Below are 57,671 nucleotides of genomic sequence, written 5' to 3' on the forward strand. Positions count from 1 at the left end.
TCACTAGCAGCGATAAGACAAGCGCTAGAAGTGGACAAGCAACGAGAAGAAGTGTCTGAAGAAATCTTGGTAGAAAAGCAAAAACCAGTAGAATCAAAAATTCAAGAAGCAACAGTTGAGCAACGTATCCCACAAACACATCAGGAAGCTTGGTTTGACAATGGTGTGATTACTCATGACAAACCAAGTCAAACAAAACCGATGTCAGGACGTAAAAAAGCAACTAAAACACCTAAGAAAAAAACACAGCAAAGTGCCAAAAAAAGAGGCACGTCTAAAAAAACAACACAACTTGCTGCTAAAGCACCATCTCAAAAAACGACAGCCCCAAAAGCGCAAGTGAAACAAGGGCAATCTAAGAAACGACAACCAAAGAATCACCAACAAACTGCAAAGAAAACAACAAATAAAGTAGACAAGCATACTTTCAATAGCAATAAATAAACATTGTTCTAACGTAAGTCATTGACGTATAATCAGACAGTGTGGTTTTACGTCAATGGCTGTTTCATATATAATTTTCAAAAAATTTAATAAATAATCGCTTTGAAAGGTTGCAAAACTTATTTATACCTGTTAGTATACTAAATATCCAATAAAGATTTTTAACGCTTTAAAGTACATAAGAATTTCGTTGAGGTGACAATTATGGCAAATAAGTTAGAACAATATAGAACAGAAATAGAAGAAATCAACGACCAAATACTTGAATTATTGTCTAGAAGAGGTCATTTGGCGCAAAAGATTGGGGAAGAAAAACGTAAGAAAAGCACAATGATTTATGATCCCCAACGTGAGAAAGAGATGCTGAATACGTTGATTGATAAAAACCAAGGACCGTTTAATGATAATGTCATCAAACAACTATTTAAAGAAATTTTTAAAGCATCAACAGATCTACAAAAATCAGATAATGAGAAGCATTTATATGTGTCACGTAAGTTAAAACCTGAAGACACGATTGTTCGTTTTGACAATGGAGGCATTATCGGAGAAGGACACAAGTCTTTCGTATTTGGACCATGTTCTGTTGAATCTTATGAACAAGTTGAAGCGGTTGCTAAAGACTTGCATGCAAAAGGCGAGAAGTTCATTCGTGGGGGGGCTTTTAAGCCAAGAACATCACCTTATGATTTCCAAGGTTTAGGTGAAGAAGGTTTGAAAATCTTAAAGCAAGTTAAAGATCAATATGACTTAAATGTCGTTAGCGAGATTGTTCATCCAAATCACTTTGAATTAGCGGATCCATACTTAGATGTTTTCCAAATTGGTGCCCGCAACATGCAAAACTTTGAATTGTTGAAAGAAGCAGGTTGCACAAATAAACCTATTTTATTGAAGCGTGGATTGTCTGCAACGATTGAAGAATTTGTATATGCTGCGGAATATATTGCTTCTCAAGGTAATCAAAATATTATTTTATGTGAGCGTGGTATTCGAACATATGAGAAAGCAACACGCAATACACTTGATATTTCTGCTGTACCAATTTTGAAACAAGGAACACACTTACCAGTGATGGTGGATGTGACGCACAGTACGGGACGTAAAGATATTATGTTACCAGCGGCAAAAGCTGCATTAGCAATTGGCGCAGATGGCGTTATGGCTGAAGTGCACCCTGAACCAGCTGTAGCATTAAGTGATAGTGGACAACAGATGGATCTCAATGAATTCGATGCATTCTATAATGATATTAAACCATTAGCAGAATTGTATAATCAGAAAAAACTTAAATAATAAGAGAGCTAAGCAGTAAAGAAAAATGCGAATCGTTACAATGGGCTTATTTAGTTTGATTGATAAGAGAAAGCCCATGATACGATAAACTTGCTACTCAACATCTTCAATTTGGCACAATGAAGTCTTAAAAGCACAGATTTCATTGTGCTACTTTTGTGTGCGCCTTTTTCAACTGTTTTGCAATAATTTATAAACTTTCTTGTATTTCAATGAATAAAATTGACAAAAAAATGACAAGAAAGCGTTTTATATTTTATCCGTTCGAGAAGTGTGTTAAACTTTGAAAATGGTATGAAAACAGATTAAAATAATATAGGTAACGCTTTCAAGGAGGTAAAAATTTACGATGACAGTAACAATTTATGATGTTGCACGTGAAGCGAAAGTTTCAATGGCAACCGTATCTCGTGTTGTGAATGGTAATCAGAATGTTAAGCCGGCAACACGTGACAAAGTGAATGAAGTAATTAAGCGATTGAATTATCGTCCTAATGCAGTGGCAAGAGGGCTGGCAAGCAAACGTACAACAACAGTAGGTGTGGTAATTCCTGATATTTCTAATATATACTATTCAGAGTTAGCGCGTGGGATTGAAGATATTGCGACAATGTATAAATATCACACAATCATTTCAAACTCCGATGATGATCCGAAAAAGGAAAAGGAAATTTTTAATAATCTATTAAGTAAACAAGTAGATGGCATCATTTTTCTAGGTGGTACAATTACAGACGAAATTCAAGAGCAGATTAGTAAATCTTCAGTACCTGTTGTTGTATCAGGTACGAATGGTAAAGATGCTAATGTTGCATCAGTGAATATTGATTTCGTAAAAGCAAGTGAAGAAGTGACGGAAAAGTTATTAGAATCAGGAGCTAAGAAGTTTGCATATATTGGTGGAGGCTATTCAAAGGTTGCCCAAGAAGAAGTGGCAAAAGGTTTAACGAATACGCTTCAAAAACATGGTTTATCTGTAGATGAGCACTTAGTTTATGTGGGTAATGAAACTTATCAAGATGGTTTACGTGCTTATGAAGCTATTAGTAAATACAAGCCAGATGCAGTGCTATCAATTAGTGATGAGCAAGCAATTGGTGTTGTACACGGTGCATTAGATGATGGTTTACGTGTACCAGAAGATATTCAAGTTGTTAGTTTTAACAATACGCGTCTCGTTCAAATGGTTCGTCCACAATTATCTAGTGTGATACAACCATTATATGATATCGGTGCAGTAGGTATGCGTTTATTGACAAAATATATGAATAAAGAAGAAATAAAGGAACAACATGTAACACTACCACATACGATTCGTTATAGAGGTACAACTAAATAAAGAGAGTCGAACAATGTAGTCATAGGACTACATTGTTTTTTAGATGTTTCAAGTTTGCTTACGTCTTTCGTTCGACAATTCAGAAGGAGTTCGTTATTATAAGAAATAGGTAGAATAAACAGGATAATACGTTTACATCCAATCCAAATGATTAAATTAAGGGGCTGAATAATGTGAGTCATTTATCAGATTTAGAGATTGCGAATCAAGCAACATTAAAACCTATTAAGGAGATTGCTGATAAAGCTGGAATTGCTGAAGAGGCTTTAGAACAGTACGGTCATTATAAGGCTAAAATTGATATTTCTAAGATTCAAACGAAGGGCAAGAAAGGGAAAGTTGTACTTGTTACAGCAATGAGCCCTACGCCAGCTGGTGAAGGAAAATCTACGGTGACTGTCGGTTTAGCAGATGCATTCCAACATATTCAACAAAATGTGATGGTTGCTTTACGTGAACCAGCACTGGGTCCTACTTTTGGTATTAAAGGCGGCGCAACAGGTGGAGGTTATGCACAAGTATTACCAATGGAAGATATTAATTTGCATTTCAACGGTGACTTCCATGCAATAACAACAGCAAACAACGCCTTATCTGCATTTATTGACAATCATATTCATCAAGGTAATGCTTTAGGCATCGATCAACGACGCATTGAATGGAAGCGTGTACTTGATATGAATGATCGTGCATTACGTCAAGTAGTCGTTGGATTAGGTGGACCAACACAAGGGGTACCACGTGAGGATGGATTTAATATAACAGTTGCTTCTGAGATTATGGCAATTTTATGCTTGAGCACAGATATTATGGATTTGAAAGCAAGTATTGCAAAAATTACGATTGGTTATACACGTGATCGTCAACCTGTCACAGTGAAAGACTTGGGCGTTGAAGGCGCACTTGCGATGATATTGAAAGATGCAATCAAGCCTAATCTAGTTCAAACAATAGAAGGGACACCAGCATTAATTCATGGTGGTCCATTCGCGAATATTGCACATGGCTGTAACTCTATTATTGCGACTGAAACAGCACGTGACTTGGCAGATATTGTCGTAACAGAGGCAGGTTTTGGTTCGGATTTAGGTGCTGAGAAGTTCATTGATATCAAGGCACGTAAAGCAGACTTTGAACCTGATGCAGTCGTGCTTGTTGCAACGATTCGTGCGCTTAAGATGCATGGCGGTGTTGCAAAAGATAACTTGAAAGAAGAGAATGTGGCAGCAGTCAAAGCGGGTATCGCTAACTTAGAACGACATGTGAATAATATTCGTAAGTTTGGTGTCGAACCGGTGATTGCGCTAAATGCATTTATTCATGATACTGACGCAGAATTTGAAGCCGTTCAACAATGGGCAGAAGACAATCACGTTCGCTTATCGTTGACAGAGGTATGGGAAAAAGGTGGCGCAGGTGGTGTCGATTTAGCCCAAAAAGTTCTTGAAGTCGTTGAACAACCTCAAAATTTCAAACATTTATATGAATTAGAACAACCATTAGAAGAAAAGATTGAAACAATCGTTAAAGAAATCTATGGCGGTTCAAAAGTGTCATTTAGTTCAAAAGCACAGAAACAATTAAAACAATTCAAAGACAATGGTTGGGATCATTATCCAATCTGTATGGCTAAGACACAATACTCATTTTCAGATGATCAAACACGTCTTGGTGCGCCATCAGACTTTGAGATTACAATTCGTGAACTTGAAGCCAAAACAGGGGCAGGATTTGTTGTTGCATTAACAGGTGCAATTATGACAATGCCTGGATTACCAAAACAACCTGCTGCACTGAAAATGGATGTGACAGAAGACGGACATGCTATTGGATTGTTCTAGATAGAAAAGCAATATATTAATAAAAGGGAAAGCGTTACAAAGTGGTAATGCTTTCCCTTTTTAAGTGCTGAAATGTTTGATGATATCATATGATAAGGCATGTTCATATTCTTGACGTGTAATCATTCCTTCAATCAACATGCGCTTTAAGATGTATTGTTGTCTACGAATAGAAGGCATTAATTCTTGTTTCGGTCGTATGTTTCCTGCTTCATCAAAAGGGGTGTAATAATAAGGGCTTTGAAGTAAGCCTGTTATGTAAGCAGACTCTGCTAAGTTCAATTCACTGGGTGGTTTACCAAAGATACCGTATGCTGCCGACGTAATACCGGTAATATGATGTCCGTTTGTATCTAACCCAAACGACACACGATTTAAATAAGTGAAAATAATTTCATCTTTCGTCATCAATTTTTCAATTCGTATCGCATACATAATTTCTTTGGCTTTACGACTATATGTACGCTCATTAGACAAAATTTGATTTTTAATAAGTTGTTGTGTAATCGTACTGCCTCCAGTAGCAAATTGATGTTGAAAAATATCTTGATAGATTGCACGAATAACGGCTTTTGGCAAGATACCATTATGTAAATAAAATTGATCATCTTCTGCAGCAATTAATGCAGAAGTAATGTAAGGTGATACTTCAGCTGGTCCTGCGATGAGTGGGGGTTCCGGTGCATTATACAACGCAATAATATCTGTATCTGCAGAAGTGATTGTCGGCATCTCAGGTAGTTTAGTTACTTTTTGAATAAGTGTCCGATTATCCAACGTGCGTGATTCAGCAACAATACTTGAAAAGTAACCAATTACAATAGCTGAAAAGAGCAGTGCAGCTAGGATTAATATGGTAACACATATAAAAAACACATGTTTGATTCGGCGACAAAAAGCATCATAACGTATTAAAAAGCGATTCAATTGATTTGAGTCTGTCATAACACCACCTCCGTTTTGTCATTATTATAGCATACAACATTTTAATTTTTGTTTTTGTCAAGTCTACGGGTTGACATCCATTTTAAAAAGTCTATAATTATAGAAAAATGTATATTGCATTGAAACAGAGACCAAGTAGCGATTGTGTATACAGCAACAGAGAGTTAGTGGTTGGTGCGAACTAACGTATGGCGATAGGTGAATACAGCTCTTTCATCGTTTCAACGTATGGTGATGAACGTATCATCACAAGAGTATAAAGTATGGTGGTACCGTGCACAAAAGTTTGCGCCCTTACATGAAGTAAGCGGTGTTTTTTTATGTTCAATTTTATAGGAGGTAAGTATTATGACAAATGCATTACTTGAAGATTTAAAGTGGAGAGGTCTAATTTATCAACAAACAGATGAAGCAGCAATTGAAGAATTATTAGATAAAGAAGAAGTTAAAATTTACTGTGGTGCCGATCCAACAGCAGATAGTTTACATATTGGGCACTTATTACCATATTTAACATTGCGTCGTTTTCAAGAGGCAGGTCATCGTCCAATCGTACTCGTTGGTGGTGGAACAGGTATGATTGGTGACCCATCAGGTAAATCTGAAGAACGTGTGTTGCAAACAGAAGAACAAGTCGAGAAGAATGTTCAAGGGATTCAAAGTCAGATGCATAAGCTATTTGATTTTGATATGGACAATGGCCCAATTCTTGTGAATAACAAAGATTGGCTCGGACAAATCAGTTTAATCGAGTTTTTACGTGATTTTGGTAAACATGTTGGTGTCAATTACATGTTAGGTAAAGATTCAATTCAATCACGTCTCGAACATGGTATTTCATATACTGAGTTCACATATACGATTTTACAAGCGATTGACTTTGGTCATTTAAATCGTGAGTTTGGTTGTAAAATGCAAATCGGTGGTTCAGACCAATGGGGAAATATTACAAGTGGTATTGAATTAATGCGTCGTATGTACGGTACAAATGATGTTTATGGCCTTACAATTCCACTTGTTACAAAAGCGGACGGTAAAAAGTTCGGTAAGTCAGAATCAGGTGCGGTATGGTTAGATGCTGAAAAAACAAGCCCATACGAATTTTATCAGTTCTGGATTAATACAAGTGATGAGGATGTTATTAAGTTTTTGAAATACTTCACATTCTTATCTCAAGAGCAAATTGCAGAATTTGAAGTGTCAGTAGCGGAAGAACCACATTTACGTAAAGCGCAAAAAGCACTTGCAGAAAATGTAACAGCATTTATCCATGGACAAGAAGCATTAGAAGAAGCACAACGCATCTCAACAGCATTGTTCAGCGGAGATTTAAAATCATTGTCTTCAAAAGAGATTAAAGCAGGATTCAAAGATGTTCCACAAGTGACATTATCTAATGACACAACAAATATTGTGGAGGCACTTGTTGAAACAAAAATCTCATCATCTAAACGTCAAGCACGTGAAGATGTTCAAAATGGTGCTATTTACATTAACGGAGAACGTCAAACTGATTTAGCTTATGCGTTATCAGCAGAAGATAAGTACGACGATGCTTTTACAATTATTCGTCGTGGTAAGAAAAAATATTTTATGGTCAATTATCAATAAAAATGATGGTTATGAGGGATGCATTGTTAGTCGATTATGCAACGTTGGTTTTTGAAAGATATTGAGAGCCGCCAAGCGTAGACCTGTAATTACAAGTGTCTGTAAAATGAAATCATGTTAAAGTTTTAGAGATAGTTACGCTTTTAAATATACTAAGATTAGTAGTGAAGAAATCTATGACGGTAGGTAGCTTCACTACTTTTTATTTACTTGATGTGTTATTGGAAGGTTACTTATTTGTTTATAGTTACTGCTATATCATTTTCGGGGAAAGAAAATTCTGTTTCGATTGCAAAGTAAGTTGAGCCATGCTACACTCTTTATACATATAAAGCACTCCTGTCTATTGTTTTTGTGGTTATTAACAATTATGCGGGAAGTGCTTTATTTTTTAACTAATATCCTTAAAAACCTTGATTAGATGTATAAAAACATTTAATCAAGGTTTTTTGACGGAGCTAGGCAGTTATGTCCCAGCTCCTTTAAACATTTTATAGGTTCTATGAATGCGATTCGACGAGTGAAACATTAACTTTTTGGGAATGTCCATCACGTATAATCGTGAATGTAACAGAATCGCCTGGTTTTTTATTTTTGTAGAGATATGAACGTACATCTGAATCATTTTCTACCTCTTGATCATCTACTTTTGTGATGATGTCGCCACGTTTCAAATCAATTTGACTGCGTTGTACTTCTGCAACATAGACACCGCTATTTATTTTAAATTGCCTTTGATATGAGGCAGGAATATCTGACACGTTTAACATACCAATGCCGACAGATGGGCGTTTTACTTCGCCGTTTTTAACAAGTTGTTCAATGACGAGTTTTACTTCATTACTCGGAATGGCAAAACCAATGCCTTCAACTTGTGGGGCAGAAATCTTCATCGAGTTAATACCAACAAGATTTCCGTTAATATCTACAAGTGCGCCACCAGAGTTACCAGGGTTTATCGCTGCATCTGTTTGAAGTACAGTTACTTTATTTGAACCAGCTGATGTTTCTGCATCAATTGTACGCTCGCTGGCAGAAATAATACCAGATGTAACGGTATTGGCAAACTCTAAACCAAGTGGATTCCCCATCGCAAAGACGCTATCACCAGTTTTGACTTTTGATGAATCTGCAAAATCAATAGCTTTAATATCATTGCGATTTTTAATTTTTAGTACAGCAATATCTGTAAGTGAATCTGTACCTACAAGTTTTGCACTCACTTGTTTGGAGTTATGTAACTGCACTTTGATTGACGATGCACCTTCAATTACGTGATTGTTGGTTACGATATATGCTTCATTTTGCGTGCGTTGATAAATAACACCAGAACCGATACCTGATGGTTCAGCATTTGTTGTTGATTTACCACGAAGCAAATCTTCTAAGCTTTCCGCTTTTTGTTCGTTAATAACACCAACAATTGAAGGTGATTTATCTTGAATCATTTCGTTAATAGATTGATAATTTTTCGATTTACCATCTAATAGATTGCCACCTTTGCTGTTTTCTGCGACATTTACATTGGCACCTGATTGACCATCTGAACCCGTTAATTTTGAAAAGCCACTTACCGCAGCAAATGCTATTAAACCACCGATTAATCCGGCTACAAGAGCAATAAGAATTGTTCGTAGTACGCCTGACTTTTTAGGGGGTGGTGTTTGATAACTTTGACGATACACATGTTGTTGATTTGTATGCGTTATCCCCGAATTGCTGTCGGACGTCTGATTATAATTATTCGAATTCATACAATACCTCCTTCCTTTCTATTATGCGATTTTTAATAAGATTTTGCTAGTCACACGCCATCGGTCTCTAGATGTAGAAGGACACTGCTTGTTGAAATGAACGTAAAATGATAGAATTTAAAGAGTTAATTTAAAAAAAGAAGGTGTCAGCATGCTTTACAAATTGATTGGGTTAGTGCTGGATTTCATCGTAGCCAAACGACTTAAGAACTTAGAAGTTATTGGTAAAGAAAATCAGCCGGCGAATAATGAATATCTCGTTACATGTAACCATGAGAGTTATAACGAAATCATTCTTTTGGGTGTGGCGTTGCTACCAAATCAAATTCATTTTATGGCGAAACAAGAACTTTTTCAAAACAAACTATTTGGTAAGTTTTTATCAGCTTTAAATGCTTTTCCAGTTAATCGTGAAAACCCAGGGCCAAGCACATTGAAGATTCCAGTGAAGTTATTGAACTCAAATAAAACGGTGGGTATTTTTCCATCAGGCCATCGTACGACTGAAGAAGTACCGCTGAAGCGTGGTGCAGCTACAATTGCGATGCTAGCTAAAAAACCTATTTTACCTGCAGCTTATGTGGGACCTACCAAACTATTGGGCATGTTAACTGGCAAAGCTTATATCAAGTTTGGAGAACCTATTGATACAACAACTTTCCCTGAAGGTATGAAACGACAAGAAAAAGTTGAATATCTCACACAACAAATTAGTGAGCGCACAAAACAACTACAACAAGAATTGAATGCATACGTTCAACCAAAAAAATAAAATGATTAATAAAAGTGTAAACAAGCATCAATCGTGCGGTTTACGCTTTTTGTTTATATTGTTATTCGGGGATATCAAGTGTGCGTGGTGTTTAATTATATGCCATGCTATAATACAGTTATCTGAATGTTCGGGAAGAGGGGTAGCCATGACAAAAGCAGTGTTATTTGATGTAGATGGTGTATTTTTAGATGAGGCAAGATGTTTTGATGTGTCAGCCTTAACGGTGTATGAATTATTATTTGACGAAGCATATCTTAACTTGAAAGAAGGCGAATCATTGGCAACATTGACGGATTCGCAAGTCGCAGCGATTCGTGGGGAACTATTTGAGAACGATCTCGTGTTACATCGATTGAAATCTCTAGGTATCAATTCTAATTGGGATATGTTATTCATTGTTTTTGCAGTGCATTTAATTGCATTGCTTGAACCATTGTCTGAAGCGGAGAAAGCAGCATTTTTGGATGAAGATACCTTCTCAGAAACTTCGCTGTCAGCATTGCGTGAACATATTACATATCAAGGAATTGATTATGCTTTGCCATTAGATTTTTTGAATGACTTGACTGAAGGAAAAGAGCAGATATATCAGTCTTTGAAAGATTATGCAGCACGCATACTTCAAACAGATGACACAGCATTGTTCGATATTAATAGTCCTATGTGGCAGTTGGCTCAAGAATTATATCAAGAGTGGTATTTAGGAACGACTTTATATGAGGAAGTTGAAAAGAAAAGCGCTAAAACGACTTATAAAAAAGGTTACATTTATGATGAAGTTGTCCTAGCGTCTGTAGAAGGTATTCGTTCTTTACTACATGACCTTAAAGAAGCAGGGTATATGATTGCGATTGCGACAGGGCGTACACGTGTTGAGACACTTATTCCATTCGAGTCACTTGGTTTATTGGATTATTTTGAAGATAGACATATTGTAACAGCAAGTGAAGTGATTGAGGCTGAGAAGCGATATCCCGACTTGAAACCACTTGGCAAGCCGAATCCATTTAGCTATATTGCAACATATAATGGTAATGATTGTGCAAAGTATCATGATTACGCAACGAATCAAACGAATTGTGTGAAGCATGATGAAGTAACAATCATTGGTGATTCACTTGCAGATTTAATCAGTGCACAAACAATTAATGCAACATTTATTGGGACATTAACTGGCTTAAAAGGCACTGAGGCAGCCGAAGAACTCGAGGCAAAGGGTGCAGATTTGTTAGTCAACAATGTATTAGACGTACGACAACATTTATTATAGAAACGAAAAACAGACATTCGCCAAAATGTCTGTTTTTCGTTTCTATTCATATTCTAGTTCGGTGTCGGGCAGTTGTTGCAATGTGATAGACTTAACTTCTTTTAATCCTGGGATTGATAATAATTGTTGTTGTATCGCTTCGTTGATTGGATGATCAATTGACAAAATCATCATGGCACGTCCACCTATTTGTTTACGACCAACGTACATCGAAGCAATATTAATGTCGCATTCGCCTAAGATTTGTCCTGTTTTACCAATCATTCCCGGTTGATCAGTATGGCGAATAATTAATTGATAGTGTTCTGGTTTAAAATCAACGGCGTAATCATTAATGCGTACAATTCTTGGTCCAAAGCCATTCAAGACAGTCGTTCCAATTTTGATACGATCGTCTTTGTTAATCAATTCGACTTCAATGTAGTTACTAAATCCTTGTTTATTTTTGTTTTTTTCAATAGTATACGTGACATTTTGTTCATTCAATAACATGAGTGCATTGATTAAATTGACGTGACTGCCCATATCATGTTGAAGTACGCCTTTAGCTAATGTACGCGTCATAAGGCTTGTATCATCTAATGCGAGCTCTCCACTATACGTAATATTCATTGTACGTGGTGCTTTTGGTAGTAACTGAATACCAATCTCACCTGTGATATGTGCAAGATCGACAAAAGGCTGTATCTCATTGGATGGATTGAATATCACTTTTGGTGCATTTACAGCATGTGTGACTTTTTGATATTTCAATATCTCAATGATTTCACCTGCTACCGATATCGCTACTTTTTCTTGTGCTTCAATGGTTGAGGCACCTAGATGCGGTGTGACAATAATCTTTGGATGTTGTGTGACAGGTGTATTGGCTGCTGGTTCATGTTCAAATACATCCAATGCAGCACTGGCAATTTTTCCGTCGTTCAGTGCATCAATTAATGCTTGTTCATCAATGATGCCGCCACGTGCTACGTTGATAATATGTAAATTGGGTTTAGCTCTGTTGAAGAAGTCAGCATTAATCAAACCGCGTGTTTTTTCAGTTAATGGTGTGTGAACTGTGACAAAGTCCGCCGCTTCAGCAATCTCTTCTACGGATGCACGTGTAAAATTAAGCTCGTTAGCTTGTGCTTCTGTCAGATAAGGATCAAAAGCAAGTATACGCATCCCAAAGCTTTGCATACGTTTGGCGACACCAATGCCGATTCTCCCAGTTCCAATAACGCCTAATGTTTTCTGATAGAGTTCTGTACCACGAAATGATTTGCGATCCCATTCACCATTTGTTAAAGATGCATGGGCTTGTGGAATATTGCGTGCCATACTTAACAACATTGCTACTGAATGTTCTGTTGCTGATATTGTATTACCATCAGGTGCATTGATGACAATAATTCCTTCTTTTGTTGCGGCATCAATATCAATATTATCCACGCCAACACCTGCTCGAGCAACTACTTTTAGTTTTGTAGCAGCTTGTAAGACTGCTCCTGTCACTTGCGTTTGACTGCGCACAATTAAGGCGTCGTAATTACTTATTGTATGAATAAGTTCACTTTCTGATAGACCCGTCTGATGTTCAACCTCAAATGCATTATCTAAATACAATTGTTGTAAGCCATCTTCAGAGATAGGATCTGCGACAAGTACTTTATAAGTCATGGTGCACCACCTCCATAAAAGCTGTTATTCCTTTACCAATATAATGCTTTTTGCGATAGTTTGTTAATATAACTTCCAATGCTGCGACAAATGGTAATAAGTCGAAAGGAGAAATGAATCCCATATGACCTACGCGCAAAATGTGCCCTTTAAGTTGCCCTTGACCGCCTGCAATTGAGATGTTAAACGTTTTAGCTAATTGTTCCTTTATTGTGACTAATTCATCAGCATCCAGTGGAATAAAGGCAGTGACTGTGGGTGATGCAACATCGTCAGCAACAAGCAAATCAAGTTGTAATGCTTTTAAAGCATGTCGTACTGCATCACGAATGACATAATGTCGTTGTACCACATGTGCTAGACCTTCAGCTTCAATCATTTTAGCGTATTGAACGACACCACGAAAAGCAGGTACATTTGGTGTATATGGCGTTGTATGCGCTTCAAGAGAGGACAGATGTTTTGATAGGTTTAAGTAAAAAGACGGACTGTCAACTTCTTTAAAGCGTGTGCGTGCACGATCATTATAAGCTACAAATGCGAGACCAGGTGGCAACATCATCGCTTTTTGACTACCAGCAACTAACACATCAATTGCATCACGTGTCATATCAACGTCGACAGCACCAATGCAACTAACACCATCAACAACGAAGAAGATAGACGCATTGTAGGCTTTTAGCGCATGACCAAGTTCGGCTACAGGGTGTAATACGGATGTAGAAGTTTCACAATATTGTGTAAAAACAGCTTTGATAGGGTAGTCTAAAGATTGGATAAATGCTAAGACATCATCCGTATTGAATGCTTTTCCCCATTCAACATTGAAAACATGCAGATGATGTGCATATTTCTCAGCAATTTGTTGAAAACGTGCACCAAATGCGCCAGATACAATGACAACAATATGATCTTCAGGGTTTACAAGATTACGCATGCTTGCTTCTAAAGCACTCGTACCGCTAGAAGTTAAAATAATGACATCATTGGGTGTGCCGAATGTAGCTTTAAGTCCTGAGAAAGCTTGTTGTGCGATAGCTTCAAAGTCGGCTGAGCGATGCCCAACCATGGGTAAATTCATCGCATTTTGAATCGCCAAAGGTACAGGTGTTGGACCTGGCGTTAATAGTAATGAGTGGTGTGTATACATTTATCATAACCTCCTATGATTAGGTTTTTAATTTTAACAAATTTTCAGACAAAAGAACAGGGTATGGAATAGGAATATTATTTTTCTCAAAAAATTCCATTATTCCACATCCAAAAATACTTAGGATTCAGTTGCTCGTACACGTAAATTTGGGATGATTTCAATGGCAACATTACCACGCAAACTATTTGACACCATACAATTTCGGTCTGCGATTGAAATGAGTTGTTGTATACGTTGAGTGAGTTTTTCAAGTTGACGTTCATCTGATAAGGTGATTGTCGGTCTATGTGTGATGGTAACCATACGAAACTTCCCATCAGAAAATGAAGCTGTTCCTGTTGAATGCATATCTATTTGAAGAGGTATTAAGTGTGCACGTTCAAGCGTTGCAGCCAGTGAAATAGTCATACAACTTGCAGCAGCTGCGACTAGTAATTCATCAGGATTTGTACCTATACCTTTTCCACCTAATGCACGTGGGATAGAAACTTTATGGTTGACTATCTCTCCAGATAATTGACCAATTTCATCTCGTCCCCCTTGCCATGTCACAGTGATTGGAAAATCATGTTGAACCATTCTTGATATTCACTCCATTTCATTATATGTTATGTTAAGTGTAGGGGAATATTGAGCAGAAAGGAAGACTATTTATGAGATTATTACGACCTAATAAGGCGTTTCAAATTATTGCACATCGTGGATTGTCAAAACGTTATCCAGAGAACACAAAAGCAGCTTATCAAGCAGCATTGAGTCAACAAATTGATATGTTAGAAATTGATTTACATATGACGCAGGATGGCGTTTTGGTGGGGATTCATGATGAAACAATTGATCGTACATCGAATGGAAAGGGCGCTATTAAAGACTATACGTTAGAGGCGCTACGTGCATTTAATTTTAGTCGACAAACTGAATTTGCTGAGCATGCGTCGATTATGACATTTGATGAAATTTTGACGCTATGTAAAAACTTTTCAAAAACATTATTGATAGAAGTAAAGAAACCGAAAAATTATCCGAATATTGGAGAGCAAATCATTCAAAAGCTAAAGCATCATGCTTTTCCAATGAATCGTGTAATTATTCAATCATTTGATCATACATTTATCCAACGATTATCAGAAAATGTGCCGTTTCTACATTATGGTGTATTGGTGAGTAAACGCAAATATTGGCTAAAGCAGCCGACATTTAGCGAAATAGCGAAATATGCAGATTTTGTCAATCCGAATTATCAATTGATTAACAAGAAATTTATCGCACGTGCACATGCAGAAGGATTGAAGATTATGCCATATACTGTGAACGATAGTCAAACAGCTAAAAAGTTAATTCAAATGGGTATCGATGGTATTATCACTGATATGCCGGATGAACTGTTTAAACTATAAGAAAAGGAGTAGGGCGTAGTTGTCTCACATCGGCAATGTTAGAAGAATGTGAATGGTCGGTTAGCGTTTGAATAGAGCTGAACAATGGTGGCAAGCTACTACCATTTATATCATTTTTCTTATTTTAGATAGTGTTTTCTATCAATTGATATCATGCCACAAGATTCGACAAGCCGTGTGCTATTCCCATGCAGCAAGGATGAATAGGCGTGGAAAAGATTGAATGCAAAACTTCTTTTCACGCCATTCAGTTACTGCTTTTTATCCCGTATTTGATTGTAAATTAATGGGTATTTAGTTTATTCCAGGCACCTAAAGCAACGGCTAAATCAAAATAAGCAGCACCGACGCATTTGAAGATGGTGATACTATCTTTCTCACGTACGGTGTTTCCATCTACTACGCATCCTTTTAAGTCATCGTGATGATTAGCGAAAGAAAAGAGACCTTTAGCATCTGCTTCGATGAATTCTCCAGCCTCTTCTTTTACACCTTCTAAATCATCAAAAACAATGTGTGATGCTTTTGGAAAGAGGCGATTATCCATTTCTTTCATTTCCGGACGATATGATCCAATGCCATTTATATGTGTACCATTTTGAACGTCAGCAGCATCAAAAACAGGTGTTGTTGATTGTGTTTGACAATTAATAATATCTGAGCACTTTACAAGATCGGATACATCAGATACGATTTCAAACTCAATTTCTGGATGTTTATCGGCAACTTGTGCAACAAAAGTTTTCGCTTTCTCTATCGTACGGTTAAATAGTAATACTTTTTGAATTGGGCGTACTTCTAAATTACCTAAAAGTTGTTCATATGCCATGCCACCTGTACCAATCATGCCAAGAATTTGTGAGTCAGTGCGACTCATATAATTAGTTGCAATTCCACTTAAAGCGCCCGTGCGCAATCTTGTTAAATAATTACCATCGAGACTTGCAATATGTTCACCTGTTTTGAGATCCGTAATAATAATATTTGCTTGAGTTGTAGGTCTTTGATGTTGCGGGTTATCTGGTGTAATAGAAGTAATTTTGATAATGCCTTGTTGTTTACCAAGATGGACACAAGGCATGTATAGCATTGATTTTGCACCATCACCTGTTGGAATGACAGTACGTGTTGTTTGGCTAATATCATCCATATTTTTCAAAAGCTGTTCAATATCACATATCGCATCTGCCATGTGGTAGTTAGCTTTTACTTCCGCTTCAGTAAATACTTTCATCGTAACATCTCCCTTTATCAACATGTAATACTAGTATAGGTAATATTCAAAACAATGAAAAGTAATTCTAGGCATGATATAGCAAAGACCAAAAAATGAATCTACATCTTTTGAGGTGGGATGGCATGATGAGTCATTCTGTTTTGATATGCAAAAAGCGCACAATCATAGGGGACTGTACGCTAAAATGAAGGCAGCTATTTCAACTTAGCTAAAACTATATGTTAACTAAAACTAGGTAGTTATCATTATATTTCCATTACAAAAGCTGAACAGCAAAAAACCAAGAAAGGACGAACCCAATCTTGGTTTTGAAAATATAAACAATATCTTAACGTGAGTAGTACTCAACGATTAATTGTTCATTGATTTCAGCTGGTAATTCGCTACGTTCAGGTAAACGAACGAATGTACCTTTTAAGCTGTCTGCATCGAAGTCAAGGTAATCAGGAACAAAGTTGCTGATTTCAACAGATTCAGCGATGATTGCAAGTTTTTGTGATTTTTCACGAACTGCAATTTCTTGACCTGGTTTTAAAATGTATGATGGGATGTCAACACGTTTACCATCAACTAAGATGTGACCGTGGTTAACTAATTGACGTGCTTGACGACGTGTACGAGCTAAACCTAATGCGTATACTACAGCGTCTAAACGGCTTGCAAGTAATACCATGAAGTTTTCACCGTGTACCCCACCTTGTTTACCAGCAGTGTTGAAAGTGTTACGGAATTGACGTTCAGTCATACCATATAAGTAACGTAATTTTTGTTTTTCACGTAATTGTAAACCATACTCTGATAATTTTTTACGTTGTGTAGGACCGTGTTGTCCTGGTGCATATGGTCGTTTGTCTAATTCTTTACCAGTACCTGATAATGAAATGCCTAAACGACGAGATTTTTTCCAGCTAGAACCTCTGAATCGAGCCATAATTGACTCCTCCTTTTTCTTTTTTGTTGTTATGAAAAAACAAAAAAGAGTGTTAAATGCTCATTAGGATATGGTGTTTTGTGTGTCCTCGCCTCATAGCTACGGTTACACGGCACGCCCGCTTCGGGAACACCATAGCGCCTATTAATATTTAACTGCTATTTTCGTTTATTCACACAAAGTCAATTGTAACATGTTGATTTTATTTGTCAATGCTTAACGATTATTTTCTTTCTGATAGATGTTGTTCTAATGTTTTTACAAAGTGTGCAAGTCCTTGCGCATCTTCTTCAGAAAAACGATTGGTGATAGGGGCATCAATATCCAATACACCAATAATTTCATTGTTATGATGAATCGGTAGTACAATTTCTGATTGGCTTGCAGCATCACATGCGATATGACCAGGGAAAGTGTTGACATCTGCGACACGTTGGATGGCATCTTCTTTGACAGCTGTTCCACAAACGCCTTTTCCAATTTGGATATGCATACATGCAGGTTTGCCTTGGAAAGGACCTAAAATTAGCTCTCCGTTTTTAATTAAGTAGAAACCGACCCAGTTAATTTGCTCTAAATTTTCATTTAATAGAGCCGATGCATTACTTAAGTTTGCGATAAAATCTGTTTCACCGTCTAATAACGCATCAAGTTGTCGTGTTACTAAAGAATAGTCTGTCTGTTTAATTGTCATCTCATTTCACTCACTTCACACTTAAAATTTTACAGTTATTATATCTTCTTCGTTTTGACGGTGCAATTTTTCGATACTATCAGAAAATATATGAGGAAGTCCTGAATTTTTTTAGATTTCGATTTAATGCCGTGATAAATTACGTTATAATGGTTTTATGTATTTAGGAGGAGAAGAGTGAACATGTTATTGTATATCATACTAGCGGTTATTATTATTCTTTTAATTGGCATTGGTATCTTGTTCTATATGCGTTCTAATAAGCGTTCAATGATTCAAGAAGCTGAAACGCGTAGAGAGAAACTTAACAAATTGTCGTACGATGAAAGTTTAGAAAAGCTTAAACAGCTTCAATTGACAGGGGAAACAAAACAGCGTTATGAGACGTTGAGACAAGAGTGGACGCAAGCAACAAATGATTATTTGGCACCTGTTGATGAGAAAATACATGAAGCTGAAGTGACGCTGGATAAGTTTAAGTTTTCTCAAGCACAGATTGAAATTGATGATGCACATGGCTTGATGGATGAATACGAAGCGAAATTTCAAACGTTAACAGAGCAGGCAGATGAAGTGTGTAACATTCATGAAAAGAGTGACGCAATCTTTGAAGAAACAAAAGCGAGCCACCGTAAGATGAAGCGTGATGTATTAGCGAACCGCCATCAATTTGGTGAGGCAGCAGCGCCACTCGAGCAAGAAATTGAAGCGTTTGAGCCTGAAATTGAGCGTTATCAAGCATTAAAAGAGGCCGGTGACTATCAAGAAGCTTATACACATATCAAAGGATTGAACGATGATATCACTTATTTAAAGCAAGATATGGCAGAGATTCCCGACTTAATTCGCGAAGCACAGAAAGAATTGCCAGGACAGTTCCAAGATTTGAAATATGGTGTACGTGATCTGAAAGTGGAAGGTTATGACTTAGACCATGCTAAGGTAGATAGTACTTTACAAACTTTAAAAACAGAGTTGAGTTTTGTTGAACCAATGATTAGTAAGTTAGAACTTGATTCAGCAAATCAAAAATTAGAAGAAATCAATAATCAACTCGATGTCATGTATGATTTGATTGAGCATGAAGTGAAGTCTAAAAATGCAGTTGAAGAATCTAAAGAACGCATTACAGATGAGCTATTCCATGCGAAAGATATGAATTATACGTTACAAACTGAAATTGAATATGTACGTGAAAATTATTATATTAATGAGAGTGATGTACAAAACGTTCGTCAGTTTGAAAACGAAATTCAAAACTTAATTGGTGTGTATGACGATATTTTATCAGAAATGTCCAAATCAGCAGTGCGCTATAGCGAAGTCCAAGATAACTTGAAATATATTGAAGATCATGTTGCTGTGATTAACGAAAAACAAGAGAAGTTACAAAATCATCTTATTTCGTTAAGAGAAGATGAGGCGGAAGCAGAAGAACATATCTTGCGTGTTCAAAGCAAAAAAGAAGAGATTTATCGTCGTCTCCTTGCTTCCAACTTAACAAGCGTACCAGAACGTTTCATCATATTGAAAAATGAGATTGACTATGAAGTACGTGATGTGAACAAGCGTTTTAGCGAACGTCCAATTAACGTACAGCAATTGAAAGACAAGGTAAACAAAGTCGTACTTCAAATGAATAAATTTGAAGACGAAGCGAATGATGTATTGATTAATGCGGTATATGCTGAGAAGTTAATTCAGTACGGTAACAGATACCGCAAAGATAACCACGAACTAGATAAGAGTTTGAATGAAGCAGAACGACTCTTCAAAAACAACCGTTATAAACGTTCAAGTGAGATTTCTGAGCAAGCATTGGAACGTGTAGAGCCAGGTATTAGCCAACACATCGAACGTGAAGTAATGGCACAACAAGCATAAGCATTCAACATAACCATGATGTCTAAGTGAGACATTGTGGTTATTTTAGATACTTTATCTTTATGTGTGGAAAAATTGATAAATATCTAATGCTGCAGCCCTTGTATGCGTATTTTGAAGTTTTTATCTATTCATTTCAATATTACTTATAGTACAATGAATGAATGATTAATAAGTGAAGGAGTTTGAGTGATGCTATATTTTGATAATGCGGCAACGACACAACCTGATGCTTCAGTCATCGATAGTTACGTGAGGGTCAATAAGCAATTTTATTTCAACCCGAACAGCCCGCATGATAAAGGAGTAGAAGTATCTCGATTGTTACAACAAGCACGAACACAGATTAAGCGCATGCTACAACTACATGATGAGACAGTTATTTTTACAAGTGGTGCCACAGAATCTAACAATATGGCGTTAAAAGGAGTAGCATATCATAAGAAACCCTTTGGTCGTACATTGATTACTTCTGTGTTAGAACATCCGTCGGTTCTGGAAGTGATGCGTTCATTGGAGAGTGAAGGTTTTAACTTAAAGTATGTTAATGTGACGAAAGAAGGACGCATTGATATCTCACACCTGAAAACCTTGATGTCATCTGATGTTATCCTCGTAACGTGTATGCAAGTTAATAATATTATGGGACAAGTTCAACCTATTGCTGACATTGTAGAAGTGCTCAAAGACTATCCAAAAGTACATTTGCATGTGGATGCTGTACAAGCAATGGGCAAGTTTCCACTAGTGACAGATGGTGTAGATAGCATTGCATTGAGTGGGCACAAGTTCAATGGTTTGAAGGGACAAGGTATCTTAATCTTAAAAAATATGCACAATATCCAGACGATTATCCATGGTGGCGGTCAAGAGTTTGCATTGCGCAGTGGAACGGTGAATGTACCAATGGACGTCGCATGTGCTAAAGCAGTGCGTCTAGCAGAGGATCATCGTCAAGTTATGATGACTGAGTTGACAGAGGTGAACCGACAAATCAGAATGTTTGTTGCACAATATCCAGGTGTGTATATTAATTCTCCTGATGATGCATCGCCGCATATTTTAAATATTGCATTTCCAGGTGTGCGTGGTGAAGTGCTCGTCAATGCATTTTCAAAATTAGGTGTAATGATTTCAACGACAAGTGCTTGTTCATCTAAGCATATGAAAGTTAATGAAGTGCTACAAGCGATGGGAATTTCAACATCACGTATTTTAGGAAGTATCCGATTATCCTTTGATTACAATACAAAAAAATCAGATGTCGAAGTATTCCAAGAGGCGTTTGACACAGTCTATGAAGAAGTTAAGGAGCTGCTAGAACAATGATATATGATCATATTCTTGTAAGATATGGAGAACTTACATTAAAAGGTGGAAACCGCAAAGTATTTGTTAATCAACTACGCTCTAACGTTAAGCGTGCGTTGATGCCATTACAGGGTTATGAGGTTAAGGCGAATCGTGACCGTATGTATATTCAACTCGAGCCACAAGCGGATGTGGAAGAAATGATGAAACGAATTTCAAAAGTATTCGGGGTGCATTCAATTAGTCCAGTGTTAAAAATTGAAAAAAGTATGGATGCAGTTTACAAACATGCCGTTAAATTTGCGGAAAATTATGCTGAAGGTGAAAGCTTTAAAGTAGAAGTGAAGCGTAGTGATAAACAATTCGAATATGAAACATTTGCGATTCAACGCATGGTAGGTGGGGAAGTTTTAAAAAATGTTCCTGGGTTACATGTTGATGTGCGTCAACCAGACCACCAAATTATGGTTGAAGTACGTTTAGACGCAATCTATATGTATGACCGTAATATTCAAGCAATTGGTGGGTTACCGGTTGGCACAGGTGGTAAGACACTATTGATGTTATCCGGTGGTATTGACTCACCTGTTGCGGGTATGGAAGTGATGCGTCGCGGTGTAACAATTGAGGCGATTCATTTCCACAGTCCACCATTTACAAGTGAAAAAGCAAAACAAAAAGTCATTGAATTGACGCGTATTATGGCAGAACGTGTCGGTAATATCAAGCTACATATTGTGCCGTTTACAGAAGTTCAAAAACAAATCCATAAGGTAGTTCATGAACGTTATACAATGACCTCCACACGTCGTATGATGTTACGCATTGCAGATAAAGTGGCACATCAAGTGGAAGCAGATGCGATTGTTAATGGTGAAAATCTCGGTCAAGTTGCAAGTCAAACATTGAAGAGTATGTATGCGATTAATGCTGTAACATCAACACCTATTTTACGTCCGTTACTTTCATTGGATAAGGAAGAAATTGTCATTAAAGCGAAAGCAATTGGTACATTTGAAACGTCCATTCAGCCATATGAAGACTGTTGTACGATTTTCACGCCCAAACATCCAGTAACGGAACCACAGTATGATAAAGTTTTAAAATATGAGTCTGGGTTTGATTTTGAAGAAATGTTGAATGAAGCGGTCGCAAATATTGAAACACTTGTTATCGATAAAAATTATCAAATGCAGGATGAAGTAACGACAACTTGGGATGAGGACTTATTCTAGATTAATAATATAGAATAAAGGGGATGGTTGCATGTTATTGGAATGGGATTGGACAATGCTACTTGTCATTATTGCATTCGGGTTTTTGGCGGCGTTTATTGATGCTGTGGTTGGTGGCGGTGGATTGATATCTATACCAGCTTTGTTAGCAGTTGGTTTGCCACCAGCTACAGCGTTAGGGACGAATAAACTTGCTAGTGCATTCGGCTCACTCACGAGTACATTACGTTATTTACGCTCGGGAAAAGTAGACTTGAAAATAGTTGCAAAATTATTTCCATTGTCCTTTATAGCATCTATATGTGGTGCAATTTTAGCTGTATATTTGCCAGCTGAATTGCTCAAACCATTGGTGATTGTCATTCTAACTTGTGTGTTGATTTACACTGTGCTAAAAAAGGACTGGGGGAGTATCCGTACATATCAAAAACTATCGACGAAAAAGTTAACTGTATTTGTTGGTGTGATATTGCTAATCGGTTTTTACGATGGATTTTTAGGCGGCGGTACGGGTTCGTTCTTAATGTTTGCATTCTTAATGATTGGCTTTGATTTTTTAAGTGCTGCCGGCAATGCTAAGGTGCTTAATTTTGCCTCTAACTTTGGTGCACTGTTACTGTTTATGTTTCTTGGACATGTAGATTATGTATATGGCCTAACAATGGCAGTAAGCATGGTGTTTGGTTCATATTTTGGTGCGTGTTTTGCTATAAAATATGGTGTAGGTTATGTTAAAATTCTTTTTGTCATTGTTACGATTGCTTTAATTGTAAAGAACCTTATAGATTATTTATTTTAACTCTCAAGTCGTGAGGCGCATCCCAAAAGTTGGACTTAAAAATCTAACTTTTAGGGGTGCATTTTTTATAAGTGAGGCAATTGTCTCTTCTCATGTAATTCTTTTGTGCTGTGTGTTACAAATAGATTAAGATTTGTTATGATTAAAGAAATTCTTTTTAAGGAGAGGGTAGAAATATGTCAAAACGTGTAGTAGCTATTATATTGGCAGTTGTGATTGTGCTGAGTGGTATATTGATGAGTGTAATAACAACATTGACATCATCATTTTTCAGTACACAAATCTCATTGGTAGAAGAGGCACCTAGTGTGATTGTCAAAGAAGGTGATGCTGCGAAACAAATTGCTGAGATTGCTGTTAATGGGGAAATTATTGACGCAGACGCTGGTGGTTTATTCGGAGTGAGTGGCTACGATCATCAAGCAGCGCTGAAACAACTGGATACGATCAAAAAAGATAAGACAATTAAAGGTGTTTTATTAACAGTTGATAGTCCAGGCGGTAGTACATATGCGAGTGATGAATTTTATCAAAAGCTGAAAGAAGTTAAAGATTCAGGGAAGAAAATATACGTTCAAATGGGAACAATGGCAGCCTCAGGAGGGTACTATATTTCTGCACCTGCTGATAAAATTTATGCAGGTCCGCAAACATTAACTGGCTCTATAGGTGTTATTTCAGAGTCGATTGATTACTCTGAATTATTGAGTAGCCTTGGCGTCAAAACAAATACTATCAAATCAGGGGAGCACAAAGATATTATGAGCCCTTCAAAAGAAATGACGCCAGAAGAACGAGAGATTCTACAATCTATTAATAAAGACAGTTATGATCAGTTCATTAATGTTATTGTTAAAGGGCGTCATATGTCAGAGTCTCAAGTAAGAGCGTTAGCTGATGGACGTATATATAGTGCGCAACAAGCGAAGAAGAATGGACTTGTTGATGAAATTGGTTATAAAGAAACAGCATTAAAAGATCTTAAAAAAGCGATCAATGCAGAAGATGCACAAGTGATTAGTTTTAATGAAGCAGATGCGGGCTTTGGGTCTTTATTTGGATTAAAGAGTGTCATAAAAGAGTTTCGTGCAGATGTACATCAAATAAAGTCTATCTTAAATAATGAATCACAAACGAGACCAATGTATAAATATGAAGGGTAGGTGTTTGGAATGACAGAAGGAATAAATATTACCAATGCCAATCCAACACATGGACGTAATCGTTATGCCACGTCAACAATGGCAACTGTCCCACTATCGATGAGTCAGTACGAGCTAGATGCCTTTTTATATGCAGGTTTTGGTAGACGTTTTTTTAGTTACCTCATTGATCTCATTATTTTAGGCGCACTATCACAGCTTGTTTTAACACCCATTTTGGCGTTGACTGGTATGAATGAATGGCAATTATGGATTTCTTATTTCAATGTTGAAAACTTGTTAAAAGCACTTTTCTATTTTGCCTATTTTGTGTTGATGACACGATATTTTCAACAGACCTTGGGCAAAATGATATTAGGAATTAAAGTATATACACGTGATATTACATCGCTATCATGGTCAGATGTGTTAATGCGTGAATGGGTTGGGCGTATTATCTCTAATGTCATGATGGGACTGCCGTATTTAGCAGTTATTTTTACGCCTAAACATATTGGAGTGCATGATTATTTTGCTGATACGGTTGTCATTAAAGAAAAGTATTTAAAACATATTCAAGCAAGTCAAAATCAAATCCGTGAGAATGAAGCACAAAAGCGTCATAATGAAGAAGTGTATCACTAAGATGAGGCAATACGGTCACCACAAATTATCTTTAGACAAACGCGCGTTAATCTTTTTGGATAAGGATTTAACGCGGATGATTAAGCTTATACCATGTTTAACACGTTAAAGATGAGATAGGTTAAACAATAAGATTGAGATAATGCATGAGGATTATGCTTGTCTCAATCTTTATTTTTTTATATGCTAAGAATAAGCATGTTATCATAACGACTGCTTAAAGTAGGTAATGATTATGTATTCAGTTCATCTGAGAGGATTATATAGAAGGTACCATGCTATTAATGATATAATCCTTGACACTGTATTTATCGCATATTGATTTGATAATATAAAAAGAAAGATTAGATTTAGGAAAGGGCGTAAGTTATGACACAATCACCGTCAATCATGGAACAATTGTTTCAACAACTTGATGAAAAGACTAAAGCGTTAAACGAAGAGAACGGTCAAAGCTTTATTGAAAACTTAGGATTAGCGATGGAATATTTCTATGCGACTAATCGTACATTATTGGAGCAAGCAACATTCCAAGATAGACGTAAAGCCTTTCAATTTGCTTATTTAAGCCAATTGCAACAAGAAGAAATTCAACCGAATCATCAAATTACGCCAGATAGTATTGGATTGGTCGTTGGCTTTTTAATTTCACAATTTGAGCCTGATGCAAATATGCTACACATTGCCGATTTAGGTAGTGGTTCAGGTCATTTAAGTGCGACGATACATGATGTATTAAATGACGTAACTGTCATGCATCATTTAGTTGAGGTGGATTCAGTGTTGTCACGTGTTAGTATTCATTTGGCGAACTTCCTTGAAATACCGTTTGATGTGTACCCGCAAGATGCGATTATGCCATTACCATTTGAAGATGCTGATGTCGTTGTTGGTGACTTGCCTATTGGTTATTATCCGTTAGATGAGCGTAGTCATGAAATGAATTTAGGTTTTGCTACAGGTCATAGCTATGCGCATTATTTGATGATTGAACAAGCCATTGCAGCACTTAAACCTTCTGGCTATGCATTCTTAGTCGTGCCAACACAGCTTTTTGAAGGTGAACACGTGAAACAGTTAGAAAATTTCATTGCTACAGAAACAGAGATGCAAGCATTTTTAAACTTACCTGCGAATTTATTTAAAAATAAAAATGCACAAAAATCAATTCTCATATTACAACGCAAAGAATCAAACAAAACGAAGCCTGTAGAGGTTTTTCTAGCCAATATCCCTGATTTCAAGAGCCCACAATTGTTCCAAAACTTCTTGATGGAACTCCAAACGTGGCGCACTGAAAATCATTAAAATAACCTGTGATACTCTTGAATTAGAACTGTATTAATGGTTAAATAGATGTGGATAAATTTATATATACTGGAGGACGTTCCTATGTCAAAGTTAATTTTGGCGATTAATGCTGGTAGTTCATCATTAAAGTTCCAATTAATCGAAATGCCGGAAGAAAAATTAGTCACAAAAGGTTTAGTTGAACGTATTGGATTAAACGATTCAATTTTTACAATTGAAGTTGACGGTGAAAAAATTAAAGAAGTGAGTGACATTCCTAACCATGATGAAGCGGTTAATATTATGTTAGATAGCTTCCAAAAACATGGTGTCATCAATGATATTAATGATATTGATGGTACTGGACATCGTGTTGTACATGGTGGAGAAACATTCCCAGAATCAGCATTAGTAACAGATCAAGTAGTGAGTGATATTGAAAAATTAGCGGACTTAGCGCCGTTACACAACCCAGCGAACTTAATGGGTATTAATGCATTTAGAAAACTATTACCAAATATCCCACACGTGGCGGTATTTGATACTTCATTCCACCAAACAATGCCAGAATCAGCGTACTTATATAGCGTACCTTATGATTACTATAAAGATTATGGTATTCGTAAGTATGGCTTTCATGGTACAAGTCATAAGTATGTATCACAACGTGCAGCAGAAATATTGGACAAACCAATTGAAGAATTACGTATGATTTCATGTCATATTGGTAATGGTGCATCAATTACTGCAATTGATGGTGGGGAGTCTATTGATACGTCAATGGGATTCACACCGTTAGCAGGTGTAACAATGGGAACACGTTCTGGTAACATTGACCCAGCCTTAATTCCATTCATTATGGAAAAAACTGGCAAAACAGCTGAAGAAGTATTAAACGTATTAAACAAAGAATCTGGTTTACTAGGAATTACAGGCAAATCATCTGATTTACGTGATATCGAACAAGCAGCAAACGATGGAGATGAACGTGCAGAACTTGCGCTAGAAATCTTCGCATCTCGCATTCATAAATATATAGGTACTTATGCATCACGTATGCATGGTGTGGATGTCATCATCTTTACTGCGGGCGTTGGTGAAAACTCTGATGTTATTCGTGCTCGCGTATTAGAAGGATTAGAATTCATGGGTGTTTATTGGGATCCACGTAAAAATGAAGGTGTACGTGGTAAAGAAGCAGAACTTCATTACCCGCATTCACCAGTAAAAGTTTTAGTCATCCCTACTAACGAAGAAGTTATGATTGCACGTGACGTAGTAACTTTTGGTAATTTATAATATTTAATAAAAGTAAAACTGCTAACAATTATAGATGTTGTTGGCAGTTTTTATTTATTCAAGCAGGAGATTGTCTTTAATTAAACTAAAATTGCAAAGGATATATAAAGAATATTGGAATTACTTGTCCCAATTACAGTGGAGAAAGACAAGATGAATCTCTATTATATGTTTGGTTTATAATGATTTTTCAACAGATGGGGTGCTTTAATGAGTGGAAGACTTAAAGAACAGTGACAACACTATTAAGTGCGATGTCTACTGTTCTTTAGCTATTATATGAAGGAATATGCAGTTTACTTTGAATTGCTATTTTTATCGTCTTTGTTACGCATTTTTTGAAGTACAAAGCCAGATATAATTCCGAGTAACACACCGATGAAAGCACCAGCAATTAATGGAAGGTTAAAGAGATACTGCAATGTAAGGCTGAGAATAACAGCAAAAAAAATGATGAACAGTGACATGTAATTATCTTTTAACGTTTTCATGTATTTCACTCCTATGCTACCTATTATAGCATCTCTCTATCAAAGGTAAATCGCTTATTAGCATAAGAATGATATATTATATCTTGACCCTTGATGATAAATTTACTATGATAATTCAGAAACTAAAAGATATAGGTGATGTCATGAATAAAAAGCTATCTATAATCATTGTTGCGTTGGTTGCGATTGTCGTATTTGGTTTTCAATATTTAAATCACACTGGACCATTTGCTGATATCAATTCAGAGCAGAATGGAGATACATATACTGTCAAACGAGTCGTTGATGGTGATACGATTATTGTAAGTAAAGCTGGAAAAGAAGATGAGCGTGTTCGCTTAATCGGTGTTGATACACCTGAAACCGTTAAGCCAAACACACCTGTTCAACCATATGGTAAAGAAGCTTCTGATTTTACGAAAAAGCATTTGACCAATCAGACCGTGAGATTGGAATATGATCGTGAAAAGACGGATCGTTATGGTAGAACCTTAGCTTATGTATGGTTGGGTGATGATATGTTTAATGTGATGTTAGCTAAAGAAGGTTTAGCACGTGCGAAGTTCTATGCACCTAATGACAAATATCGAATCTTGATTGAACAAGCGCAAAAAGAGGCGCAGAAAAAACAGTTGAATATTTGGGAACGTTAAAAAGTCTTTGTACGACACAAAACAGTGTTGTACAAAGACTTTTTATTGTGCAATGTGAAAAATCAGACACTATTGTAGTTCGAAATAAGTTGAAACAATGGTCTTCATTAGTCCATTGCAATTGTGTGATTTTTGCAAACTAAAAGAAAAAAAGGCAGAATGGCTCATCATGCCATTCCACCGCAAAAGTGTAGGTAGTGTAACTGATAGGTTGAAATAAATTACGCATCAGAGAGAATCGATTTTTGGATTTGATCAAAGTTTTTTAAAATCTCATCCATTTTAGCATACTGTTCATCTGAAAATGTAATATATACTTTACGTTCGTCTTCATTTGAACGCTCTTTACCGATAATGCCTATTTCTGTTAGTGCTGTAAGAGATTTATGTACTTCCATCAAGCTAAAATCAATGGATTGTTTCACTTTATGAAGTGAAATACGTTGGCTTTCTGCTGATTTAAGATGATAGAGAAACAAGATATCATTAAGCTTTAGACCATATTGTTTTTTTATTTCACTAATAATTTTTTTTCGATGGGATTCATAGAAAAAGATAAGCTCAGAATCCATAGTGTGACCTTTTTTCATCGTTTCACTCCTTATACCACAATATGCAATATACAACATATTATATTAAATTTTTTATACTTTTAAAAGCTAAACTTTCAATATTGCTAAAATAAAGACATATATTATTAAAATATACAGATGAAGTCAATGACTATATATGTAATTTTACCATTAAATTAATGAATTTCAATAATTTAATGATAAAATTAAAGATTTAAATATAAATTTTAAAAAAACAAACACCTAATAATGATTTAGAGAGATATTGAAGATGAAACTATTAAAAAATAATATCAATTAGATATATTATTACAGTTTGGGAAGATACTATTTGAAGATGACAAATAAAAATTAAAAGGAGAAAAATTAAGGGTGATTAATTTGGGTGTTAGTTATCTATGAAATAAAAAAGAGCCACTCATTAGTGAGTAGCTCGAACTTAATTCGTAATTTTATGCATAACAGTTTTGATAACAAGCTTTTACAGCAGCCTCTGCTTCTTTGGTTGAAATACCGAACATCATTGAAATTTCAGATGATCCTTGATTGATCATTTTTAAGTTGATACCTGCGTTAGCAAGTGCCGATGTAATCTTGTTGGCTGTACCGACAACAGCACTCATACCTTCTCCAACAACCATCAATATTGCCAGATCATGTTCTACATTCAATTCGTCAATTTCACATTGTGAGCGGATTTCATTTAAAATCTTTTCTTCTTTGCCCTCTAATTGTGATGTACGCATGATGATGCTGATATTATCAATTCCTGATGGCATATGGTCAAAAGACACTTCATTATCAGCTAATATTTTTAGTATTTTGGCAGTGAATCCGACTTGTCTATTCATTAAGTATTTTTTGATATTGATACTTGTAAATCCTTTATCACAGCTAATCCCTGTTACGACTCTACGGCGATTAATCTCTCTGTCATGAACGATGTATGTACCCGGATCATCGGGGCGATTCGTATTTTTAATCACAACGGGGATACGATAGCGGTACAGTGGTTGTAATGCTTCATCATGAAATACACCAAACCCCGCATACGACAATTCTCGCATTTCACGATATGTAATCTCATGAATAATTTCCGGTGACTTAATAATTGTTGGATTTGCACGATATATCCCTGATACATCGGTAAAATTCTCATAAAGATCTGCTTTGACACCACGTGCAACAATCGCTCCCGTAATATCTGATCCTCCTCTAGGAAATGTGACAATATGGTCTGTTTCTGAATAACCAAAAAAACCTGGAATAATGACCTTTTCTGCAATGTCACGTAGTTTGCTAATCTTTTCATAACTTGAAGATAAAATTTGCGCATTTTCAGGCTCGTCTGTCACGATAATCCCAGCATCTTTCGGTGATAAATAAATCGTTGGTACGCCTTGTTGAGTATTATATGCCGCAATGATTTGAGCGTTAAAGTTTTCTCCTGATGACTTTAACGCGTCTAACAAACGAGGCGGATTATTTTTAAGATGTTTGATGTGGTGTTCTAACGTATCGTCAATTTTTTGTAATAAATCAGTTTTAAGTCCAAGTTCATCAATAATATCACTAAAACGTGCTAAAATTTCTTGCTTTTTTGTTTGATAGTCAAGCTGATTCATTACTTTTTCATATAATCTGATTAAAAGGTCGGTCGCTTTGGTATCTTCAGCATGACGTTTACCAGGTGCTGAAACGATGATAATTCGTCTCTCCTCATCACTATTAACAATATGTAAAACTTTTTTAATTTGTGTTGCTGTAGCGACGGAGCTACCACCAAATTTAGATACTTTCATAACTAGATACAACCTTTCATTCATAATAGTTTTCTCATTCAGTTTTGTACTGAAAAATGGTATGATAGAGATGTGTTTTTTGAAATTTTTAGAACTTTACAAACTTTGTGAATGAACTTATACTAAACTATATTTATCCATATTTCAATATGTATATAATAATTTTGTGCAAAACAATCGGAGGGATATTACATGAAACAACTCAATGTTGCATTATTAGGACTAGGTACAGTCGGTTCTGGCGTGGTAAAAATCATCGAAGAAAACCATCAACAGATTAAAGAAACCATCCAGAAAGACATTCAGATTAAACATATCTTAGTTCGTGATAAGTCAAAAAAACGCCCGCTTAACATTTCTCAATATCATTTAACAGAAGATGTCAATGATATTTTAAATGATGATGATGTGGATATCGTTGTTGAGGTAATGGGTGGCATTGAGCCAACAGTTGATTGGTTGAAAGCAGCATTGTCTCAAAAGAAACATGTAATCACAGCGAATAAAGATTTGTTAGCGGTGCATTTGCGTGTATTAGAAGATTTAGCCCAAGAGAACGGTGTCGCACTCAAATATGAAGCCAGTGTAGCTGGAGGTATTCCAATTGTTAATGCGATTAATAACGGCTTGAATGCAAATAATATTAGTAAATTCATGGGCATTTTTAATGGAACTTCTAATTTTATATTAACGAAAATGACCGAAGAGGGTGCAGCTTATGCCGATGCTTTACAAGAGGCACAAGATTTAGGCTTTGCAGAAGCAGATCCGACTGATGATGTCGAAGGAATTGACGCAGCACGTAAAGTTGTCATAACATCGTATTTATCATTTAATCAGGTGATCAAATTGGATGATGTAACGACTCAAGGGATTAGTCAAGTAACGACGCATGATATTGATGCAGCACGTACGCTTGGTTATAAAATTAAATTGATTGGTAAAGGTACGTATGCAAATGGTCAGGTTAAAGCATCTGTTAAACCAACTTTGGTTGCTCATAGTCATCAACTTGCATCGGTTGAAAATGAATATAACGCGATATATGTTATTGGAGATGCAGTAGGAGAAACGATGTTTTATGGTAAAGGGGCTGGTAGTTTGGCGACCGGTTCAGCCGTAGTAAGTGATTTATTAAATGTATCGTTACAGTTTGAATCTAACTTACACACGTTACCTCCACATTTTGAATTGACTACTGAAAAGACAAAAGAAATGATGGATACAAATGAGCCGGAATTAATGAAAGAAAAAGAAAGTTATTATTTTGTGGTGAGTTGTCCTGATGTGTCTGAAAAGCAGTTTGAAACAGATATAAAAGGGAATCTCCCATTTCATAAAACTTTGCAATTAACACAAATAGCAGACAAGCGCTATGCGGTGGTTGTAATTGGTGTTGATGAACAACCAACAGCGGCGATTGATGCATTAGATGGTTATGAAGTTGAAAAAATTTATCCGGTTGAAGGAGTATGATAAAGATGAAGTTATGGCAAGGACTTGTAAAGGAATATCAAGCATTTTTACCAGTTGATGAACAAACACCTAATGTGTCTTTGAATGAGGGGCATACACCATTGATATACTGCCCTACGATATCAGAGATGTTAGGAATTGAATTACATGTTAAATATGAAGGTGCTAATCCGACAGGTTCATTTAAAGATCGTGGTATGGTTATGGCAGTGACGAAAGCGAAAGAACAAGGGCGTAAGATTGTAATATGTGCTTCTACAGGTAATACCTCTGCTTCGGCTGCTGCATATGCGGCAAGAGCAGGGTTAAAAGCTATTGTTGTCATACCAGAAGGCAAGATTGCATTAGGTAAGCTATCGCAAGCTGTGATGTATGGGGCACAAATTGTCTCTATTGAAGGGAATTTTGATGAGGCATTAGAAATCGTTAAGGAAATTGCACAAGATGGTGAGATTGAACTGGTTAACTCGGTGAATCCATATCGTATAGAGGGGCAAAAAACTGCAGCGTTTGAGATTGTAGAGCAGTTTGAAGGTTCTGCGCCAGATGTTTTAGCGATTCCAGTTGGTAATGCTGGAAATATTACAGCTTACTGGAAGGGCTTTAAAGAATATCATGAGCGGTCAGCAAGTGGTTTACCGAAAATGTTTGGCTTTCAAGCAGAGGGCGCATCACCTATTGTTCAAAACAAAGTAGTCAAAAATCCTGAGACTATTGCAACAGCTATTCGCATTGGTAATCCTGCAAGCTGGGATAAGGCAGTAGACGCGATTGAAACGTCGGAAGGGCTTATTGAAGCTGTTACAGATGAAGAGATTTTAGAGGCATATCAATTGATGACATCTAAAGAAGGTATCTTTAGTGAACCGGCGAGTAATGCATCTATCGCTGGGTTGATTAAGCTACATCGACAAGGTAAACTTAAAGCAGGTCAAAAAGTTGTTGCTGTTTTAACTGGAAATGGTCTCAAAGATCCAGATACAGCTATTGGATTATTAGAAAATCCAATTCAAGCACTACCCAACGATAAAGATCAAATCATACAATATATTAAGGATGCATTAAAATGATAAAAAATAAGTTAAGCCTTAAAGTGCCTGCATCGACTGCTAACTTAGGCTGTGGCTTTGATTCAATAGGTATGGCACTCAACAAGTTTTTGTATATCGATGCACAACCGATTCGTGCACAGCAGTGGAAATTTCATCATGAAGGACCACATCTTCAAGGTTTACCAGATGATGAAACGAACTATATTTATCGAACTGCCCAATATGTGGCTGATAAATATCAGGTGCAACTGCCAGCTTTGGAGATAAAAATGTATAGTGATATTCCACTTGCACGTGGCTTAGGTTCATCAGCATCAGCACTGGTTGCAGCACTTTATATTGCGAACTATTTCGGTGATATTGAACTTTCAAAGTATGAGCTATTACAGTTGGCAACAGAGATAGAAGGTCATCCCGATAATGTTGCACCAACGATATATGGTGGGTTAGTTGTCGGCTATCATAATGCGGAAACAAATGTGACAGATATTGCGCATATCGATGTACCTAATGTGGACTTTATTTTGACGATTCCTGAATATGAACTAGAAACACAAAAATCTCGTGCAGTTTTACCAGACACAGTTCATCATAGGGATGCAGTTAAATTCAGCGCGATTAGCAACACGATGATTAGTGCATTAATCCAACACAATTATGAGCTTGCAGGCAAAATGATGGAACAAGACGGCTTGCATGAACCGTATCGCCAACATCTTATTGCTGATTTTGAAGCGGTGAAACAGACAGCACATGAATTTAATGCTTATGCGACTGTGATGTCAGGTGCAGGTTCAACGATTATGACAATGATAAAAAAAGAACAAAGTGGTTCACTTGTACGCGCATTGCGCCAAAATTTTGAACACTGTCATTCAGAACTGGTAACAGTCAATACGGAAGGTGTTGTAAGTCAATCCTTCCATAAATATTAACAACAAAGCAGTTTTATACATGTCTAGGCATGTGTAAAGCTGCTTTGTTGTTTTAATCGTCATGTACTTTGATAATTTTTTGTCTAATAACATTTGAAAGTCTGAAATATGTTATCTTATTGTAAGAGATAGAAAGAAAAGGAGACATTAATCATGAAACCAGACTTGATTATATTTGACATGGATGATACATTGCTTACTTCACAAAATCGTGTATCTCAGAAAACAAAAGATTACTTATTGAAAGTCCAACAACTGGGTTATAAGCTTACATTGGCATCAGGACGTCCGACAGAAGGTATGATGGCAGTCGCAAAAGAACTAAAACTAGACCAATATGGTAGCTATATAATGAGCTACAATGGTGGACAAATAATAGATGTGGCCAATCAATCGATTATTGCCAAACAGAGTGTGTCGAAAGAAAACTTTGATCGTATTGTTGATTTTTGTAGACAGCATAACATGCTAGTTTTAACATATTACGAAGGACGTATAGTTTGTGAAGGAACACATCACTATATGGGTGTTGAATCTGAATTGACTGGTATGCCCATGATTCAAGTTGACGATATTAAAGCATATGTTCAAACAGATGTACCAAAAGTGATGGCGGTCGATGATGAAGATAAGATTGCAAGCATGTATGCATCTGAAGCACAGCAATTTACGGATGAGCTGGCGATTACTATTAGCAAACCGTTCTTTCTTGAGTTTATGTGCAAAGGGGTATCTAAAGGTACAGCAATACGTCGTTTGGCAGAACAACGTGGCATGTCTGTGAAGAATATGATTGCTTTTGGTGATAGTGCAAATGACTTTGATATGATAGAAACGGTAGGTACAGGTATTGCGATGGGCAATGCGCGTGAAGACTTGAAAGAAAAAGCAGACCTAGTGACGAAAAGTCACGATGAAGAGGGGATTCCGTTTATACTGACACAACTGCTTGGTGTGGAGCTATAAAAGTTAAAACCAGTGACGTAGGCTTTAAACCCGTCACTGGTTTGTTAATTATTTTGCAGTATGCGTCCATTCTTTTTGACCACGATGGCGTTTAATATGTGCATAAATATAGTCGGCTGCGTATTCTTGATTTGTATAGATTGTAATGGCAAAAGCGGATTGATTATCTTCAAATGGTACATCTAAATAGAGTTCTTTTAGGTGTTGATATAAGTTTTCCATTTGTTCATGTGTCAAACTGCTATATTCCCGTAAAGTACGCTTAAGCAGTTGACCGTATTTTTCCTCCAATGATTGCACAACAATAACAAAGCGTTCTTCCGTTTTAATCACGTCATCAAAAAGGTTTGTTTGTCCAACCATATTAAAACCACCTTTATTTATTATTACTTTAATTATACATTATTTATACAGCTGATAAAATAGGAAAATACTTGGATAAGATGGCTGTATGAAATTTTGAGACTCCTGTATTTTATCTAAAAAAGCGACGGGGTTGGAACAACGGAATCTTTTTAGAAAAGCGAGATTCCTGTCCAACGCCCATCGCTCTGGGTTAGTCTTTCAATTATTTGTATGATTCATGTTCACTTAAGTCAATATCTTCTAACGGAACGACTTTTGTTTTATGAACTAATTTGTGGACTAAGTAAATAACGAATAGCACAATAATTGGTAAGAAATTTTGTGCTAACTTTGGTAAATCAAAGTGTATGATTGCTTCAGCCGAACTACCAAAGATTAAGAATAAAATCGTTACAAATACTAAGATAGGCCCAAATGGGAAAAATGGTGCTTTATATGGTAACAGTTGATCGATATCTTTTTGTTGCACTTTAATTGCACGTCTAAGTCTAACTTGTGCTAACACACTTGAAGCCCATACGAAAGTGATTAACGCTCCGATGATATTTAATAAGCCGATAACACTTTCAGAATTATAATTGGCATATACAGTTACGGCTGTAATAAAGATGAATGTTGTTAGCAATGCATTCAATGGTAATTTTGTTTGGCGATTGATGACACCAAGAAACTTAGGTGCTTGTCCATTTTCGCTTAAAGAGAATAGCATACGACTTGTTGTGAAAATACCGGAATTGGCTGCTGATAATAATGTCGTCAAAATAACAGCATTAATTACAGATGCTGCAAATGCGATACCTACTTTATCAAAGACAATTGTAAATGGACTTTGTGTAATAGAACTGTCTTTATTTAATAATGTTGGATCTGTATACGCCAAAATACCAGAAATGACTGCAATAGATAATACGTAAAAAAGTAAAATACGCCAGAATACTTGCTTGATTGCTCGTGGCATAGACTTTCTAGGATTATCTGATTCACCAGCTGCAACGGCAACAACTTCAGTACCACCGACTGAGAATCCAGCGATTAATAAAACACTTAAAAATCCTGAAAAACCACCAACAAACGGTGCTTCACCAACTGTATAATTGGCAAATCCGTAATACTTACCCCCTAAAATACCAAAAATCATTAAGAAACCTAACACGATAAAGATAATAATTGTGACAACTTTGACAAGTGAAAGCCAGAATTCAGCCTCACCGAACGCTTTGACCGTAAAAACGTTAAGCAAGAATATAATGATTAAGAAAATAATACTCCATACTAAGGGAGAGAAGAAATGGAAGGCATCCCAATATCCAAGTACGTTGGATGCAACTATGATATCAATACTGGTAACAAGCGACCATATTGTCCAATACAACCAGCCCATAGTAAATCCAAGAGAAGGATCTACAAAACGTGTTGAATAGCTACTAAATGAACCTGATACGGGATAGAATGTTGCCATTTCACCGATGGATGACATTAAAAAGTACAGCATCAGCCCAATTAGTAAATATGCTAAGATTGCGCCACCTGGACCGGCTTGTGCAATGACACCTCCAGTTGCTACAAATAAACCGGTGCCGATAGCCCCTCCAATAGCAATCATTGTAATGTGTCTCGACTGGAGACCCCTATTTAATTTTTTTTCTTCCATAAACATCTGCTCCTCATTTAAATAAAAGATTTCTATCTATTGTACTTGCTATTTCGCGGATATTCAACAACATTTTACAACTTTAAAGCCTTGAAAGCGAAATTTTTCGAAAATTCTATCTCAAGAAGAGAATACGTGATACTTTTAAATTTTTGAAAATAAGTTATAATAAAGTAAAGGGGTAGATTAGAATTATTATAAATAAGAAAGAAGGTCATTCAATGAGTAATAATGATTCGAAGTTAACTGGATTATTCGGGCATCCAGTTGGCGACAGAGAAAATTCAATGACAGCAGGTGAACGTGGTCCATTATTAATGCAAGACTGGTACTTTTTAGAACAAATGGCACACTTTGATCGTGAAGTTATTCCTGAGAGAAGAATGCATGCTAAAGGTTCAGGTGCATTCGGTACATTTACTGTCACACATGATATTACACAGTATACATCAGCTAAAATCTTTTCCGAAGTGGGTAAAAAAACGGAGATGTTCGCGCGTTTTTCAACAGTAGCAGGTGAACGTGGTGCAGCTGATGCCGAACGAGACATTCGTGGTTTTGCTTTGAAATTCTATACAGAAGAAGGAAATTGGGATTTAGTAGGTAACAATACACCTGTTTTCTTCTTTAGAGACCCTAAATTATTTGCAAGCTTAAACCATGCGGTAAAGAGAGATCCAAGAACAAATATGCGCAGTGCTCAAAATAATTGGGATTTCTGGACATCATTGCCAGAAGCATTGCATCAAGTAACGATTTTGATGACAGATCGCGGTATTCCAAAAGGATACAGACATATGCATGGTTTCGGTTCGCATACGTATGCAATGATTAATGATAAAAATGAACGTGTTTGGGTTAAATTCCATTTCAGAACGCAACAAGGTATTGAAAACTTGTCACCTGAAGAGGCAGCACAAGTGATTGCAAATGATCGTGAATCGTCACAAAGAGATTTATTTGAAGCAATTGAAAAAGGTGACTTCCCGAAATGGAAAATGTATATTCAAGTCATGACGGAAGAACAAGCACGCAATCATAAAGATAACCCATTCGACTTAACAAAAGTATGGTTTAAAGGCGAGTATCCATTGATTGAAGTAGGGGAATTTGAACTTAATAGAAACCCAGACAACTATTTCATGGACGTTGAACAAGCTGCCTTTGCACCAACAAACATTATTCCAGGTCTAGACTTTTCACCTGATAAAATGTTACAAGGTAGATTGTTCGCTTATGGTGATGCGCAAAGATATCGCTTAGGTGTTAACCACTGGCAAATTCCAGTTAACCAGCCAAAAGGTGTGGGTGTTGAAAATATTTGTCCGTTTAGTCGTGATGGACAAATGCGTTTCTTAGATGGAAATGGTGGAGGTAAAACACATTACTATCCAAACAGTAATGGGGCTTTCGAAAGTCAACCAGAATACAAACGTCCACCATTGGCTGTTGAAGGTACAGCATATGAGCATGATTTTAGAGAAGATGATGATAACTACTTTGAACAACCAGGTAAGTTATTCCGTTTGCAATCTCCAGAACAGCAACAACGTATATTTGAAAATACGGCGAACGAGATGGATGGCACAACAGATGAAGTAAAACATCGTCATATTCGCCATTGCTACCAAGCAGATCCAGAATATGGTAAAGGTGTTGCCAAAGCGCTAGGTATGTTAGAAAACTTAGATGCTATATTAGGTGACTTGAAATAAGCGACATAATAAAAATGTTGAGAGCCGCAACTCTCAACATTTTTTGTCGTATTTTTAAGATTAGTCATATCAACGATTACTTAGTTTCTCTGTGCAAAGTATGTTTGTTTAATCTTGGGCAGTATTTCATCATTTCAATACGTTCTGGATTTGTACGTTTGTTCTTTGTTGTAATGTAGTTACGATCGCCACATTCCGTACAAGCTAAAGTTACGTTAATTCGCATGTTTATCACTCCTTTTTGATTACATTCAAACTGAAACCGTTACGATTTAATATTTTAGCATGTTTTTTTATATTTGCCAATATTTTTATCTTGCGTTACTTTCTAAAGATGTGTTAATATTTAAAACGTAATGATTACGATTTAAAGGTGGTAAGTATATATGGCTAAAAAGTCTAAGATTGCAAAAGAGAGAAAACGCGAACAGTTAGTTGCGCAATATGCTGATTTGCGTCGTGAATTAAAAGCAAAAGGTGATTATGAAGCTTTGCGCAAACTTCCAAGAGATTCTTCACCAACACGTTTGACAAGAAGATGTAAAGTTACCGGTAGACCAAGAGGCGTAATGCGCAAGTTTGAAATGTCTCGTATTTCGTTTCGTGAATATGCACATAAAGGTCAAATACCAGGTGTGAAAAAATCTAGTTGGTAATTTTGTAACCCTTTGTTTACTTTATCCTGTAAAGATAGTATATTATCATATGGATAAAATAATTGAGGGGTTTTTTAATATGAAAATTTTTGATTATGAAGATATACAGTTAATTCCAAACAAAAGTATTGTGAAGAGTCGTTCTGAAATCGATACTTCTATCCAATTTGGCCCTAAACGATTCAAACTGCCTGTTGTGCCAGCAAATATGCAGACAGTTATGAATGAAAAATTAGCGGAATGGTTTGCTGCAAATGATTATTTTTATATCATGCACCGTTTTGATGAAGCAGCGAGATTACCATTTATTAAACGCATGCAAGACAAAGGATTATTCGCTTCTATCTCAGTTGGCGTCAAAGACCCTGAATTTGAATTTGTGAGACAGATTAAAGAAGAAGGTTTAAAACCAGAATATATTACGATTGATATTGCACATGGTCATTCTGATCAAGTGATTGATATGATTCAACATATTAAAAAACACTTACCTGAAACATTCGTAATTGCCGGTAATGTTGGGACACCTGAGGGCGTTCGTGAATTAGAGAATGCTGGTGCAGATGCGACAAAAGTTGGTATCGGTCCAGGTCGTGTGTGTATCACAAAGATTAAGACGGGCTTTGGTACAGGTGGCTGGCAGTTAGCTGCTGTTAACTTATGCAGTAAAGCAGCACGTAAACCAATCATTGCAGATGGTGGTATTCGTACTCACGGTGATATTGCAAAATCAGTGCGTTTTGGTGCGTCTATGGTTATGATTGGTTCATTGTTTGCAGCACATGAGGAATCTCCGGGTGAAACTGTGGAGATGGATGGCAAAAAGTATAAAGAGTACTTCGGTAGTGCTTCTGAATATCAAAAAGGTGAGCGTAAAAATGTTGAGGGTAAAAAGATGTTTGTTGCGCATAAAGGAGCACTGCAAGACACGCTAACAGAAATGCAAGAAGACTTACAAAGTTCAATTTCTTATGCAGGTGGCAAAGATATTGATGCATTAAGAAAAGTAGATTATGTTATTGTTAAAAACTCAATTTTTAATGGTGACAGAGACTAAAAATTAATTTAAAAAGCTCAGTGCTTCTACATCATCGTGTAGAGGTACTGAGCTTTTTATTATTAGTGCGATTGAGAGAATCTCACAGACATAATTAATGCGTTTATTCATTTGAAAAATTAGCGCGATATTGAGTTTGGGACATCATTTATCGTTTCTTGGTCTATAAATTAATTATGTCTCAGCTGTTAATGTTTCTGATAACCTGTATGATTATACTACATTTCTCTAAATAAGCCGACCACTTTACCTAGTACAGTGACTTGTTCTAAATAAATAGGACTGAGCATACTGTTCTCTGGTTGCAAACGATAACGATTTTTTTCTTTATAGAAACGTTTCACCGTTGCTTCATCTTCCTCAGTCATTGCAACGATAATGTCACCATTTTCAGCAATAGATTGACTGCGAACGATGACTTTATCACCATCGAGTATTCCAGCTTCAATCATGCTATCTCCAACAACGTTCAAAATGAATAATTGACCGTTATGTGTAGAGGTGAAGTGTTCTGGTAACGGATAGTATTCTTCAACATTTTCGACAGCAGTTATAGGGATGCCTGCAGTCACTTTTCCAATAACAGGAACAAAAATAGTAGCCTCCATATTGACAGGGTCTCCCATTAGTTCGTTCACAATCTCAATCGCCCGTGGCTTGGTTGGGTCACGTCTAATGTAACCTTTTTCTTCAAGACGTGAGAGATGTCCATGAACGGTAGAACTGGATGCAAGACCAACCGCTTCTCCAATTTCACGTACGCTTGGTGGATAGCCTTTAGATTGCACTACTTGTTTTATATATTCAAATATTTCACTTTGTCTCTTTGTTAACTCTCTCATTATTAGCACTCCTCTGCTGAATTTAAAATAATTATAGCATATTACTCGAACGCAAACAAACATTTGTTCGTCTTTTTGTTGACATGGAACGCACGTTCTGTTAAATTATCAATACAAACAAATGTTCTAGGAGTGTTAGTAAATGGTACAACATAAATTTTTTGAGCTTTATCTTTTCATTATCGTATTTTTAGCTTCTGTTGTCTTGTTTTTTACCTTTTTTATTATGGTAAGTCAAAATAATAATACAGAACAAACGTACGAGATGACAGATCATTCACTTAAGAACACAGAGCAAACATCGCCAAGTCAGCAGGATGAGCAAAGTGTTTTTGCGCTTACTTTAAGCAAATAGTGCCATATTCTTTAATGATAGAGAAGTCATTATGACTTTCGTCTAAGACAAGTTAGTTCACAAGTGCGAAGTGTTTGGTTTTTAGTACTATTTCTGATATATTTTTGTAAAGAAATTGACGGAGGTAATACGACATGCTTAGTCAAGACAAACTAAATCGTATTAATGAATTAGCTAAAAAGAAAAAGGAACAGGGCTTAACAGAAATTGAAGCTAAAGAACAATCACAATTAAGAAGTGAATATTTAGAAACATTTCGTGGTAGTTTTAAGTCACAAATTGAGCAAACTAAAGTAATTGACCCTCAAGGAAATGATGTGACACCTGATAAATTGAAAGAAATTCAAAAGCAAAAGAACTTGCGTAAATAGTGTCACACTTTTTTCATGAATTATTGATACAGATATATTGATTTTCTAGGTTTCTAATATACCTTTAGGTTATAATACGAATAGGAACAGAAAAGAAGGGATGTTATTTTATGTTTGATAAAAAAGACAGTCTAGCAGTGAATACATTGCGTGCTTTGAGTATTGACGCAATCGAGCAAGCAAATTCAGGGCATCCAGGTTTACCAATGGGCGCAGCACCAATGGCATACACATTATGGACGCGTCACTTGAACTTTAATCCAAAAGCTGACAAATATTTTAATAGAGATAGATTTGTACTATCTGCCGGACATGGTTCAGCATTATTATACAGCTTATTACATGTTTCAGGTGGATTAGCGTTAGACGAATTGAAGAACTTTAGACAATGGGGTTCCAAAACACCTGGACACCCTGAGTACCGCCATACACAAGGCGTAGAGATTACAACGGGACCATTAGGACAAGGTTTTGCAATGGCAGTTGGTATGGCAATGGCGGAGAAGCATTTATCTGCCAAATATAACAAAGATGATTTCTCAATTGTAGATCATCACACATATGTATTGGCATCTGATGGTGACTTGATGGAAGGAATCTCACATGAGGCGGCTTCTTTGGCGGGTCACTTGAAATTAGATAAGTTGATTACATTGTATGATTCAAATGATATCTCTTTAGATGGAAAAACGAATAAGTCATTCTCAGAAAACATTAAGCAGCGATTTGAATCATACGGTTGGAACCATATTTTAGTTGAAGATGGCAACAATCTTGAAGCGATTGATCGTGCGATTACGACGGCAAAAGAACAAACAGGTCCAACAATTATTGAAGTAAAAACAATTATTGGTTATGGCTCACCAAATAAATCTAATAGCCATACATCACACGGTGCACCACTTGGAGCAGATGAACGTGCGCTAACATTCGATAACTATGCATTAGATGCTAACAAACAATTCCATGTAGATGATGTTGTTTATGATATCTTCCAAGAAACAATGATTGCACGTGCAGATGAACATGAGCAAGCATGGGAAGCAGCCTTCAAAAAATATGAAGCACAATATCCTGAACTTGCAGCAACATTCAAAACAGCACTAGCAGGTGACCTTCCAGAAGACTATGCAGCTGCATTACCACAATTTGAAGTGGGGCATAACGCAGCATCACGTGCTGATTCTGGTGAAGTCATTCAAGCGATAAGCGCAGCAGTTCCATCATTCTTCGGTGGTTCAGCAGACTTAGCGTCATCAAATAAATCAAATGTAAAAGCGGAAGGCGATTTTTCAGCTGAAGACGGCAGCGGCAGAAATATTTGGTTTGGTGTACGTGAATTTGCGATGGCAGCAGCTGTTAATGGTATGGCAGCGCATGGTGGTATTCATCCTTATGGTGCGACATTCTTTGTATTTAGTGACTATGTAAAACCAGCACTACGCTTATCTTCATTAATGGGACTTGGTTCAACATTCATCTTCACACATGACTCTATTGCAGTTGGTGAAGATGGTCCAACACATGAACCAATCGAGCAACTTGCAGGTCTACGTGCCATTCCGAACTTAAATGTCATTCGTCCAGCTGATGGCAACGAAACACGCGTTGCATGGCAAGTTGCGTTGGAATCTAAAACGACACCAACAGCTTTAGTCTTAACAAGACAAGGTTTACCTGTTTTAGATGTAGCACCAGCGACTGTTGATGAAGGTGTACGTAAAGGGGCGTATGTTGTTTATGAAACGGAAGTAGCCCCTGAGTATGTGTTACTTGCAACTGGTTCTGAAGTGAGCCTATTAGTAGACGTTGCGAAAGATTTAGCAGAACAAGGTAAAGGTGTACGTGTTGTTTCAATGCCTAACTGGCATGCGTTCGAGCAACAATCACAAGAATATAAAGACGCTATTTTATTACCGCAAGTTGAGAAGCGTGTTGCTGCTGAAATGGGTGCAACATTAGGTTGGCATAAATATGTGGGTATGAATGGTAAGGTCATCGGTATTGATCGATTTGGTGCAAGTGCCCCTGGTGACTTAGTTGTTGAAAAATATGGCTTTACAAAAGAACAAGTGTTAGCAGAAATCAAAAAGCTATAGAATTTTTAGTGATATATAAATCAAGTAAGGTGGGAAAGCATTCATTGCTTTCTTACCTTTTTTAGATGATAGATGATGTGAAGACTTAAAAACCTGAACATTACCGGAATTATCTTGAAAACAGATGGTATTTCTAGTAAAATGCTAAAGGATAAAGAAAGTGGGTGAAACGATGGCTACATGGTTAGCAATATTATTAATTGCAGTTGCACTTATCATCGGTCTTGTTGGTGGTTTCTTCTTAGCACGTAAATATATGATGGATTATTTGAAAAAGAACCCACCTATTAACGAAGAAATGTTACGTATGATGATGATGCAGATGGGTCAAAAACCATCACAGAAAAAAATCAATCAAATGATGACAATGATGAACAAAAATATGGATAAGAAGATGTAATATCCAATCGTTTAGATAAGCAAGAGGTGAATGTATGATGAATACATTGATTCTCTTGCTTTTTGTTTTTTTCTGTACTTTAATATAGATATGATTGTGGAAGGTTTGCTTGTGAAAATGATTAATACTTATAACCTAAGTAATAAATAAACTTTCCATTCCATATCGCGAGGAGGCAACACATTGAGCTATTTAGTTTTTTCTATTATAGTGGCTTTTGTTATGGGGGCAGTGGTAATTGTTGTTAGAATGAAAGCACAACAGTATCCTGTTAATGAAAAAAAGATTATCTTACCGCCTGTTTTTATGTCAACAGGGGCATTAATGTATGTCGTTCCATATTTTAGATTAACGCATACAGAAATTATCGAATCTATTGTCATGGGTGTGGTGTTTTCTACAGTGTTGATACTAACGTCACATTTTGAGGTCAAAGGAAACGATATTTACCTAAAGAAATCAAAAGCCTTTCCAATTGTGCTGATTTCTTTGCTTATTATTAGAACGGTATTAAAAGTATTTTTAGGTAACTCTGTTGATGCTGGAGAATTAGCAGGCATGTTTTTCTTACTAGCATTTAGTATGTTACTGCCGTGGCGTTTGGCAATGTTATGGCGCTATCAACAAATAAAAAAACGTATGAAGTTGGGATATTAAATAGACGATGTGGCGTGCTACCTTTTGTCTCACCCTTTCATGATGATGGCATAGAAGTGTAAAGCAGTTTTCAATGGTAAATGGGAACTGCTTTTTCTTATCTTTCAAAACGCAAAATAATTCGAGGTGATTGACATGAAAATAATTCATACAGCAGATTGGCATTTGGGAAAGCGACTTAATGGTCATAGTTTTTTAGAAGATCAACGGCATGTTTTAACACAATTTGTTCATGATATGGCAGAGGAACAACCAGATTTAATAGTGATTGCAGGAGATATATATGACACAGCGCATCCGAATAAAAGTGTTGTAACTTTATTTGAAGAAACGATTCAACAACTGAACTTGAACATGAAGATTCCAATCGTGATGATTCATGGCAATCATGATAGTAGAGAACGTTTAAGTTATGGTGCATCATGGTTTGACCAAAGCCAATTATATATTCGTACAGCGTTAGACACTTTTTTTGAGCCAATTCTTTTTGACGATGTTGCGCTTTATACATTACCTTTCTTTACGGTAGCAGAAGCACGTGAATATCTTGATGAACATGTAGAAAGCTATGAAGAAGCGATTAAAATCTTAGTGACACGCATAAAATCACAATTGGATAAGACGAAAAAGAACATACTCGTTGGTCATTTTACGCTGAATGGTGCACCGAAAAGTGATTCGGAGCGTGACCTAACGATTGGAACGATTGAAGCTGTTTCACCAAAATATTTGGAAGGTTTTGATGGTGTCTTACTTGGGCATATCCACCACCCATTTACATTGAATTACAGCCATATCTTTTACAGTGGTTCTATTTTGCAGTATTCATTTTCAGAAGCGAATCAAGCGAAAGGTTATCGTATGATTACCTTTAACCAAGCAGGTGAAATGATACAAATATTTAAAAAGTTAGTACCACAACATGAATTGGAAGTGATTGAGGGGGAGTACGACGATGTGATAAATGGTCGATTTGAGCGTAAATCGAATTATAGTTATTTCCATTTTAAATTACGCAATATGCACCATATCACAGAGCCAATGCAAAAGTTGAAACAGTTATATCCGAATACATTGGCGTTAACACTTGAAGTATTTGTGTCATCAAATATCGTACACCCATCGACGCATATTAAGCAACTTCAACCAATGGAAATCATTAATACATTCTATGAAATGCACACAGACACGCCACTTTCAGATATTCAACGCGAACAACTTGAAGGTCTTATTGAACAACAAAGGGAGGGGAACTAATTGAAACCAATTTCTTTACACCTTGAAAATTTTGGACCTTTTGTCGATGAGGTTATTGATTTTTCAAAGATACACGACAACCAACTGTTTTTAATTTCTGGTAAGACGGGCTCTGGGAAAACAATGATTTTTGATGGGATTGTGTTTGCATTGTACGGACAGGCCTCAACTGAAAAGAGAGAAGTCAAAGATTTGCGCAGTCAGTTTGCAGACCCTAAAAAACCTCTTAAAGTTACGTTTGAATTTGAAGTGTGTGGTAAGCGTTATAAAGTTATTCGTACAGCGGCCTTCACAAAGCCGGGTAATAAATCCGAAACGAATCCAACATTAGAAGTTTATGTATATGACGGCAAACGTTATGTATTAACAGAGAGTAAACTGAATGAGGGTAGACAATATTTATTGACACTTTTGCAACTAAAACAAGATCAATTTCGTCAATTATTCATTTTGCCACAAGGGGAGTTCAAACGCTTCCTAGTATCGAAAACGACGGATAAACAAACAATTTTAAGAACGCTATTTAATACACAATTGTATGAGTATTTGAGTCGTGAATTGCATACGAAGACGAAAGATATTAAAGAAGACATAGAAAAACGACAGATTCGAATAAAAGAGCATTGGTCAAATTTAGCGACATTTGATAATGAGATGTTACAAGGCTATCAGTCGTTAACATCAGAACAACACGATCGACTATTAGAAGTGTTACCACTCTATCAGACGATTGGTCAAAAAGTTGTGCGTGAGTTAGAAGAAGCAACGAATCAGATGAATGATAAAGTTCAAAAACTGAAGAAACAAAAAGCGCAACAAGAAGAACGTATTGAATTAGAAAAAGAATATCAAAAATATATTAATGAAATTGAAGAGTTAGAAGCAGAAAAACCTAAGATTCGCCAGCTTGAAGCGCAATTGAATCGTATTACAGAGAGTAAAGTTGCTGTTAGACTGTATCAAGATCAGACGAATGCATGCGTCCAACTATCACAGTACGAAAAGCAAGTTCAGCGATTTACAGCATCATTGGCAATGAGGCAACAAGATTTAAATGCATTGCAAGAACAGCAAGGTCAATTAACAGCTAAAGAAGAAGCAATTGCGAAACAACGTACATTTGTTGAGAATACACGTTATTTCTATCAAAATGAATCGCAATACCAAGCATCTAAAGAGAAACGTCAACGTGATAAACAAGATTTAGCGTCGTTAGACAAAAAATTGCATGGGTTTAGCAAGGAATATGACGATTTAAAATTATCGCTTAATGGACAAGAAGTAGATTTTAATAAGGAAAATGAACTTTCAGACCAATTGCTAGTATTAAGTCAAGAAGTCGAAGCGATGAAACAAGCACAGAAGTATGCAACAAAAGCTGCAGAATTCAAACAAGCTATTACAAAGACAAAGGCAATTATTCAAGAATTGAAAGCGACAATTGCTGAGAAGCAACAACAAGTTCACCATATAACTTCTCATGATCAAGTAGTATTAAATCATGAAGCAGCCGTCCATATTTTACGTGATACGTTGAAATCAGGTGAACCATGTCCAGTATGTCGTCAAATTGTGCATAATTCAGTAGACGGTTCATCTGTGGCGGATTTAAAGCTTCAGCAAGAACAGAATGAAGTATTAGAAAAAGAGATACAAGATGCTCGTGAACAAGTCATTGAGAACCAAACATCATTGAAGTATTATGAACAAGCATATGAAGAAGTGGCAGATGTCGTGTTTGATAACGCTCAATTTGATAAAAAACAACGTGAAGTCGAATCAATGACAAAAGCACGTGACACACTGCGTGCAAGCAATCAACACTTAGTTAAGGTTAATCAGCGAATAGAAAAATTAGAAAAAACAATAAATCAAGTGAAAAATGAGATGACTTTAAAATCTCAGCAACTCTCAAAATATGATGAAGCCCTTGAACAATTTGAAAAACAAACAGGATATACAGATATACAAAAATTTGTAGCTGCCTATGCAGAACGATTGAAAAAAATTAAGGATTATGATGAAGAGGTTAGAACACTTCAAGAAAAAATTCAACAAACCGAGAGAGAGATTGATGAAGAGACGTCTCAACGTAAAACTGCACGGGCGTTTTATGAAAAAGAACAAGATAAAATCAAGCAGTTGAAAATAGAATTACAAACTGAGTTGACGCGCTTGAAGTTAAAAGATATCGATGACTTAAAACAAGTCATATCTGAGGTACCTTTAGAAGTGGAAATTAAAGACAAGATTTCGCATCATAATAAAGCATATCATCTATCATTAAACAAGCAATCTGAGATACAACAAAAATTAGAAAAGATTGAAGTACTGGATGTAGAAGTGCTAGAAACGGATTGTGCAGAATTAACAACAGTCTACAATGAGACACTAAAGCAATTTAATCAAGCAGAAATGAAGTTAAAAGACAATGAAGAGAAGTGTCATGCTATAAAAAAACAGATTCAACAATTAAAAGGACAACTTGAGACGCAAAGCGAGCTTGTAAACTTATCTGAAATTTTGACAGGGAATAATCACAAAAAGTTAAGCCTTGAAAATTATGTTTTAACGTATTATTTAGATCAAATTTTAATACAAGCGAATAAAAGGTTGTTAAATATGACGGGAAATCGTTATCAATTAGTACGTGGTGAAAAGAGAGGAAATGGTTATAGCGGTCTTGAGATAGCAGTCTTTGATTATTATGCAAACCAATCACGAGCGATTACATCATTATCGGGTGGTGAAACATTCCAGGCGTCTTTAGCCTTGGCACTGGGTTTGAGTGAAATCGTCCAAAACGAACAAGGTGGAATTTCACTCGATGCAATGTTTGTTGATGAAGGTTTCGGCACACTGGATCAGGAAACGTTGGAAACGGCACTTGATACATTGATTCAACTGCAGTCAAGTGGACGTCTTGTAGGTATTATCTCTCACGTAACAGAGTTAAAAGAGCGAATTCCTGTCGTTTTAGAAGTGTTGTCGGACAATTACCAAAGTCATACGAAATTATTAATAAGAGAATAAGGGGTAAGTAATGTGGCTGATAGAGGTGCTATAAAGGTGTCTTTGCGAACGAATGAGATTTCTGTAGCGCATCAAAATGAGTTGGATTGAATGCCCTAGTAAGCGAGCAATAAAGCAATGATGTTATATAAAAGCGTTAGCATTCATGATTCGAGTGCTAACGCTTTTAAAGTGCTATAATTATTTGTTGCGCAATGAATCGCGGATTTCAGTTAAAAGAACGATGTGTTCATCAACCGCTTCTTCAACTTCTTCTTCTTTTGGTTTTACGAGTGTGTTAGCAATTTTAACAAAGATGAACAATGCAACTGCTACGATAAGGAAGTCGATAATTGATTGGATAAAGATACCGTATTTGATACCGAAGATTGACCAGTTTTGAGCAAAGTTAACTTCACCAAACAATAAGCCAATCAGTGGCATAATAATATTTTCAACTAAAGATGTAACAATTTTATTAAAAGCAGCACCCATTACAACTGCAACTGCTAAATCTAAGACATTACCTTTTAGCGCAAATTCTTTAAATTCTTGTAACATTTATTAAACTCCTTTTGACAATTGATTTAATTAACATAAGGTATTATACAACACTTTCATTTTATTACAATACACTTTCAAAATATATTGTTTTCATTTTACACCGCGTTGATTATATTGTTTTATTTTGTTATGGTATATGTTGTAATTGCATTTTTTAACTTTTAAACTCATGCAAATTGGGTATATAAATAAAAGATGCTTATTTAAAACTAAAATATTGAAAGGGAGTATGTTAATTTATGAATTCTTCAACTCCAGAACCAAATGGTAAGAAGTTTTCACCTGTTTTCTTAATTAGTGCAATCATTATTTTTGCAATTGTCCTTATTGGTGTTTTTATCCCAACACAATTTGGCGAGTTTACAAATGAAATAAAACTATGGATTACAGATAACCTAGGTTGGTACTATTTAATATTAACAACTGTAATTGTGTTCTTCTGTATCTTTTTAATTTTTAGCCCAATCGGTAAGTTGAAATTGGGACGTCCAAATGATAAACCGGAATTTAATACGGTATCATGGTTTGCGATGCTATTTAGTGCTGGTATGGGAATTGGGCTTGTATTCTATGGTGCAGCTGAACCATTATCTCATTTTGCGGCACCGCCAACAGCTGATCCAATGACGAAGCAAGCATATGCTGAATCATTGCGTTCTACATTTTTTCATTGGGGCTTTCATGCATGGGCAGTGTACGGTGTTGTAGCATTGGCACTTGCTTATGCGCAGTTTAGAAAAGGTGAACCTGGTTTACTGTCAAAAACATTGAGACCTATCTTAGGAGATCGAGTTGATGGTCCAATCGGTACGTTGATTGATGTGCTTGCAGTTTTTGCGACAGTTATTGGTGTTGCAGTATCACTTGGTATGGGTGCGCTTCAAATCGGAGGTGGTTTGAACTACTTATTTGGCATTCCAAACAATATCTTCACACAAGCAATTATTATTGTTGTTGTAACAATTCTATTTATCATGAGTGCGTGGTCAGGCTTGAGTAAAGGTATTCAATATTTAAGTAATATAAATATTGGATTAGGTACATTGTTAATGCTTGCTGCTTTAATCGCGGGGCCAACAGTACTAATTATGAATATGTTCACAAGTTCAACAGGTAGCTTGTTAGATTCTTTCTTGTTCAGCAGTTTTGATACAGCAGCACAAAATCCACAAAAAGCACAGTGGATGTCTGATTGGACATTGTACTACTGGGGCTGGTGGATGAGCTGGAGCCCGTTTGTTGGTGTATTTATTGCACGTGTATCTAAAGGGCGTTCAATTCGTGAATTTATCTCTGGTGTTATGTTAGTACCAGTTATTGTAAGTTTCTTATGGTTCAGTGTTTTCGGTGTGTTAGGTATTGAAACAGCTAAAAAACATAAAGAAATCATTGATATGTCTGTTGAAACGCAACTCTTTGGTGTCTTCAATCACTTGCCAATGGGTATGATTTTATCAGTCATTGCTTTATTATTAATTGCATCATTCTTTGTCACTTCTGCAGACTCAGCGACATTTGTATTGGGTATGCAAACAACGAATGGTTCATTAAATCCAAGTCAATTTATTAAAGTGACATGGGGTGTGGCACAATCATTAATCGCATTTGTTTTATTATTATCTGGTAATGGTGATGGTGAAGCAGGGTTAAATGCTTTACAAAGTGCGGCGATTATTAGTGCATTACCTTTCTCACTTGTTGTGATATTGATGATGATCAGTTTCTACAAAGATGCCAATAAAGAACGTAAATTCTTAGGATTAACGTTAACACCAAATAAACATCGTCTGAAAGAATATGTGGCACAATCTCAACAAGATTATGAAGATGAATTAATTTCAAGACGTAAGGAATTAAGAGAACAAGAGAAATAAACATTTACATTTAAGAGCGGTTAGGATGCACAGGCATTCTAGCCGTTTTTTTCGGTCGTTTGCAATGAACAGACATCAGGTGGTGTGTTACGTTTAATTTGATTTAGTGAGCTAGGTTAAGTTTGTAAAAAGCGTATTATATAGAAGGTAACTATTAAATGTATGACATGGGATAACTCTTATTGAAAATGGTTCTCATTTAATAACTATTAATTATCAAAAACGAGTTTAACCATAAGTATTATTTATAACAACTAATTAAAAAGACGAAATTCAAAACAGGTCAATTTAGCGCTTACATAGTTGTTTTCAAGGTATGTTAATTATACAATTAATGATAAGGCATATAAATTTTTCAAGGGGGACATTCAAATGACTGCAAATTTAAAAGAGCAAGCGAAGAAGTCATTTCAAGTGAATGGTCAAGACATTACGTTCTATGACCTGAATGTATTAGAAGAAAAGGGCTTAACTGAGATTAGTCGTTTGCCGTATTCGATTCGTGTATTATTAGAATCTGTTTTACGTCAAGAAGATGGTTTTGTCATTACAGAAGACCATATTAAGTCATTAGCGACATTTGGAAAAGAAAATGATAAAGGTGAAGTACCATTTAAGCCTTCACGCGTTATTTTACAAGACTTTACAGGTGTTCCAGCGGTTGTAGACTTAGCCTCTTTACGCAAAGCGATGGATGATGTAGGTGGGGATCTTTCAAAAATCAATCCAGAGGTACCAGTTGACTTAGTTATTGACCATTCTGTACAAGTAGATAACTATGGTAATCCCGACGCGGTGGAACGCAACATGAAATTAGAATTTGAACGCAACTATGAACGTTATCAATTTTTAAGCTGGGCGACAAAAGCATTTCAAAACTATAATGCAGTACCACCGGCAACAGGTATCGTTCATCAAGTTAACTTAGAGTACCTTGCGAATGTTGTACATGTACGTGATGAAGAAGGCGAAAAGGTCGCATATCCTGATACATTGGTTGGGACTGACTCACATACAACAATGATTAATGGTCTCGGTGTATTAGGTTGGGGTGTAGGTGGTATTGAAGCTGAAGCGGGAATGCTCGGTCAACCTTCATACTTCCCAATTCCAGAAGTGATTGGTGTGCGCTTAACAAATGAATTGCCACAAGGTGCTACAGCGACAGACTTGGCTTTACGTGTAACTGAGTTATTACGTCAAAAGGGTGTAGTAGGCAAGTTTGTTGAGTTCTTTGGCCCAGGTGTTGATAAGTTACCATTGGCAGACCGTGCAACAATTGCGAATATGGCGCCTGAATATGGTGCGACTTGTGGTTTCTTCCCAGTAGACGATGAGACTTTAAAATATCTTCGTTTAACGGGTCGTTCATCTGAGCATGTAGACACAGTTGAACAATATTTAAAAGCTAACCACTTATTCTATAATGTAGAAGAAGTACCGAATTATACAGATGTTGTTGATTTAGACTTATCAACAGTCGAAGCGGCATTATCTGGACCAAAACGTCCACAAGACCTTATCTTCTTGAGCAATATGAAAGAAGCATTCCAAAAATCTGTAACAGCTCCAGCAGGTAACCAAGGCCATGGTTTTGATGCGAGTGAGTTTGACAAAAAAGTAACGATTGATTTCAAAGATGGTCGTCAATCTGAAATGAAAACAGGGGATATTGCGATTGCTGCGATTACATCATGTACTAATACATCGAATCCTTATGTAATGTTAGGTGCTGGTTTATTAGCTAAAAACGCAGTAGCCAAGGGATTAAAAGTACCTGATTATGTTAAAACATCATTGGCACCAGGTTCAAAAGTTGTAACAGGCTATCTTCGTGATGCAGGCTTACAAGAATACTTAGATCAACTTGGTTTTAACTTAGTTGGTTATGGTTGTACGACATGTATCGGTAACTCTGGTCCGTTATTAGAAGAGATTGAAACTGCCATTGCTAAAGAAGACTTATTGGTGACTTCGGTGTTATCGGGTAACCGTAACTTTGAAGGACGTATCCACCCGCTTGTTAAAGCTAACTATCTTGCGTCACCACCACTTGTTGTTGCGTATGCTTTAGCAGGAACAGTTGATATCGACTTGCAAAATGAACCACTTGGCCAAGATGCAGAGGGGAACGATGTTTTCTTAAAAGATATTTGGCCATCAATTCAAGAAGTATCTGACACAGTAGATAGTGTCGTTACACCTGAATTGTTTAAAGAAGAGTATGAAAATGTCTATAAAAATAATGAATTATGGAATCAGATTGATACAACAGAACAACCATTGTATGACTTTGATCCAAAATCGACTTATATCCAAAATCCAACGTTCTTCCAAGGTTTATCAAAAGAACCTGGCACAATCCAACCATTAACAGGATTACGTGTAATGGGTAAATTTGGTGACTCGGTGACAACAGACCATATTTCTCCAGCAGGTGCGATTGGTAAAGATACACCAGCAGGCAAATACTTGTTAGATAATGGCGTATCTCCGCGTGACTTTAACTCATATGGATCTCGCCGTGGTAACCATGAAGTGATGGTACGTGGTACGTTTGCGAACATTCGTATTAAAAACCAACTTGCACCAGGTACAGAAGGTGGTTTCACAACATACTGGCCAACCAATGAAGTGATGCCTATCTTTGATGCAGCGATGAAATATAAAGAAGACGGTACAGGTCTTGTGGTGCTTGCCGGCAATGATTATGGTATGGGTTCTTCACGTGACTGGGCTGCAAAAGGTACGAATTTATTAGGTGTCAAAACAGTCATTGCACAAAGTTATGAGCGTATTCACCGTTCTAACTTAGTGATGATGGGTGTATTACCTTTACAATTTAAAGATGGCGAGTCAGCAGATACGCTTGGTTTAGATGGTCAAGAAACAATCCAAGTTAATATTGACGAAACAGTTCAACCAGGTCAATTAGTAACTGTAACAGCTACAAAGCCAGATGGTACAGTTGTGACATTTGAAGCTAAAGCAAGATTCGATTCAAATGTAGAGTTGGATTATTATCGTCACGGTGGTATCTTGCAACTTGTATTACGTAAAAAGTTAGCTTAATACGTATATGTTACTTTATAATCGATTAAGACGAGTACAGCATGTCGTGTGTTGTACTCGTTTTTTGGGTTCTACATCTTTTTGTGGTGGTTGACATGGGGAGTAGGACAAGTCTCTCATTTTCTAAAAAGGTTCCGTTGTCCCCCCAGGTAAAGTTGATAAAATCGTATTTTCACGCGAGTCAGCTACTCCCTTCAACATAAAATCTTATGAAACAACAGTATAAACAAAACTAGGTACTTATCGTCTTTACATCACAGAAGCTGAACAGCCTTGCTTGATATGTCACTTAAAGCGCACTTATTTTTGCTTACGATAGTATGTTATTTTGTGATAGTATGTGTATGTGAATAAGAATATAGAAAGAAGGCATACAGTATGTTATATGCATTGACGGAAATCGAGGTACGTTATCAAGAAACGGATCAAATGGGTGTGGTGTATCATGGCAATTATGCGACATGGTTCGAGGTAGCACGTACAGACTATATACGCAAGTTGGGACTCGATTATGTGGAGATGGAACAACAGGGTATTGTATCGCCTGTGACGGAGCTTAACGTGCAATACAAGAAGAGCGTGGGCTATCCAGATAAGGTAACTGTGAAGACATGGGTTTCCAAGTTTTCAAGATTACGCTCTCGTTACCAATATGAAATTTACAACGCACAAGGTGAATTGGTGACAACAGGTTATACCGATAATGTTTTAATTACTAAAGATGAAGGTAAGCCAGTGCGTATCGATAAAGCTTTTCCAAATTGGTATGACATCTACAGTGATGTGGATCGACGCAATAAAGCTGGTGAAACACTTGAACTACAAATCCCCAATCAATAGGCCGAATGCTTATTGATTGGGGATTTAATATCATTGTTTATTGATTATTTGACTTGTGCGTGATAAATAATTTCGTCATCAACAATATCTATTGTTAATTGGTGATCTTCATAATACCAAATATCTTTCTCGGCAATAACGATATGTAAATCATCTACAACCATTTCAAAACCAACTTCATTGATATCTTTAAGAAAGTCAACATTGAAAGCGGGGCTAAATCCTTGCTTTAATTGAAACTCGCCACCATAACGAACGATAAAGTGGAGTACTTTACCAGCATCAGGCAATTCAAGTTCCTCTTTGAACCATGCGACAGCTTTAGGGGTAATTTCTAATTTCATGCGTGAAACGCCTCCTTGTTAATATAAGCAAAGTACGCTATTCATTGTAACGTGTTTTGTGCGGAAATCAATTGCTGTGCTTACATCCATTTTATTTTGGGTTCTGTGCCTTTTAAGATGCGTTTAATGTTACTGGTATGTCTATAGATTAATAAGCTTGCGACGATAACACTCACAATCAGTAAGATATAATCTTGGACAAAAATTGAACCAATCACGCAACAGCATGCTGCGATAATACTTGATAATGATACATACTTCGTTAAGTATAGAATAACAAAGAAAATAGTAATAAGCACTAAGAATAATAATGGATTGACAGCTAATAGAACACCTGCGCTTGTTGCGACCGCTTTACCCCCCTTAAACTTTAAGTAAATTGGGTAAACATGACCGATAATCGCAAAGATACCAACAATAAGACCGTGTATATCAATGCTGAACCATAATGGAAAAAATACAACGATAAATCCTTTGAATATGTCGAAAAATGTTACTGCAAAACCAGCTGGCTTACCAAGTACACGAAAACTATTTGTTGCGCCTGTATTGCCACTACCAAAATCTCTAATATCTTTTTTGAAAAATATTTTACCAATCAGATAGCCACTTGGAATGGATCCGATTAAATAACTTGC

The 57,671-nt window shown here is 36.5% G+C and carries 52 protein-coding genes (2 of these 52 cut by a window edge); 34 read left to right on the forward strand and 18 right to left on the reverse strand.

What is annotated here, in order from left to right; genetic code table 11:
- The 4 genes from NXS11_RS00295 to NXS11_RS00310 form a co-directional block, all read left to right on the forward strand.
- On the forward strand, positions 1–444 hold the 3' portion of the coding sequence (locus NXS11_RS00295; protein ID WP_259197689.1) for a hypothetical protein. 504 nt of this gene lie to the left of the window's left edge; the window shows 444 of its 948 coding nt (coding positions 505–948); its start codon lies beyond the left edge, outside the window; it ends in the stop codon at positions 442–444.
- Between the two features lie 204 nt (positions 445–648).
- A complete protein-coding gene (locus NXS11_RS00300; protein WP_259197691.1) occupies positions 649–1,740 on the forward strand; it encodes a bifunctional 3-deoxy-7-phosphoheptulonate synthase/chorismate mutase in 1,092 nt (363 codons plus the stop codon).
- A gap of 349 nt (positions 1,741–2,089) precedes the next feature.
- The gene (ccpA, locus tag NXS11_RS00305; protein WP_259197692.1) at positions 2,090–3,079 is read left to right on the forward strand and encodes a catabolite control protein A; all 990 of its coding nucleotides are present in this window, start codon (positions 2,090–2,092) and stop codon (positions 3,077–3,079) included.
- A gap of 173 nt (positions 3,080–3,252) precedes the next feature.
- Complete coding sequence (locus tag NXS11_RS00310) at positions 3,253–4,920, forward strand: formate--tetrahydrofolate ligase (protein ID WP_259197693.1); 1,668 nt, start codon at positions 3,253–3,255, stop codon at positions 4,918–4,920.
- A 60-nt stretch (positions 4,921–4,980) separates the two neighbouring features.
- On the opposite strand, the gene NXS11_RS00315 is transcribed toward NXS11_RS00310, so the two are convergent.
- Complete coding sequence (locus NXS11_RS00315; protein ID WP_259197695.1) at positions 4,981–5,865, reverse strand: transglycosylase domain-containing protein; 885 nt, start codon at positions 5,863–5,865, stop codon at positions 4,981–4,983.
- A 348-nt stretch (positions 5,866–6,213) separates the two neighbouring features.
- On the opposite strand from NXS11_RS00315, the gene tyrS reads away from it, so the two are divergent.
- A complete protein-coding gene (tyrS, locus tag NXS11_RS00320; protein ID WP_259197696.1) occupies positions 6,214–7,476 on the forward strand; it encodes a tyrosine--tRNA ligase in 1,263 nt (420 codons plus the stop codon).
- A gap of 500 nt (positions 7,477–7,976) precedes the next feature.
- On the opposite strand, the gene NXS11_RS00325 is transcribed toward tyrS, so the two are convergent.
- Complete coding sequence (locus NXS11_RS00325; RefSeq protein WP_259197697.1) at positions 7,977–9,230, reverse strand: S1C family serine protease; 1,254 nt, start codon at positions 9,228–9,230, stop codon at positions 7,977–7,979.
- A gap of 151 nt (positions 9,231–9,381) precedes the next feature.
- Here NXS11_RS00325 and NXS11_RS00330 point away from each other — a divergent pair, with 151 nt between their 5' ends.
- Complete coding sequence (locus tag NXS11_RS00330; RefSeq protein ID WP_259197698.1) at positions 9,382–10,002, forward strand: lysophospholipid acyltransferase family protein; 621 nt, start codon at positions 9,382–9,384, stop codon at positions 10,000–10,002.
- Positions 10,003–10,150: 148 nt separating this feature from the next.
- A complete protein-coding gene (locus tag NXS11_RS00335) occupies positions 10,151–11,275 on the forward strand; it encodes an HAD family hydrolase (RefSeq protein ID WP_259197699.1) in 1,125 nt (374 codons plus the stop codon).
- A gap of 42 nt (positions 11,276–11,317) precedes the next feature.
- On the opposite strand, the gene serA is transcribed toward NXS11_RS00335, so the two are convergent.
- From serA to NXS11_RS00350, 3 genes are all read right to left on the reverse strand, one after another.
- Positions 11,318–12,937, reverse strand: coding sequence for a phosphoglycerate dehydrogenase (serA, locus tag NXS11_RS00340; protein WP_259197700.1), 1,620 nt, complete (start codon positions 12,935–12,937; stop codon positions 11,318–11,320).
- The gene (locus tag NXS11_RS00345) at positions 12,927–14,087 is read right to left on the reverse strand and encodes a pyridoxal-phosphate-dependent aminotransferase family protein (protein WP_259197703.1); all 1,161 of its coding nucleotides are present in this window, start codon (positions 14,085–14,087) and stop codon (positions 12,927–12,929) included. The genes serA and NXS11_RS00345 overlap by 11 nt, the downstream gene beginning before the upstream one ends.
- 120 nt (positions 14,088–14,207) lie before the next feature.
- The gene (locus NXS11_RS00350; RefSeq protein WP_259197704.1) at positions 14,208–14,669 is read right to left on the reverse strand and encodes an SACOL1771 family peroxiredoxin; all 462 of its coding nucleotides are present in this window, start codon (positions 14,667–14,669) and stop codon (positions 14,208–14,210) included.
- Positions 14,670–14,743: 74 nt separating this feature from the next.
- On the opposite strand from NXS11_RS00350, the gene NXS11_RS00355 reads away from it, so the two are divergent.
- Positions 14,744–15,487 carry a glycerophosphodiester phosphodiesterase gene (locus NXS11_RS00355; protein ID WP_259197705.1) on the forward strand — a complete coding sequence of 248 codons (744 nt, stop codon included), beginning with the start codon at positions 14,744–14,746 and terminating at the stop codon, positions 15,485–15,487.
- Positions 15,488–15,770: 283 nt separating this feature from the next.
- Here the strand turns inward: NXS11_RS00355 and NXS11_RS00360 are convergent, their stop codons facing one another.
- The 3 genes from NXS11_RS00360 to msrC all read right to left on the reverse strand — a co-directional run bounded on the left by NXS11_RS00360 (position 15,771) and on the right by msrC (position 18,349).
- Complete coding sequence (locus NXS11_RS00360) at positions 15,771–16,721, reverse strand: ornithine cyclodeaminase family protein (RefSeq protein WP_259197706.1); 951 nt, start codon at positions 16,719–16,721, stop codon at positions 15,771–15,773.
- A 331-nt stretch (positions 16,722–17,052) separates the two neighbouring features.
- Complete coding sequence (gene rpsD / locus NXS11_RS00365; RefSeq protein WP_259197707.1) at positions 17,053–17,655, reverse strand: 30S ribosomal protein S4; 603 nt, start codon at positions 17,653–17,655, stop codon at positions 17,053–17,055.
- Between the two features lie 223 nt (positions 17,656–17,878).
- The gene (gene msrC, locus NXS11_RS00370) at positions 17,879–18,349 is read right to left on the reverse strand and encodes a free L-methionine (R)-S-oxide reductase MsrC (RefSeq protein WP_259197710.1); all 471 of its coding nucleotides are present in this window, start codon (positions 18,347–18,349) and stop codon (positions 17,879–17,881) included.
- Between the two features lie 183 nt (positions 18,350–18,532).
- Between msrC and ezrA the strand changes: the two genes are divergently transcribed.
- From ezrA to NXS11_RS00410, 8 genes are all read left to right on the forward strand, one after another.
- Positions 18,533–20,233, forward strand: coding sequence for a septation ring formation regulator EzrA (ezrA, locus tag NXS11_RS00375; RefSeq protein ID WP_259198267.1), 1,701 nt, complete (start codon positions 18,533–18,535; stop codon positions 20,231–20,233).
- A 192-nt stretch (positions 20,234–20,425) separates the two neighbouring features.
- On the forward strand, positions 20,426–21,562 hold the full coding sequence (locus NXS11_RS00380) for a cysteine desulfurase family protein (RefSeq protein WP_259197711.1): 1,137 nt from the start codon (positions 20,426–20,428) through the stop codon (positions 21,560–21,562).
- Complete coding sequence (gene thiI, locus NXS11_RS00385; protein WP_259197712.1) at positions 21,559–22,779, forward strand: tRNA uracil 4-sulfurtransferase ThiI; 1,221 nt, start codon at positions 21,559–21,561, stop codon at positions 22,777–22,779. Before NXS11_RS00380 ends, thiI begins: the two co-directional genes overlap by 4 nt.
- A gap of 31 nt (positions 22,780–22,810) precedes the next feature.
- Positions 22,811–23,578: a TSUP family transporter gene (locus tag NXS11_RS00390; RefSeq protein WP_259197714.1), complete on the forward strand. Its 768-nt coding sequence runs from the start codon at positions 22,811–22,813 to the stop codon at positions 23,576–23,578.
- A gap of 176 nt (positions 23,579–23,754) precedes the next feature.
- A complete protein-coding gene (sppA, locus tag NXS11_RS00395) occupies positions 23,755–24,741 on the forward strand; it encodes a signal peptide peptidase SppA (protein WP_259197716.1) in 987 nt (328 codons plus the stop codon).
- Between the two features lie 9 nt (positions 24,742–24,750).
- A complete protein-coding gene (locus tag NXS11_RS00400) occupies positions 24,751–25,365 on the forward strand; it encodes an RDD family protein (RefSeq protein ID WP_259197718.1) in 615 nt (204 codons plus the stop codon).
- A gap of 369 nt (positions 25,366–25,734) precedes the next feature.
- Positions 25,735–26,673, forward strand: coding sequence for a class I SAM-dependent methyltransferase (locus NXS11_RS00405; protein WP_259197719.1), 939 nt, complete (start codon positions 25,735–25,737; stop codon positions 26,671–26,673).
- Positions 26,674–26,757: 84 nt separating this feature from the next.
- The gene (locus NXS11_RS00410; RefSeq protein ID WP_259197720.1) at positions 26,758–27,954 is read left to right on the forward strand and encodes an acetate kinase; all 1,197 of its coding nucleotides are present in this window, start codon (positions 26,758–26,760) and stop codon (positions 27,952–27,954) included.
- 296 nt (positions 27,955–28,250) lie between these two features.
- On the opposite strand, the gene NXS11_RS00415 is transcribed toward NXS11_RS00410, so the two are convergent.
- Positions 28,251–28,445 carry a hypothetical protein gene (locus NXS11_RS00415; protein ID WP_259197721.1) on the reverse strand — a complete coding sequence of 65 codons (195 nt, stop codon included), beginning with the start codon at positions 28,443–28,445 and terminating at the stop codon, positions 28,251–28,253.
- Positions 28,446–28,588: 143 nt separating this feature from the next.
- On the opposite strand from NXS11_RS00415, the gene nucI reads away from it, so the two are divergent.
- Positions 28,589–29,098, forward strand: a complete 510-nt coding sequence (gene nucI, locus NXS11_RS00420) for a thermonuclease NucI (protein WP_259197722.1) — start codon at positions 28,589–28,591, stop codon at positions 29,096–29,098.
- 221 nt (positions 29,099–29,319) lie between these two features.
- On the opposite strand, the gene NXS11_RS00425 is transcribed toward nucI, so the two are convergent.
- A complete protein-coding gene (locus NXS11_RS00425; protein WP_259197723.1) occupies positions 29,320–29,688 on the reverse strand; it encodes a transcriptional regulator, SarA/Rot family in 369 nt (122 codons plus the stop codon).
- A gap of 434 nt (positions 29,689–30,122) precedes the next feature.
- Positions 30,123–31,472 carry an aspartate kinase gene (locus NXS11_RS00430; protein WP_259197725.1) on the reverse strand — a complete coding sequence of 450 codons (1,350 nt, stop codon included), beginning with the start codon at positions 31,470–31,472 and terminating at the stop codon, positions 30,123–30,125.
- 192 nt (positions 31,473–31,664) lie between these two features.
- Between NXS11_RS00430 and NXS11_RS00435 the strand changes: the two genes are divergently transcribed.
- The 4 genes from NXS11_RS00435 to NXS11_RS00450 all read left to right on the forward strand — a co-directional run bounded on the left by NXS11_RS00435 (position 31,665) and on the right by NXS11_RS00450 (position 35,901).
- A complete protein-coding gene (locus tag NXS11_RS00435; protein WP_259197726.1) occupies positions 31,665–32,948 on the forward strand; it encodes a homoserine dehydrogenase in 1,284 nt (427 codons plus the stop codon).
- 5 nt (positions 32,949–32,953) lie between these two features.
- A complete protein-coding gene (gene thrC, locus NXS11_RS00440) occupies positions 32,954–34,018 on the forward strand; it encodes a threonine synthase (protein WP_259197729.1) in 1,065 nt (354 codons plus the stop codon).
- Entirely contained in the window at positions 34,018–34,935 is a 918-nt protein-coding gene (gene thrB / locus NXS11_RS00445; RefSeq protein WP_259198268.1) for a homoserine kinase, read from the forward strand. The genes thrC and thrB overlap by 1 nt, the downstream gene beginning before the upstream one ends.
- Before the next feature lie 153 nt (positions 34,936–35,088).
- On the forward strand, positions 35,089–35,901 hold the full coding sequence (locus NXS11_RS00450; RefSeq protein ID WP_259197730.1) for a Cof-type HAD-IIB family hydrolase: 813 nt from the start codon (positions 35,089–35,091) through the stop codon (positions 35,899–35,901).
- A 48-nt stretch (positions 35,902–35,949) separates the two neighbouring features.
- On the opposite strand, the gene NXS11_RS00455 is transcribed toward NXS11_RS00450, so the two are convergent.
- Together NXS11_RS00455 and NXS11_RS00460 are read right to left on the reverse strand one after the other, a co-directional pair.
- Positions 35,950–36,264: a hypothetical protein gene (locus NXS11_RS00455; RefSeq protein ID WP_259197731.1), complete on the reverse strand. Its 315-nt coding sequence runs from the start codon at positions 36,262–36,264 to the stop codon at positions 35,950–35,952.
- Positions 36,265–36,469: 205 nt separating this feature from the next.
- The gene (locus tag NXS11_RS00460) at positions 36,470–37,918 is read right to left on the reverse strand and encodes an amino acid permease (RefSeq protein WP_259197732.1); all 1,449 of its coding nucleotides are present in this window, start codon (positions 37,916–37,918) and stop codon (positions 36,470–36,472) included.
- Positions 37,919–38,139: 221 nt separating this feature from the next.
- Here NXS11_RS00460 and NXS11_RS00465 point away from each other — a divergent pair, with 221 nt between their 5' ends.
- Positions 38,140–39,633 (forward strand): catalase, encoded by a 1,494-nt coding sequence (locus tag NXS11_RS00465; protein WP_259197734.1) that lies wholly within the window; start codon positions 38,140–38,142, stop codon positions 39,631–39,633.
- A 76-nt stretch (positions 39,634–39,709) separates the two neighbouring features.
- On the opposite strand, the gene rpmG is transcribed toward NXS11_RS00465, so the two are convergent.
- A complete protein-coding gene (gene rpmG, locus NXS11_RS00470) occupies positions 39,710–39,859 on the reverse strand; it encodes a 50S ribosomal protein L33 (RefSeq protein ID WP_044361700.1) in 150 nt (49 codons plus the stop codon).
- 160 nt (positions 39,860–40,019) lie between these two features.
- On the opposite strand from rpmG, the gene rpsN reads away from it, so the two are divergent.
- Positions 40,020–40,289, forward strand: a complete 270-nt coding sequence (gene rpsN / locus NXS11_RS00475; protein ID WP_259197745.1) for a 30S ribosomal protein S14 — start codon at positions 40,020–40,022, stop codon at positions 40,287–40,289.
- Positions 40,290–40,368: 79 nt separating this feature from the next.
- On the forward strand, positions 40,369–41,346 hold the full coding sequence (guaC, locus tag NXS11_RS00480; protein WP_259197747.1) for a GMP reductase: 978 nt from the start codon (positions 40,369–40,371) through the stop codon (positions 41,344–41,346).
- 218 nt (positions 41,347–41,564) lie between these two features.
- Here guaC and lexA read toward each other — a convergent pair whose 3' ends face one another.
- On the reverse strand, positions 41,565–42,188 hold the full coding sequence (gene lexA, locus NXS11_RS00485; RefSeq protein ID WP_259197748.1) for a transcriptional repressor LexA: 624 nt from the start codon (positions 42,186–42,188) through the stop codon (positions 41,565–41,567).
- A gap of 142 nt (positions 42,189–42,330) precedes the next feature.
- On the opposite strand from lexA, the gene sosA reads away from it, so the two are divergent.
- The 7 genes from sosA to sbcC all read left to right on the forward strand — a co-directional run bounded on the left by sosA (position 42,331) and on the right by sbcC (position 50,360).
- Entirely contained in the window at positions 42,331–42,543 is a 213-nt protein-coding gene (gene sosA / locus NXS11_RS00490) for a DNA damage-induced cell division inhibitor SosA (protein WP_259197750.1), read from the forward strand.
- Between the two features lie 134 nt (positions 42,544–42,677).
- Positions 42,678–42,914: a DUF896 domain-containing protein gene (locus tag NXS11_RS00495; protein WP_259197751.1), complete on the forward strand. Its 237-nt coding sequence runs from the start codon at positions 42,678–42,680 to the stop codon at positions 42,912–42,914.
- A gap of 110 nt (positions 42,915–43,024) precedes the next feature.
- Complete coding sequence (tkt, locus tag NXS11_RS00500) at positions 43,025–45,013, forward strand: transketolase (protein WP_259197752.1); 1,989 nt, start codon at positions 43,025–43,027, stop codon at positions 45,011–45,013.
- A gap of 172 nt (positions 45,014–45,185) precedes the next feature.
- Positions 45,186–45,413 (forward strand): YneF family protein, encoded by a 228-nt coding sequence (locus NXS11_RS00505; protein WP_263009870.1) that lies wholly within the window; start codon positions 45,186–45,188, stop codon positions 45,411–45,413.
- Positions 45,414–45,596: 183 nt separating this feature from the next.
- Positions 45,597–46,070 (forward strand): CcdC family protein, encoded by a 474-nt coding sequence (locus NXS11_RS00510; protein WP_259197756.1) that lies wholly within the window; start codon positions 45,597–45,599, stop codon positions 46,068–46,070.
- Positions 46,071–46,205: 135 nt separating this feature from the next.
- A complete protein-coding gene (sbcD, locus tag NXS11_RS00515; protein ID WP_259197758.1) occupies positions 46,206–47,327 on the forward strand; it encodes an exonuclease subunit SbcD in 1,122 nt (373 codons plus the stop codon).
- Positions 47,328–50,360: an exonuclease subunit SbcC gene (gene sbcC, locus NXS11_RS00520; RefSeq protein ID WP_259197759.1), complete on the forward strand. Its 3,033-nt coding sequence runs from the start codon at positions 47,328–47,330 to the stop codon at positions 50,358–50,360. It begins immediately after the preceding gene.
- A 180-nt stretch (positions 50,361–50,540) separates the two neighbouring features.
- On the opposite strand, the gene mscL is transcribed toward sbcC, so the two are convergent.
- Positions 50,541–50,900 (reverse strand): large conductance mechanosensitive channel protein MscL, encoded by a 360-nt coding sequence (gene mscL, locus NXS11_RS00525; RefSeq protein WP_259197760.1) that lies wholly within the window; start codon positions 50,898–50,900, stop codon positions 50,541–50,543.
- A gap of 242 nt (positions 50,901–51,142) precedes the next feature.
- On the opposite strand from mscL, the gene NXS11_RS00530 reads away from it, so the two are divergent.
- From NXS11_RS00530 to menI, 3 genes are all read left to right on the forward strand, one after another.
- On the forward strand, positions 51,143–52,777 hold the full coding sequence (locus NXS11_RS00530; RefSeq protein WP_259197761.1) for a glycine betaine uptake BCCT transporter: 1,635 nt from the start codon (positions 51,143–51,145) through the stop codon (positions 52,775–52,777).
- A 372-nt stretch (positions 52,778–53,149) separates the two neighbouring features.
- On the forward strand, positions 53,150–55,849 hold the full coding sequence (gene acnA, locus NXS11_RS00535; RefSeq protein WP_259197762.1) for an aconitate hydratase AcnA: 2,700 nt from the start codon (positions 53,150–53,152) through the stop codon (positions 55,847–55,849).
- Positions 55,850–56,227: 378 nt separating this feature from the next.
- Positions 56,228–56,689, forward strand: a complete 462-nt coding sequence (gene menI, locus NXS11_RS00540; protein ID WP_259197763.1) for a 1,4-dihydroxy-2-naphthoyl-CoA hydrolase MenI — start codon at positions 56,228–56,230, stop codon at positions 56,687–56,689.
- 44 nt (positions 56,690–56,733) lie between these two features.
- Here the strand turns inward: menI and NXS11_RS00545 are convergent, their stop codons facing one another.
- Both NXS11_RS00545 and plsY read right to left on the reverse strand, forming a co-directional pair.
- Positions 56,734–57,033 (reverse strand): HesB/YadR/YfhF family protein, encoded by a 300-nt coding sequence (locus NXS11_RS00545; protein ID WP_259197764.1) that lies wholly within the window; start codon positions 57,031–57,033, stop codon positions 56,734–56,736.
- Positions 57,034–57,113: 80 nt separating this feature from the next.
- Positions 57,114–57,671, reverse strand: partial view of a glycerol-3-phosphate 1-O-acyltransferase PlsY gene (plsY, locus tag NXS11_RS00550; protein WP_259197765.1) — the 3' portion only. 24 nt of this gene lie beyond the right edge of the window; only the last 558 of its 582 coding nucleotides appear in the window; its start codon lies off the right edge, out of view — the gene reads right to left on this strand; it ends in the stop codon at positions 57,114–57,116.

The sequence above is a fragment of the Staphylococcus americanisciuri genome, assembly GCF_024814435.1.
Classification (GTDB): domain Bacteria; phylum Bacillota; class Bacilli; order Staphylococcales; family Staphylococcaceae; genus Staphylococcus; species Staphylococcus americanisciuri.

What these genes read in the sequence shown, in the direction of transcription:
- NXS11_RS00300 (WP_259197691.1), top strand. Translation starts at nt 649, where the DNA reads ATGGCAAATAAGTTAGAACAATATAGAACAGAAATAGAAGAAATCAAC.
- ccpA (WP_259197692.1), top strand. Translation starts at nt 2,090, where the DNA reads ATGACAGTAACAATTTATGATGTTGCACGTGAAGCGAAAGTTTCAATG.
- NXS11_RS00315 (WP_259197695.1), bottom strand. Translation starts at nt 5,865, where the DNA reads ATGACAGACTCAAATCAATTGAATCGCTTTTTAATACGTTATGATGCT.
- tyrS (WP_259197696.1), top strand. Translation starts at nt 6,214, where the DNA reads ATGACAAATGCATTACTTGAAGATTTAAAGTGGAGAGGTCTAATTTAT.
- NXS11_RS00325 (WP_259197697.1), bottom strand. Translation starts at nt 9,230, where the DNA reads ATGAATTCGAATAATTATAATCAGACGTCCGACAGCAATTCGGGGATA.
- NXS11_RS00330 (WP_259197698.1), top strand. Translation starts at nt 9,382, where the DNA reads ATGCTTTACAAATTGATTGGGTTAGTGCTGGATTTCATCGTAGCCAAA.
- NXS11_RS00335 (WP_259197699.1), top strand. Translation starts at nt 10,151, where the DNA reads ATGACAAAAGCAGTGTTATTTGATGTAGATGGTGTATTTTTAGATGAG.
- serA (WP_259197700.1), bottom strand. Translation starts at nt 12,937, where the DNA reads ATGACTTATAAAGTACTTGTCGCAGATCCTATCTCTGAAGATGGCTTA.
- NXS11_RS00345 (WP_259197703.1), bottom strand. Translation starts at nt 14,087, where the DNA reads ATGTATACACACCACTCATTACTATTAACGCCAGGTCCAACACCTGTA.
- NXS11_RS00350 (WP_259197704.1), bottom strand. Translation starts at nt 14,669, where the DNA reads ATGGTTCAACATGATTTTCCAATCACTGTGACATGGCAAGGGGGACGA.
- NXS11_RS00355 (WP_259197705.1), top strand. Translation starts at nt 14,744, where the DNA reads ATGAGATTATTACGACCTAATAAGGCGTTTCAAATTATTGCACATCGT.
- NXS11_RS00360 (WP_259197706.1), bottom strand. Translation starts at nt 16,721, where the DNA reads ATGAAAGTATTTACTGAAGCGGAAGTAAAAGCTAACTACCACATGGCA.
- rpsD (WP_259197707.1), bottom strand. Translation starts at nt 17,655, where the DNA reads ATGGCTCGATTCAGAGGTTCTAGCTGGAAAAAATCTCGTCGTTTAGGC.
- msrC (WP_259197710.1), bottom strand. Translation starts at nt 18,349, where the DNA reads ATGACAATTAAACAGACAGACTATTCTTTAGTAACACGACAACTTGAT.
- ezrA (WP_259198267.1), top strand. Translation starts at nt 18,533, where the DNA reads ATGTTATTGTATATCATACTAGCGGTTATTATTATTCTTTTAATTGGC.
- NXS11_RS00380 (WP_259197711.1), top strand. Translation starts at nt 20,426, where the DNA reads ATGCTATATTTTGATAATGCGGCAACGACACAACCTGATGCTTCAGTC.
- thiI (WP_259197712.1), top strand. Translation starts at nt 21,559, where the DNA reads ATGATATATGATCATATTCTTGTAAGATATGGAGAACTTACATTAAAA.
- NXS11_RS00390 (WP_259197714.1), top strand. Translation starts at nt 22,811, where the DNA reads ATGTTATTGGAATGGGATTGGACAATGCTACTTGTCATTATTGCATTC.
- sppA (WP_259197716.1), top strand. Translation starts at nt 23,755, where the DNA reads ATGTCAAAACGTGTAGTAGCTATTATATTGGCAGTTGTGATTGTGCTG.
- NXS11_RS00400 (WP_259197718.1), top strand. Translation starts at nt 24,751, where the DNA reads ATGACAGAAGGAATAAATATTACCAATGCCAATCCAACACATGGACGT.
- NXS11_RS00405 (WP_259197719.1), top strand. Translation starts at nt 25,735, where the DNA reads ATGACACAATCACCGTCAATCATGGAACAATTGTTTCAACAACTTGAT.
- NXS11_RS00410 (WP_259197720.1), top strand. Translation starts at nt 26,758, where the DNA reads ATGTCAAAGTTAATTTTGGCGATTAATGCTGGTAGTTCATCATTAAAG.
- NXS11_RS00415 (WP_259197721.1), bottom strand. Translation starts at nt 28,445, where the DNA reads ATGAAAACGTTAAAAGATAATTACATGTCACTGTTCATCATTTTTTTT.
- nucI (WP_259197722.1), top strand. Translation starts at nt 28,589, where the DNA reads ATGAATAAAAAGCTATCTATAATCATTGTTGCGTTGGTTGCGATTGTC.
- NXS11_RS00425 (WP_259197723.1), bottom strand. Translation starts at nt 29,688, where the DNA reads ATGAAAAAAGGTCACACTATGGATTCTGAGCTTATCTTTTTCTATGAA.
- NXS11_RS00430 (WP_259197725.1), bottom strand. Translation starts at nt 31,472, where the DNA reads ATGAAAGTATCTAAATTTGGTGGTAGCTCCGTCGCTACAGCAACACAA.
- NXS11_RS00435 (WP_259197726.1), top strand. Translation starts at nt 31,665, where the DNA reads ATGAAACAACTCAATGTTGCATTATTAGGACTAGGTACAGTCGGTTCT.
- thrC (WP_259197729.1), top strand. Translation starts at nt 32,954, where the DNA reads ATGAAGTTATGGCAAGGACTTGTAAAGGAATATCAAGCATTTTTACCA.
- NXS11_RS00450 (WP_259197730.1), top strand. Translation starts at nt 35,089, where the DNA reads ATGAAACCAGACTTGATTATATTTGACATGGATGATACATTGCTTACT.
- NXS11_RS00455 (WP_259197731.1), bottom strand. Translation starts at nt 36,264, where the DNA reads ATGGTTGGACAAACAAACCTTTTTGATGACGTGATTAAAACGGAAGAA.
- NXS11_RS00460 (WP_259197732.1), bottom strand. Translation starts at nt 37,918, where the DNA reads ATGGAAGAAAAAAAATTAAATAGGGGTCTCCAGTCGAGACACATTACA.
- NXS11_RS00465 (WP_259197734.1), top strand. Translation starts at nt 38,140, where the DNA reads ATGAGTAATAATGATTCGAAGTTAACTGGATTATTCGGGCATCCAGTT.
- rpmG (WP_044361700.1), bottom strand. Translation starts at nt 39,859, where the DNA reads ATGCGAATTAACGTAACTTTAGCTTGTACGGAATGTGGCGATCGTAAC.
- rpsN (WP_259197745.1), top strand. Translation starts at nt 40,020, where the DNA reads ATGGCTAAAAAGTCTAAGATTGCAAAAGAGAGAAAACGCGAACAGTTA.
- guaC (WP_259197747.1), top strand. Translation starts at nt 40,369, where the DNA reads ATGAAAATTTTTGATTATGAAGATATACAGTTAATTCCAAACAAAAGT.
- lexA (WP_259197748.1), bottom strand. Translation starts at nt 42,188, where the DNA reads ATGAGAGAGTTAACAAAGAGACAAAGTGAAATATTTGAATATATAAAA.
- sosA (WP_259197750.1), top strand. Translation starts at nt 42,331, where the DNA reads ATGGTACAACATAAATTTTTTGAGCTTTATCTTTTCATTATCGTATTT.
- NXS11_RS00495 (WP_259197751.1), top strand. Translation starts at nt 42,678, where the DNA reads ATGCTTAGTCAAGACAAACTAAATCGTATTAATGAATTAGCTAAAAAG.
- tkt (WP_259197752.1), top strand. Translation starts at nt 43,025, where the DNA reads ATGTTTGATAAAAAAGACAGTCTAGCAGTGAATACATTGCGTGCTTTG.
- NXS11_RS00505 (WP_263009870.1), top strand. Translation starts at nt 45,186, where the DNA reads ATGGCTACATGGTTAGCAATATTATTAATTGCAGTTGCACTTATCATC.
- sbcD (WP_259197758.1), top strand. Translation starts at nt 46,206, where the DNA reads ATGAAAATAATTCATACAGCAGATTGGCATTTGGGAAAGCGACTTAAT.
- mscL (WP_259197760.1), bottom strand. Translation starts at nt 50,900, where the DNA reads ATGTTACAAGAATTTAAAGAATTTGCGCTAAAAGGTAATGTCTTAGAT.
- NXS11_RS00530 (WP_259197761.1), top strand. Translation starts at nt 51,143, where the DNA reads ATGAATTCTTCAACTCCAGAACCAAATGGTAAGAAGTTTTCACCTGTT.
- acnA (WP_259197762.1), top strand. Translation starts at nt 53,150, where the DNA reads ATGACTGCAAATTTAAAAGAGCAAGCGAAGAAGTCATTTCAAGTGAAT.
- menI (WP_259197763.1), top strand. Translation starts at nt 56,228, where the DNA reads ATGTTATATGCATTGACGGAAATCGAGGTACGTTATCAAGAAACGGAT.
- NXS11_RS00545 (WP_259197764.1), bottom strand. Translation starts at nt 57,033, where the DNA reads ATGAAATTAGAAATTACCCCTAAAGCTGTCGCATGGTTCAAAGAGGAA.